This is a genomic window from Demequina sp. NBRC 110053 (assembly GCF_002090095.1).
Classification (GTDB): domain Bacteria; phylum Actinomycetota; class Actinomycetes; order Actinomycetales; family Demequinaceae; genus Demequina.
Map to the genome: position 1 here is coordinate 1,858,328 of NZ_BBRJ01000002.1, position 55,875 is coordinate 1,914,202.

General features: G+C 70.7%; 52 protein-coding genes and 2 tRNA genes (2 of these 54 only partly in view). 30 read left to right on the top strand and 24 right to left on the bottom strand.

Annotated elements, in window-relative coordinates:
• On the bottom strand, positions 1–145 hold the 5' portion of the coding sequence (locus tag B7K22_RS08710; RefSeq protein ID WP_084039518.1) for a tRNA (cytidine(34)-2'-O)-methyltransferase. The gene continues 326 nt to the left of window position 1, outside the view; only the first 145 of its 471 coding nucleotides appear in the window; it begins with the start codon at positions 143–145; the stop codon falls past the left edge of the window.
• Between the two features lie 52 nt (positions 146–197).
• A complete protein-coding gene (locus B7K22_RS08715) occupies positions 198–1,064 on the bottom strand; it encodes a CDP-alcohol phosphatidyltransferase family protein (protein WP_144276317.1) in 867 nt (288 codons plus the stop codon).
• A gap of 91 nt (positions 1,065–1,155) precedes the next feature.
• On the opposite strand from B7K22_RS08715, the gene B7K22_RS08720 reads away from it, so the two are divergent.
• Positions 1,156–3,060, top strand: a complete 1,905-nt coding sequence (locus B7K22_RS08720) for an ABC transporter ATP-binding protein (protein WP_084039520.1) — start codon at positions 1,156–1,158, stop codon at positions 3,058–3,060.
• A gap of 291 nt (positions 3,061–3,351) precedes the next feature.
• Here B7K22_RS08720 and B7K22_RS08725 read toward each other — a convergent pair whose 3' ends face one another.
• On the bottom strand, positions 3,352–5,289 hold the full coding sequence (locus B7K22_RS08725; RefSeq protein WP_084039521.1) for a M13 family metallopeptidase: 1,938 nt from the start codon (positions 5,287–5,289) through the stop codon (positions 3,352–3,354).
• 92 nt (positions 5,290–5,381) lie between these two features.
• Here B7K22_RS08725 and B7K22_RS08730 point away from each other — a divergent pair, with 92 nt between their 5' ends.
• Entirely contained in the window at positions 5,382–5,831 is a 450-nt protein-coding gene (locus B7K22_RS08730; protein WP_084039522.1) for a ribose-5-phosphate isomerase, read from the top strand.
• An 87-nt stretch (positions 5,832–5,918) separates the two neighbouring features.
• On the opposite strand, the gene eis is transcribed toward B7K22_RS08730, so the two are convergent.
• The 3 genes from eis to B7K22_RS08745 form a co-directional block, all read right to left on the bottom strand.
• On the bottom strand, positions 5,919–7,190 hold the full coding sequence (eis, locus tag B7K22_RS08735; protein ID WP_084039523.1) for an enhanced intracellular survival protein Eis: 1,272 nt from the start codon (positions 7,188–7,190) through the stop codon (positions 5,919–5,921).
• 102 nt (positions 7,191–7,292) lie between these two features.
• Entirely contained in the window at positions 7,293–8,552 is a 1,260-nt protein-coding gene (locus tag B7K22_RS08740; RefSeq protein WP_084039524.1) for a GNAT family N-acetyltransferase, read from the bottom strand.
• A gap of 58 nt (positions 8,553–8,610) precedes the next feature.
• Positions 8,611–9,111, bottom strand: a complete 501-nt coding sequence (locus B7K22_RS08745) for a CoA-binding protein (protein ID WP_084039525.1) — start codon at positions 9,109–9,111, stop codon at positions 8,611–8,613.
• Positions 9,112–9,249: 138 nt separating this feature from the next.
• Here B7K22_RS08745 and B7K22_RS08750 point away from each other — a divergent pair, with 138 nt between their 5' ends.
• On the top strand, positions 9,250–9,726 hold the full coding sequence (locus B7K22_RS08750; RefSeq protein ID WP_084039927.1) for a Dps family protein: 477 nt from the start codon (positions 9,250–9,252) through the stop codon (positions 9,724–9,726).
• A 292-nt stretch (positions 9,727–10,018) separates the two neighbouring features.
• On the opposite strand, the gene cysE is transcribed toward B7K22_RS08750, so the two are convergent.
• Positions 10,019–10,672 carry a serine O-acetyltransferase gene (cysE, locus tag B7K22_RS08755; RefSeq protein WP_084039526.1) on the bottom strand — a complete coding sequence of 218 codons (654 nt, stop codon included), beginning with the start codon at positions 10,670–10,672 and terminating at the stop codon, positions 10,019–10,021.
• 39 nt (positions 10,673–10,711) lie between these two features.
• Entirely contained in the window at positions 10,712–11,647 is a 936-nt protein-coding gene (gene cysK, locus B7K22_RS08760; protein WP_084039527.1) for a cysteine synthase A, read from the bottom strand.
• Positions 11,648–12,038: 391 nt separating this feature from the next.
• On the opposite strand from cysK, the gene B7K22_RS08765 reads away from it, so the two are divergent.
• The 5 genes from B7K22_RS08765 (at position 12,039) to B7K22_RS08785 (ending at position 16,855) form a co-directional block, all read left to right on the top strand.
• Positions 12,039–12,509: an SRPBCC family protein gene (locus tag B7K22_RS08765; protein ID WP_084039528.1), complete on the top strand. Its 471-nt coding sequence runs from the start codon at positions 12,039–12,041 to the stop codon at positions 12,507–12,509.
• A gap of 33 nt (positions 12,510–12,542) precedes the next feature.
• Positions 12,543–12,962, top strand: coding sequence for a DUF1761 domain-containing protein (locus tag B7K22_RS08770; RefSeq protein WP_084039529.1), 420 nt, complete (start codon positions 12,543–12,545; stop codon positions 12,960–12,962).
• Between the two features lie 302 nt (positions 12,963–13,264).
• Complete coding sequence (locus B7K22_RS08775) at positions 13,265–15,319, top strand: bifunctional diguanylate cyclase/phosphodiesterase (RefSeq protein ID WP_084039530.1); 2,055 nt, start codon at positions 13,265–13,267, stop codon at positions 15,317–15,319.
• 1 nt (position 15,320) lies between these two features.
• Positions 15,321–15,884 (top strand): DUF5317 domain-containing protein, encoded by a 564-nt coding sequence (locus tag B7K22_RS08780; protein WP_084039531.1) that lies wholly within the window; start codon positions 15,321–15,323, stop codon positions 15,882–15,884.
• On the top strand, positions 15,881–16,855 hold the full coding sequence (locus tag B7K22_RS08785) for a GNAT family N-acetyltransferase (RefSeq protein ID WP_144276318.1): 975 nt from the start codon (positions 15,881–15,883) through the stop codon (positions 16,853–16,855). The genes B7K22_RS08780 and B7K22_RS08785 overlap by 4 nt, the downstream gene beginning before the upstream one ends.
• A gap of 40 nt (positions 16,856–16,895) precedes the next feature.
• Here the strand turns inward: B7K22_RS08785 and B7K22_RS08790 are convergent.
• Positions 16,896–16,969 (bottom strand) — tRNA-Gly (locus tag B7K22_RS08790).
• Positions 16,970–17,047: 78 nt separating this feature from the next.
• On the opposite strand from B7K22_RS08790, the gene B7K22_RS08795 reads away from it, so the two are divergent.
• The 4 genes from B7K22_RS08795 (at position 17,048) to tig (ending at position 20,882) form a co-directional block, all read left to right on the top strand.
• A tRNA-Pro gene (locus B7K22_RS08795) sits at positions 17,048–17,121 on the top strand.
• A gap of 170 nt (positions 17,122–17,291) precedes the next feature.
• Complete coding sequence (locus tag B7K22_RS08800; protein ID WP_234983365.1) at positions 17,292–18,782, top strand: aldehyde dehydrogenase family protein; 1,491 nt, start codon at positions 17,292–17,294, stop codon at positions 18,780–18,782.
• A gap of 64 nt (positions 18,783–18,846) precedes the next feature.
• A complete protein-coding gene (locus B7K22_RS08805; protein ID WP_084039533.1) occupies positions 18,847–19,353 on the top strand; it encodes a GAF domain-containing protein in 507 nt (168 codons plus the stop codon).
• A 182-nt stretch (positions 19,354–19,535) separates the two neighbouring features.
• Positions 19,536–20,882 carry a trigger factor gene (gene tig / locus B7K22_RS08810; RefSeq protein WP_084039534.1) on the top strand — a complete coding sequence of 449 codons (1,347 nt, stop codon included), beginning with the start codon at positions 19,536–19,538 and terminating at the stop codon, positions 20,880–20,882.
• 86 nt (positions 20,883–20,968) lie between these two features.
• Here tig and B7K22_RS08815 read toward each other — a convergent pair whose 3' ends face one another.
• Complete coding sequence (locus tag B7K22_RS08815) at positions 20,969–21,424, bottom strand: DUF4190 domain-containing protein (protein ID WP_084039535.1); 456 nt, start codon at positions 21,422–21,424, stop codon at positions 20,969–20,971.
• Between the two features lie 269 nt (positions 21,425–21,693).
• Between B7K22_RS08815 and B7K22_RS08820 the strand changes: the two genes are divergently transcribed.
• From B7K22_RS08820 to clpX, 3 genes are all read left to right on the top strand, one after another.
• Entirely contained in the window at positions 21,694–22,335 is a 642-nt protein-coding gene (locus B7K22_RS08820) for an ATP-dependent Clp protease proteolytic subunit (protein WP_144276319.1), read from the top strand.
• On the top strand, positions 22,332–23,090 hold the full coding sequence (locus B7K22_RS08825; RefSeq protein WP_084039536.1) for an ATP-dependent Clp protease proteolytic subunit: 759 nt from the start codon (positions 22,332–22,334) through the stop codon (positions 23,088–23,090). Before B7K22_RS08820 ends, B7K22_RS08825 begins: the two co-directional genes overlap by 4 nt.
• 356 nt (positions 23,091–23,446) lie before the next feature.
• Positions 23,447–24,703, top strand: coding sequence for an ATP-dependent Clp protease ATP-binding subunit ClpX (gene clpX / locus B7K22_RS08830; RefSeq protein WP_084039537.1), 1,257 nt, complete (start codon positions 23,447–23,449; stop codon positions 24,701–24,703).
• A gap of 73 nt (positions 24,704–24,776) precedes the next feature.
• Here the strand turns inward: clpX and B7K22_RS11920 are convergent, their stop codons facing one another.
• Positions 24,777–25,331, bottom strand: coding sequence for an endonuclease domain-containing protein (locus tag B7K22_RS11920; protein WP_144276320.1), 555 nt, complete (start codon positions 25,329–25,331; stop codon positions 24,777–24,779).
• A gap of 33 nt (positions 25,332–25,364) precedes the next feature.
• Here B7K22_RS11920 and B7K22_RS11925 point away from each other — a divergent pair, with 33 nt between their 5' ends.
• On the top strand, positions 25,365–25,586 hold the full coding sequence (locus B7K22_RS11925; RefSeq protein WP_144276321.1) for a hypothetical protein: 222 nt from the start codon (positions 25,365–25,367) through the stop codon (positions 25,584–25,586).
• A 343-nt stretch (positions 25,587–25,929) separates the two neighbouring features.
• On the opposite strand, the gene valS is transcribed toward B7K22_RS11925, so the two are convergent.
• Positions 25,930–28,782: a valine--tRNA ligase gene (gene valS / locus B7K22_RS08840; RefSeq protein ID WP_084039539.1), complete on the bottom strand. Its 2,853-nt coding sequence runs from the start codon at positions 28,780–28,782 to the stop codon at positions 25,930–25,932.
• 178 nt (positions 28,783–28,960) lie between these two features.
• Between valS and B7K22_RS08845 the strand changes: the two genes are divergently transcribed.
• A complete protein-coding gene (locus B7K22_RS08845) occupies positions 28,961–29,815 on the top strand; it encodes a CPBP family intramembrane glutamic endopeptidase (RefSeq protein WP_084039540.1) in 855 nt (284 codons plus the stop codon).
• On the opposite strand, the gene B7K22_RS08850 is transcribed toward B7K22_RS08845, so the two are convergent.
• Positions 29,796–30,581, bottom strand: a complete 786-nt coding sequence (locus B7K22_RS08850) for an anti-sigma factor domain-containing protein (protein ID WP_084039541.1) — start codon at positions 30,579–30,581, stop codon at positions 29,796–29,798. The genes B7K22_RS08845 and B7K22_RS08850 overlap by 20 nt on opposite strands.
• Entirely contained in the window at positions 30,578–31,201 is a 624-nt protein-coding gene (locus tag B7K22_RS08855) for a sigma-70 family RNA polymerase sigma factor (protein ID WP_159448820.1), read from the bottom strand. The genes B7K22_RS08850 and B7K22_RS08855 overlap by 4 nt, the downstream gene beginning before the upstream one ends.
• A 176-nt stretch (positions 31,202–31,377) precedes the next feature.
• Between B7K22_RS08855 and B7K22_RS08860 the strand changes: the two genes are divergently transcribed.
• Positions 31,378–31,794 (top strand): carboxymuconolactone decarboxylase family protein, encoded by a 417-nt coding sequence (locus B7K22_RS08860; RefSeq protein ID WP_159448821.1) that lies wholly within the window; start codon positions 31,378–31,380, stop codon positions 31,792–31,794.
• A 35-nt stretch (positions 31,795–31,829) separates the two neighbouring features.
• Here B7K22_RS08860 and B7K22_RS08865 read toward each other — a convergent pair whose 3' ends face one another.
• Positions 31,830–32,807, bottom strand: coding sequence for a hypothetical protein (locus tag B7K22_RS08865; RefSeq protein ID WP_084039544.1), 978 nt, complete (start codon positions 32,805–32,807; stop codon positions 31,830–31,832).
• Positions 32,804–33,142 (bottom strand): PadR family transcriptional regulator, encoded by a 339-nt coding sequence (locus B7K22_RS08870; protein WP_084039545.1) that lies wholly within the window; start codon positions 33,140–33,142, stop codon positions 32,804–32,806. The genes B7K22_RS08865 and B7K22_RS08870 overlap by 4 nt, the downstream gene beginning before the upstream one ends.
• A gap of 145 nt (positions 33,143–33,287) precedes the next feature.
• On the opposite strand from B7K22_RS08870, the gene B7K22_RS08875 reads away from it, so the two are divergent.
• Positions 33,288–33,680, top strand: coding sequence for a phage holin family protein (locus B7K22_RS08875; protein ID WP_159448822.1), 393 nt, complete (start codon positions 33,288–33,290; stop codon positions 33,678–33,680).
• 3 nt (positions 33,681–33,683) lie between these two features.
• Here B7K22_RS08875 and B7K22_RS08880 read toward each other — a convergent pair whose 3' ends face one another.
• The 4 genes from B7K22_RS08880 to B7K22_RS08895 form a co-directional block, all read right to left on the bottom strand.
• Complete coding sequence (locus B7K22_RS08880) at positions 33,684–34,094, bottom strand: MarR family winged helix-turn-helix transcriptional regulator (protein WP_144276324.1); 411 nt, start codon at positions 34,092–34,094, stop codon at positions 33,684–33,686.
• Positions 34,095–34,123: 29 nt separating this feature from the next.
• Positions 34,124–35,752 carry a YbaL family putative K(+) efflux transporter gene (gene ybaL, locus B7K22_RS08885; protein WP_084039548.1) on the bottom strand — a complete coding sequence of 543 codons (1,629 nt, stop codon included), beginning with the start codon at positions 35,750–35,752 and terminating at the stop codon, positions 34,124–34,126.
• Between the two features lie 141 nt (positions 35,753–35,893).
• Positions 35,894–37,627: an alpha/beta-hydrolase family protein gene (locus tag B7K22_RS08890; RefSeq protein ID WP_084039549.1), complete on the bottom strand. Its 1,734-nt coding sequence runs from the start codon at positions 37,625–37,627 to the stop codon at positions 35,894–35,896.
• Positions 37,628–37,708: 81 nt separating this feature from the next.
• A complete protein-coding gene (locus tag B7K22_RS08895; RefSeq protein ID WP_200807382.1) occupies positions 37,709–38,965 on the bottom strand; it encodes an arginine deiminase in 1,257 nt (418 codons plus the stop codon).
• A 101-nt stretch (positions 38,966–39,066) separates the two neighbouring features.
• Here B7K22_RS08895 and B7K22_RS08900 point away from each other — a divergent pair, with 101 nt between their 5' ends.
• The 6 genes from B7K22_RS08900 to B7K22_RS08925 all read left to right on the top strand — a co-directional run bounded on the left by B7K22_RS08900 (position 39,067) and on the right by B7K22_RS08925 (position 44,841).
• On the top strand, positions 39,067–39,468 hold the full coding sequence (locus tag B7K22_RS08900) for a hypothetical protein (RefSeq protein ID WP_084039551.1): 402 nt from the start codon (positions 39,067–39,069) through the stop codon (positions 39,466–39,468).
• Positions 39,469–39,695: 227 nt separating this feature from the next.
• A complete protein-coding gene (locus tag B7K22_RS08905) occupies positions 39,696–40,727 on the top strand; it encodes a cysteine synthase family protein (RefSeq protein ID WP_200807383.1) in 1,032 nt (343 codons plus the stop codon).
• Positions 40,724–42,415 (top strand): FAD/NAD(P)-binding protein, encoded by a 1,692-nt coding sequence (locus tag B7K22_RS08910; protein ID WP_084039552.1) that lies wholly within the window; start codon positions 40,724–40,726, stop codon positions 42,413–42,415. Before B7K22_RS08905 ends, B7K22_RS08910 begins: the two co-directional genes overlap by 4 nt.
• A complete protein-coding gene (locus B7K22_RS08915) occupies positions 42,408–43,826 on the top strand; it encodes an alanine racemase (protein WP_084039553.1) in 1,419 nt (472 codons plus the stop codon). The genes B7K22_RS08910 and B7K22_RS08915 overlap by 8 nt, the downstream gene beginning before the upstream one ends.
• 84 nt (positions 43,827–43,910) lie before the next feature.
• Positions 43,911–44,330, top strand: a complete 420-nt coding sequence (locus B7K22_RS08920) for a ribonuclease E inhibitor RraB (protein ID WP_084039554.1) — start codon at positions 43,911–43,913, stop codon at positions 44,328–44,330.
• Positions 44,323–44,841 (top strand): GNAT family N-acetyltransferase, encoded by a 519-nt coding sequence (locus tag B7K22_RS08925; protein WP_084039555.1) that lies wholly within the window; start codon positions 44,323–44,325, stop codon positions 44,839–44,841. Before B7K22_RS08920 ends, B7K22_RS08925 begins: the two co-directional genes overlap by 8 nt.
• A gap of 191 nt (positions 44,842–45,032) precedes the next feature.
• Here the strand turns inward: B7K22_RS08925 and B7K22_RS08930 are convergent, their stop codons facing one another.
• A complete protein-coding gene (locus B7K22_RS08930) occupies positions 45,033–46,436 on the bottom strand; it encodes an MFS transporter (RefSeq protein WP_084039556.1) in 1,404 nt (467 codons plus the stop codon).
• A 102-nt stretch (positions 46,437–46,538) separates the two neighbouring features.
• Here B7K22_RS08930 and B7K22_RS08935 point away from each other — a divergent pair, with 102 nt between their 5' ends.
• The 3 genes from B7K22_RS08935 (at position 46,539) to B7K22_RS08945 (ending at position 49,642) form a co-directional block, all read left to right on the top strand.
• Positions 46,539–47,579, top strand: coding sequence for a serine hydrolase (locus tag B7K22_RS08935; protein ID WP_084039557.1), 1,041 nt, complete (start codon positions 46,539–46,541; stop codon positions 47,577–47,579).
• A 108-nt stretch (positions 47,580–47,687) separates the two neighbouring features.
• The gene (locus tag B7K22_RS08940) at positions 47,688–48,389 is read left to right on the top strand and encodes a nucleoside/nucleotide kinase family protein (RefSeq protein WP_084039558.1); all 702 of its coding nucleotides are present in this window, start codon (positions 47,688–47,690) and stop codon (positions 48,387–48,389) included.
• Positions 48,386–49,642, top strand: coding sequence for a DUF2254 domain-containing protein (locus B7K22_RS08945; protein ID WP_144276325.1), 1,257 nt, complete (start codon positions 48,386–48,388; stop codon positions 49,640–49,642). Before B7K22_RS08940 ends, B7K22_RS08945 begins: the two co-directional genes overlap by 4 nt.
• Before the next feature lie 72 nt (positions 49,643–49,714).
• Here B7K22_RS08945 and B7K22_RS08950 read toward each other — a convergent pair whose 3' ends face one another.
• The 3 genes from B7K22_RS08950 to B7K22_RS08960 form a co-directional block, all read right to left on the bottom strand.
• On the bottom strand, positions 49,715–50,416 hold the full coding sequence (locus B7K22_RS08950) for a hypothetical protein (protein WP_144276326.1): 702 nt from the start codon (positions 50,414–50,416) through the stop codon (positions 49,715–49,717).
• A gap of 264 nt (positions 50,417–50,680) precedes the next feature.
• A complete protein-coding gene (locus B7K22_RS08955) occupies positions 50,681–50,926 on the bottom strand; it encodes a hypothetical protein (RefSeq protein ID WP_084039561.1) in 246 nt (81 codons plus the stop codon).
• A 75-nt stretch (positions 50,927–51,001) separates the two neighbouring features.
• On the bottom strand, positions 51,002–52,075 hold the full coding sequence (locus B7K22_RS08960) for a class I SAM-dependent methyltransferase (RefSeq protein ID WP_234983366.1): 1,074 nt from the start codon (positions 52,073–52,075) through the stop codon (positions 51,002–51,004).
• 226 nt (positions 52,076–52,301) lie between these two features.
• Here B7K22_RS08960 and B7K22_RS08965 point away from each other — a divergent pair, with 226 nt between their 5' ends.
• On the top strand, positions 52,302–53,258 hold the full coding sequence (locus B7K22_RS08965) for a 5'-nucleotidase (RefSeq protein ID WP_144276327.1): 957 nt from the start codon (positions 52,302–52,304) through the stop codon (positions 53,256–53,258).
• Between the two features lie 291 nt (positions 53,259–53,549).
• Positions 53,550–55,875, top strand: partial view of an S-layer homology domain-containing protein gene (locus B7K22_RS12110; RefSeq protein ID WP_159448823.1) — the 5' portion only. The gene runs 62 nt beyond the window's last position; the window shows 2,326 of its 2,388 coding nt (coding positions 1–2,326); the start codon lies at positions 53,550–53,552; the stop codon falls past the right edge of the window.

Consider the following 55,875-nt stretch of genomic DNA (forward strand, 5'->3'; position numbering starts at 1 on the left):
CGCGTCGCAGCTTGGGCTCCGACAGGTCGAAGCCGAGCGGCTCGATCAGGTGCAGGTGGGAGCCCGTGTTGGCGGACAGGCGGATCGCGGCGCCCGTGTTCTCCGGGATGCGCGGTTCGAAGAAGGCGATGTGAGGTGCGGGCATGGCGACATCCTCTCAGGAGCTGTCGAGCCTCGGCCCGCGAGGCGACGCCTGGCTAAGCCGTGGGACGCAGCTTGGGTGACGCGAGGATCGCGACGAAGTGGCCCGCGAGCACGAGCGGCGTCACCGCGCACATGGCGATCAGCAGCCACCACACCACGGGGGCGCCGATCACGAGCTGCACGAGCGCGGCGAGCAGGATCAGGTGCGTCATCTCCACGGAGTGATAGATGCGGTGCAGCGGCACCACGTTGAACGCGCGCCGGGCGAGTCCCAGCGCCGAGTGGTCGATGCGCCGCGCCTCGGTGGAGTCCTCCATCTTGCCCAGGCCCACGGAGCCCCGTGACACGTGGACCGCGTCGTTGAGCATCTTGTTCATGAGGACCATGCACCCCAGCAGCGCGCCGAGCGCGAGCGGCAGCACGTCACCGGTGGAGATCGCGAGCGCGGCCCCGAGCGTGACCGGGATGCCGCCCTCGGTCGTGTAGTGCGCGATCTTGTCCAGGAAGATCCCGCGGGGACCAGAGGTGCCGCGCACGCGCGCGACCTCGCCGTCCGAGGCATCGATGAGCATCTGGAGCTGGGCGAAGACCGCAGCCAGCAGAGGACCGGCGATGGTGGGGATCAGCAGCGACAGCGCCGCCATCCAGCCGGTCAGGATGACGCCGATCGTCACGGTGTCGGCGGTCAGCCCGCGGGCGAGGAACCGCCGGGTCAGGTACGGCGAGACCTTGCGCCAGTACTTGTCCGCGCTCCAGTGCTCGGCGGTGGCGCGGCCCCGGATCGCGACAGGTTGGCCGATCTCTCGGATCTCCTCCACGGAGACGTCGAGGCGTCCGAGCCGGGGTGCTCCGGCCGACGGCAGGGGGTCGCCGCCGTGCAGCGGGCGCGCGCTGCTGGGGAGGGGACCGGGCTCAGACACGCCCGACAGGATATCAACCGCGTTCACGCGGCGTTCATCTTGCTCGGTGAGCGGGCTCAGGTGGGAGCGGCGCCGGGTCTACCCTGGCGACATGTCCCTCCCCGCACCGCCCGGATCGCGGCGCGCAGCGCTCGGCGGCGGCACCCACGCGCGAGGAGTTGCCGGCAGGGATGAGAGCGCGCAGCGCGCGGCGAACGCGAGCGCACCCGACATCCCCCACCTGTGGTCCCGCGTGACCGAGCTGTTCCGGCCCTACCGCAGGCAGCTGGCCCTCACGGCCGCGCTCGTCATCGTCACGGCGGCCGCGGGCGTCATCCCGCCGCTCGTCATCGAGCGCATCTTCGACGACGCCCTGTTCCCCGAGGACCTGCCCGGGCCCGACCTCACGCTGCTGGTCGAGCTCACGGTGCTGGTCATCGTGATCTTCCTGGTCACGGCGGTGCTCGGCGTGTGGCAGACCTATGTCACGTCCTCGGTCGGCAACAAGGTGACGGGCGACCTGCGCATGCAGCTGTTCGACCGTCTGCAGGCGATGGATCTCGCGTTCTTCACGCGCACGAAGACCGGCGTGATCCAGTCGCGGCTCCAGAACGATGTCGGGGGAGTGTCGGGAGTCCTCACGACCTTCGTCTCCTCCATCGTGGGCAACTCGGTGACGGTGCTCGCATCGCTGATCGCGATGCTGATCCTCGACTGGCGGCTCACGCTGGTCGCCGTCGTCATCACGCCGGCGCTGGTGCTGATCCAGCGTCGCGTGGGCCAGGTGCGAGCGCGGCTCGCGTCACATACCCAGGAGTCGCTGTCGGAGATGACCGCGATCACCCAGGAGACGCTCTCGGTCAGCGGCATCCTGCTGTCGAAGGTTTACAACCGTCAGCGGCTCGAGTCGGAGCGCTACGCCGCCGAGAACGCCAACCAGATCGGCCTGCAGGTGCGGCTGGCGATGTCGGGCCAGTGGTTCTTCGGCCTCGTCACGGTGATCATGAGCTCGGTGCCGGCGCTCATCTACCTGGCGGCCGGACTGCTCATCGCGCACGCCAACGACCAGGGCCTCGAGCCGTCGATCACGGCGGGAACGGTGGTCGCCTTCACGGCGATCCAGGGCCGCCTGCTGTTCCCGCTCATGGCGCTCATGCGTGTCGCCCTCGAGGTGCAGACCTCGCGCGCGCTGTTCGCGCGCATCTTCGAGTACCTCGACCTCGAGCCGGCGATCCGCGACAGCGCCGATGCGCGGGATGCGGGCGACGCGCCCGGTCCGATGGGCAGGGTCGAGTTCCGCGACGTCACCTTCCGCTACCCCGACGCCCCTGCCCAGACGACGGCGACGCTGGGGGGCGTGAGCTTCGTGGCGGAGCCTGGCCAGACCGTCGCGTTCGTCGGTCCGTCCGGGGCCGGGAAGACGACCATCGTGTACCTCGCCGCGCGACTCCACGAGGCCTCGAGCGGCGCCGTGCTGTTCGCGGGCGAGGACGTCCGCGAGCTCACACACGAGTCCGTGGTGGAGAGGGTGGGGGTCGTCAGTCAGGAGACCTATCTCTTCCACGCGAGCATCGCCGAGAACCTGCGCTACGCCAAGCCAGACGCATCCGACGAGGAGCTCGTCGTAGCGTGCCGGGCCGCCAACATCCACGACCAGATCGAGCGCTTCGAGCACGGCTACGACACCGTCGTGGGCGAGCGCGGCTACCGCCTGTCGGGTGGCGAGAAGCAGCGCATCGCCATCGCCAGGGTGCTGCTCAAGGACCCGCCGGTGCTGCTGCTCGACGAGGCCACGAGCGCGCTCGACACCGTGAGCGAGCGCGTGGTCCAGGCGGCGCTCGACCGGGCCGCGGAGGGCCGCACCACCTTGGTTGTCGCCCACCGGCTCTCGACCATCGCCGACGCTGACGTCGTCCACGTGGTCTCCGGCGGGCGCATCGTCGAGTCAGGGACGCCCGCCGAGCTCGCGGCCGCCGGCGGCCTGTATGCCGAGCTCGCGTCGCGCCAGGGCGCCTGACTCCACGGCGTCGGTGCGCAGCAAAGCGAAAGGCGGGACCGGGCCCGAGGGCCCGATCCCGCCTGACGTCTCGAAGGGTGAGGTCGACTAGCTGCCGCAGGCGCAGCCGCCGCCGCAGCACCCGTCGGTGCTCTCGGGTGCGGGGGCCTGCGCGTCCTTGTCGATCAGGTCGATGCTCTGCTTGTCAGCCATATGCTGCTCCTTCCGGCGGGGGACAGCCCCGTCCGCCGCGGGGCCTGCGCCCACGATAACCCGCGCGGGCGGCCTCGCGGAACCCGCGCATCGGCGCCGTCACCAGATGCTGACGCGCTCCTCTGGAGCGAGCCACAGCTCGTCCTGCTCGCTCACGCCGAACGCGTCGTACCAGGCGTCCATGTTGCGCACGATGCCATTGACACGGAACTCGCTGGGGGAGTGCGGGTCGGTGGACAGCCGGGTGATGAGCGCCTCCGACCGGGTCTTCATGCGCTCGGTGAGGGCGTAGCCGATGAAGAAGCGCTGCAGCGCGGTCAGGCCGTCGACCTCCGGGGCGTCGGCGATCGATCCGCCGAGCGCGATCTCGTAGGCCTTGAGGGAGATCTCGACGCCCGCGAGGTCGCCGATGTTCTCGCCCACTGTGAGGGCGCCGTTGACGTGGTGAGAGCCATCCAGCTGCTTCGGGGAGTAGCCGTCATACTGTGCGATCAGGGCGTTCGCGCGCTCCATGAACGCCGCTCGGTCCTCCTCGGTCCACCAGTCCTCGAGGGCGCCGGTGCCGTTGTACTTCGAGCCCTGGTCGTCGAAGCCGTGGCCGATCTCGTGGCCGATCACCGAGCCGATGCCGCCGTAGTTGACCGCAGCGTCCGCCTCGGGGTGGAAGAACGGCGGCTGCAGGATGGCCGCGGGGAACACGATCTCGTTGGCCATGGGAAGGTAGTAGGCGTTGACGGTCTGCGGCGTCATGAGCCATTCGGTGCGGTCGACCGGCTTGCCGATCTTGGACCACTCCCAGTCCTCCTCGAACGCCGAGGCGCTGCGGACGTTGCCGAGCAGATCGTCCGACGTGACCGCGAAGCCCGTGTAGTCGCGCCACTTCTCGGGGTAGCCGATCTTGGGCGTGAACTGTGCGAGCTTGTCGAGAGCGCGCTGCTGCGTGGCGGGCGTCATCCAGTCGAGGGACGTGATGGACACCCGGTACGCCTCGATGAGGTTCGCCACCAGGGCGTCCATCTGCTCCTTGTACTCCGGCGGGAAGTGCTGGTCGACGTAGACCTGGCCCACGAGCTCGCCCGCGACCGACTCGACGAACCCCACGCCGCGCTTCCAGCGCTTGCGCTGCTCGGTCGCCCCTGACAGGACCGTGCCGTAGAACTCGAAGTTCGCCTTCGAGATCTCCTCGGTCAGGTACGCCGCCCGCGAGTTGACGATGCGCCAGCGCAGGTACTCCTGCCATGCGTCGACGGAGGTCTCGCGCCACAGGGAGGCGAAGCCCTCGAAGTAGCTGGGCTCGGAGGCGATGAGGAGCTCGCGGGCTGCCTCGGGCAGACGGATCGCCTCGGCCCACGTCTCCCATGCGAAGCCGGGCGCCTCGTCCATCAGGCGGGAGAGCGTGGTGGGGTTGTGCGTGAGCTCGGCCTCGCGGGTCTTGACCACGTCCCAGTGGTGGGCGGCCAGCGCCTTCTCGAGCGCGAAGACGCGCTGACCGTCGAACGCGATGCCGGTGAGGTCCGCCATGCGGTCGATGTGGGCGACGTACTTGTCACGCGTCTCCGCGTGCGCGTCCTCCCGGTAGTACGCCTCGTCTGGCAGTCCGAGGCCGTGCTGCGAGAGGTACACGACGTTGTCGTCGGGGCGATTCTTGTCAGCGAACACGTAGTAGCCGACGGTGCCGGACACGCCCGAGCGCTCGAGGGTGCCCATGGCCGCCGCGAGCGCGTGGTGGTCGCCGGCGGCCGCGACGATGTCGAGGTCAGGATCGAGCGGCTCGGTGCCGAGCGCGTTGACGCGCTCGACGTCCATGAAGCTCGCGTACAGCGCGCCGATGATCGAGTCCGGCTCGGCCGCCTCGATGATCGCGCGGGTGTGCTTCTCCGCCTTGTCGCGCAACGTGTAGAAGCTGCCGTCCGCGGCACGATCGTCCGGGATGACGTGCTCGTCCTCCCATGGCCCGCTCACGTAGCGGAAGAAGTCGTCGCCCGGGCGGACGGTGGGGGAGAACTCGGACTGGTCGATACCGGAGTGCAGTGCCATGCCCCAACCCTAGGTGGGGCGCGAGTGCGCCTGCGGCCGGTTTCGCTCACGGCGAGGCGGCTCGCGCCGGCCGCGCCTGGCAGGATGGTGCCATGCGCATCCACATCGCCGCCGATCATGCCGGATTCGAGCTCAAGGAGCACCTCAAGGCTCACTTCGCCGAGGGCGGCCACGAGGTGGTCGATCACGGCGCCCACGAGTACGACGCGCAGGACGACTACCCGTCGTTCTGCATCGCCGCGGCCGAGGCCGTGCGTGACGCCGATGGCGACCTGGGGATCGTCATCGGCGGGTCGGGCAACGGTGAGCAGCTCGCCGCCAACCGGGTCACCGGCATCCGCGCCGCGCTCATCTGGTCCGAGGAGATCGCGCGGCTCGCTCGCCAGCATAACGACGCCCAAGTGGGGTCGATCGGCGGGCGCATGCACTCGCTCGAGGAGGCGACCGCGATCGCGGATGCCTTCATCGCCGAGCCCTTCTCGAGGGACGCGCGCCACCAGCGCCGCATCGACGCGATGAGCGCGTACGAGGCCCGGCGGTAGTCGCCTCCCTCGGCCCGCGCATCGGCGCTCAGCGGGCGCAGACGCCCCAGAAGGCACTCTCAGTGCCTTCCAGGGTGCGGGCGGAGCCTAGAAGTCCCAGTTGGCCAGCGGCGCGACGGGCGACAGCATCGACACCGCCAGCTCGCGCGCCTGGCCCACGGTGTGCTCCCGGATCTGACCCGCTGCGGCCAGCGACTCCACCGAGGTGCCGCCCAGGTAGATGGTCGACAGGTGGCGGGCGTCCATGGACAGGTCGGCGGGGTCGTCCGGGTCGTCGCCGATCTTGGTCACGGTCGCGTCCGGCCCCGAGACCACGATGCGCCAGACCCCGGCGTTGTCAGGCACGTGCTTGTCGGTGAGCGAGAACGTCACGTCGCAGTCGTGGAAGTACTCGCGCGACTCGAGCGCGGTCTTCACGTCGAGCAGGCGCACCCACAGGTTGTCGATCACCTTCGACCGGGCCCCGCGAGCGTCCTTGAGCTGATGCAGCAGCGGATCGTCGGTCGCGAGGTTCTCGGTGTGCGTGGTGCCCACGAGGTCGAAGTCGAGCAGCGTCTGCCACAGCCGCTGCGAGGCGGCTGGCGTGAGCGAGCCGTGCTCGCGCACCTGGCACACGCCATCGTGGATGCCCACCTCGGAGTCCGCCTTGCGGCGGAAGAACGCGTAGGCGACCGGCTCGCCCCGGTCCTCGACGATCGCGATGCGCCACTTCTCATAGCCCTTGCGATTGCCCACCGGATCGGTGAAGCGCGCGTTGCGACCGGATCCCACGGGGTTGAGGATGGTCGCCGGGCGCGTGAGCTTGGCCTGCAGGTCGGCGACCAGCTGGTCGTGCTCGTCGAAGTCCGCGCGCTCGAGGCGCACCGTGAGGTCCTCCGCGCCGTCCACCTTCCACATGCGCGAGCCACGGGGGATCGACGCCTTCACGGTCTGCGAGGCCATGCCGTAGCCGAACCGCGAGTAGATCTCGGCCTCCATGGCATACAGCGCGCTGACGGCCTCGCCGCGCTCGATGCAGCGCGCGAAGTGGTCGTGCATCATCGCGGTCATGAGGCCGCGCCTGCGGTGGGAGGGGTGCACGCCCAGCCAGGACAGGCCCGCGGTGGGCACGCGGCGGCCGCCCGGCGTGACCATCTCGGTGCCGAAGCTCGCGTGGACGGCGGCGATCTCCCCCAGGGCGCCGCGCCGCTCATCGGTGACCTCGAGGCCACGGGCACGATCGGTGGGGAGCGCGTCGACGTAGTCCTGGCGGTCCTCGATGAGCCACTCGCCCACGAAGGCCCATTGGACCACCTGGAAGAACTCGTCGAGACGGTCCTCGGGGACCGAGATGGACTGGTAACCCTCTGCCTTCTTCATGCGTCCAGGCTTTCAGGTTTCTTTACGCATGCCAAACCTTGCGGGTTTTCTCACGCCGGGGGTGCGGCCGATGCGAGGGCTGGCCCGGGTGCGTTCGTTCTGTCAGAAGCCGATGTTCGAGACGGGGGCGAGGTCGGACGTCATGGCTCTCGAGAGCGCGGCGACCGCCCCTGCTGTGTGCTCGGTGACCAGGCCGGCGCGGGCCAGCGTGGCGATCGAGGTGCCGCCCAGATAGGCGGCGGCGAGCTCCTGGATGTCCATCGCCAGGTCCGCCGGCTGGTCGGTGCGCGTCACGACGGCGCCGCCGTCGCGCGCCTCGACGCGCCACGTCGCAGCGTTCGCCGGCACCTGAGCGTCGGTGATGCGCACCGATACGTCGCAGTCGGCGGCCCAGCCGCGACCCTCGAGTGCCGCGGGCACGTCGAGGATGCGCACCCACAGGTTGTCGAGCACGGCTTCGCGCGCGGCGCGGGGGTCCTTGAGCAGATGCAGGATCTCGTGGTCGAGCGCGACGTGATCGATGGCGGTCTTGGACATGAGGTCGACGTCCACCAGCACGCGCGCCAGGCGTGCCGTGGCACGCACGTCCGCCGAGGCCCACACCTTCACGGTCACCTTGCCGTCGGGGCCGGACATCTCCCACTTGCCCTTGCGGTTGAGCAGGGCCCATGCGAGCGGCTCGTCGCCGTCGCGGACGATCGCGATGCGCAGCTCGTCCGCGCCCTCGCGCTCGGACTCGAGGTCGAGAAAGACGTCCTCAAGCACCTCGTCGCCGAACTCCACGATCGACCCCGGCCGCGTGAGCCGCGACTGGACGGCGCGCACCGTGTCTCCGTGGCGCTCGATGGAGGCGGAGTCGATCTCGACGATGAGGTCGTCTGCTCCCTCGACGTCGCGCAGCTCGGTGCCTCGCGCGAGCTCCATGACGGCGCCTCGGGCGGCGAGCCCGTACCCGAACCTCTGGTAGATCTGCGTCTCTGAGGCGTACAGCGCGCTGACAGGCTCGCCGCGCTCGAGCGAGCGTGCGAAGTGATCCTCGATCATAGCCCGCAGGATGCCGCGTCGCCGGTGACCGGGATGCACGCTGACCCAGGACAGGCCCGCGCACGGCACGGTGCGGCTCCCGGGGACGGCCAGGCGAAAGCGGAACGAGCTGTGGGAGCCGGCGAGCCTGCCGGGCGCTCCCTTCGAGGGATCGAGGACCTCGACGCCGCGCGCCGCGTCCCACGGGTAGATGCGCTCGACGAAGTCGGCCTCGCGCTGGGGCACGGTGAAGGCGAACGCGAAGGACACGACGTGGAGGATCTCCTGCGCGCGCGTCCGATCGGTCGAGATGAGGCGATAGCCGTCAGGTGTGGTCACCCCTGGATTGTGGCACCACGAGGCCGGACTTGGGGATTGGCCCGATGGGCCGGGCGACTCAGCCCTCGCGCGCGGCCTCGATCTGGCCGCGCAGGCGCTCGTACTCGACCTTGAGGCAGCGGTTCTGGATGGTGGTCAGGCCAGCGTCGCGCGCGCTCGCGGCGGCATCCTCGTTCACCACGCCCAGCTGCAGCCAGAGCGCGCGCGCACCGACCTCGATCGCGTCCTCCGCCACCGGGCCGACGTGCTCGGAGCGACGGAACACATCGACGATGTCGGGCACGACGGGCAGGTCGGCGAGCGAGTCGAAGAAGCCGTGCCCGCGGATCTCCTGGTCCTCCGCGCGAGGGTTGACGAGGTAGATCTCGAAGGGAGTGCGGGCCATGAGCCAGGTCGCGATCGCGTAGGAGGTCCGGTGGTCGCTGGGCGACGCGCCCACAACGGCGACGGAGGTCGCCCCCGCGAGCAGCGACACCAGCTCGTCGTCGGCTGGCGCGTGGCCGGTCGAGGGGGCGGGACAGGCCTCACCGGCGGACTCGAAGGGGATTTCGATGCTCATGACCGGAGCAACGCTACCGGCCCTGGGCTATTCCGGGGCGGACGCGGCCGGCGCGGGAATGGTCGGGCCGATGCGACGGTTTCCCCGGGCGTGCATGGTCACGCGATCGATCGATGCAGGAGAGGAAAGGCAATCATGATGACGGAGCAGAGCCCCGAGATCGGCATCAAGGACTCGGACCTCAAGGAGATCAACTCAGGTCTGGCGCAGGTCCTCGCGGACACCTTCACCCTGTACGCGAAGACCCACGGCTACCACTGGAACGTCACCGGCCCGCACTTCCGCTCGCTGCACCTGATGTTCGAGGAGCAGTACAACGAGCTGTTCCAGGCGGTCGACGTGCTCGCCGAGCGCCTGCGCGCGCTGGGCGACACGGCGCCGGGCTCTCTCGCGGAGTTCGTCGAGCTCGCAACCATCCAGGACCGCGAGCCCACCGAGGACGCGATGGAGATGGTGAACAACCTCCGCCGCGACCACGAGACCGTCGCGCGACTGATCCGGCCGCTTGTGGAGGTCGCCGAGGATGCCGGCGACGGCGCGACGGCAGATCTCTTCAACGCTCGCCTGGACGCCCACGAGCAGGCCGCGTGGATGCTGAGGTCGTTCGCCGCGTGACGGTGGCGCCACCGGCGTGGCGCGACGTGGTCGTGTTCGCATCGGTGGGAATGTAAACTAGACAAACGTGCCTGAAGCGGCGAGCCCGGTGAATCGGGCCACGCAGGCGGGCACCAGAGATGTCCCACCCCCCTGGGACGAGCCCCACCCCCCCTGGGGCGGCGAGCCTCTGTCGGATCCTGTCCGACGGAGGCTCGTTCTCGTTGTGGGACCGTTCTCAGGCCGCCTGGCGCCGGGAGCGAGAAGGCCCCGACTCCTCAGGCAGAGGAGCCGGGGCCTTCTCGCGTGCGCGTCAGATCCAGTACATGGCCGGCTCGCGCGGGCTCAGCTCCTCTGGCACTGCGTCAGGGTCGGGGTGGCGGTGCGAATCGCCCGAGTCGACGGCGGACGCCGCCGTGCCGGCCTCGCGGTCGTTGGGGTGCTCCTTGACCTTGGCGGGGATGCCCACGGCGGTCGCGCCGTCCGGGACATCCTTGACGACCACGGCGTTGGCGCCGATGCGCGCGTCGCAGCCGATGTGGACCGGACCGAGCACCTTCGCCCCCGCGCCGATCACCACTCGGTCGCCCACGGTCGGGTGGCGCTTGCCGGGACTCATGGTGACGCCCCCGAGGTTGATGCCGTTGAACAGCAGCACGTCGTTGCCGACCACGGCCGTCTCGCCGATCACCACGCCCATGCCGTGATCGATGAACACCCGGCGGCCGAGCGTGGCCCCTGGGTGGATCTCGATCCCGGTGCTGCGCCGCGCGTACTGCGACCACAGGCGGCCGTAGGACTTGAGCCCGTGGTTCCACAGCCAGTGCGCCACGCGGTGGTGCCACACCGCGTGGACGCCCTGGTATGACAGGGCTATCACCAGCCTCGAGCGTGCCGCGGGGTCGCGTCGCATCGCGGTGTTGATGTCCTCGATCGCGAGGGCGATCGGGCCTCTGCGGTCAGTCATGCGTGAGGATTCCAGCCTTTCGGTGTGAACGCGCGAGGGTCAGTCCATGAGGTCGGCGTAGAGCACCGAGGACAGGTAGCGCTCGCCGAAGGACGGGATGATGGTGACGATGGTCTTGCCGGCGTTCTCGGGGCGGCGCGCCACCTCGATCGCGGCGTGGATCGCGGCACCGGAGGAGATTCCCACGAGCAGCCCCTCCTTGCGGGCGGCGGCGCGGGCGGTCGCGACGGCGGTCTCGGAGTCCACGTCGATGACCTCGTCGTAGATCTCGGTGTTGAGGACCTCGGGCACGAAGTTCGCTCCGATGCCCTGGATCTTGTGAGGCCCGGGCTCGCCGCCGTTGAGGATGGGCGACTCCTTGGGCTCGACGGCGATGATCTGGATCTCGGGCTTGCGGGACTTGAGGACCTCGCCCACCCCGGTGATGGTGCCACCGGTGCCGATGCCGGCGACCACGATGTCGACCTCGCCGTCGGTGTCGTTCCAGATCTCCTCGGCGGTGGTGCGGCGGTGGATCTCGGGGTTCGCCTCGTTGGCGAACTGGCGCGCGAGGATCGACCCGGGGCGCTCCTCGGCGATCTTGTTCGCGGCCTCGACGGCCCCCTTCATGCCCTCCGGTCCGGGGGTGAGCACCAGCTCGGCTCCGAACGCGCGCAGCAGGGCGCGACGCTCCTTGGACATCGTCTCCGGCATCGCCAGCACCACGTTGTAGCCGCGCGCAGCGCCCACCATGGCGAGCGCGATGCCGGTGTTGCCTGAGGTCGCCTCGACGATCGTGCCGCCCGGCGTGAGCGAGCCGTCCTTCTCCGCGGCATCCACGATCGCGACGCCCAGGCGGTCCTTGACCGAGTTGGCGGGGTTGTAGAACTCGAGCTTGCCGAGCACGGTCGCGTCGACGCCCTCCGCGAGAGCGTTGATCTTGACGAGCGGGGTGTTTCCGATGAGGGCGGTGGCGTCCTCGTAGATCTTTGCCATGGATCCTTTTCCTTCGTTGGGTGGGTGCCCGCGCGGGGCGTGTCCAGGGTGAACAACGGTGGCGCATGCATATTGATGCCGGGGCGAGCGCTGGCGAGCGTGCTGCCCGGCTCAGCGGGCGCGCGTCAGCGCTCTACAGACAGCAGCAGCACATGCACAGGGGGGAGGCGCACATCAGCGGGGCAGGCGCAGCTGACGCGGTGCCGCGACGCTGGGTGCTCATCTCACTGACCTCTCGTGTGCCTACGGCGTCAGGCTAGCGCCGATGCGCCGGAAGGGGCAAGGCCGTGCGCACCTGCGCATCGGCGCCGGCGAGGCTCTCGCGTGCCGTCAGGAGCCCCGCAGCGCTACTGTGTGCGATACAAGCATCGGCGGCGAGGGAGCTGAGCGGATGGCGACGATTGCGGTGCACGTCAAGCGGGAGATCCTTGCCGAGCCTGCGGCCGTGTGGCGGATCATCACGGACCTCGACCGCGCGTCCACGGTCATGACGAACATCGTCAAGGTCGAGCGCCTCGAAGGCTCCGGCTACGAAGTGGGCGTGAGGTGGCGTGAGACGCGCCGGATCTTCGGCAAGGAGGAGACCGAGGAGATGTGGGTGGCGGCCGTCGACGAGCCGCGGACCACGACCGTCGCCGCGCGATCGGGATCCACCTCGTACACGACCGTGTTCCGGTGCGAGCCGAGCTCGCTGGGGACCACGCTCCACGTCGACTTCGCCGCGGCCGACTCCGGTCAGGGCGTGGGCAAGCGGCTCGCGTGGGCCGTGCTCGGACGGGTGGGCATGAAGGCGACGGAGAAGGCCCTCGTGCAGGACCTCGATGACATCGCGAAGGCTGCCGAGGCGCGCCCACGGCGCTGACCGCGGCCAGCAGATCAAGGAGAGGAGCGTTTCATGGAATGGCTGACCTTCGAGGGAGTTCCGTGGCTGGGGGTGGGGCTCGCCTTCGTCGCGACATTCGTGCTCGGCTGGTTCTGGTACTCGCCGCAGGGCTTCTTCAAGCCCTGGCAGCGCGCGGTGGGCTTCACGGACGAGGACATGAAGCAGGCACGTATGGGCCTGGCATTCGGTCAGATGGTCCTGGGCAACGTGCTGGGCCTGCTGCTGCTCGCCGTGCTGATCGTCGCGCTGGGAATCGATGGGTGGGCGGGAGCGGCGACGCTCGGCGCCCTGGTGGGCTTCGCGTTTCGCGGCGGCGCGCATCTCCTGCACGACGGCTTCGCGTTGCGCGGTCCGGTGGCGACGTGGATCGACATCGCGCACGACACGCTCGCGCTCGCGCTGTCTGGGCTGCTGATCGGCCTGTTCCTGTAGCCGGTTCCCTTGTCAACCCTGGTATTTGCTCACGTCCTTCGGCAGGATGAGAGTGGCTGCCGACCGGTGGCCGCAACCGGAGCGGATGGCGCGACGGTAACGGATACGGCCCGAGGCTTCTCTCAGCGTCCTCGGTCGCGGTCCGCCATCGCCCCGCCATCCCCGCCTATCAAGGAGAGCATCATGGGCAAGTGGAACCGTTTCCGTGACAACACCGTCGTGCGCGTGAGCGTGAGCGCCGGCACCCTCATCGCTGTCGCCACCGTCGTCGGCGCCGGGTGGAAGTGGAACTGAGATCCCGCATGAGGGGCGAGGGACACGCGGCGCGACGCGCGCTGACGAGTCCCTCGCCTCTCACCACGTATGCGGCCGCAGTCGGCGTGGTCGGCGCGGCTGTGCTGGCCGCCGTCCTGGTCGCGACGGACTGGTCCGAGACGGCAGGGGCGATCTCCCTCGCGCCCACGCTCGTCCTCGTGGTCGGTGCGTTCGTGGGGGAGCTGCGCCCCATCACCTTCGTGCGCGGCGGCGTCGATTCGCGCACGCTGTCGACCTCGGCGCCGTTCATCCTCGCCCTCATCCCGATCGCCGGTCTCGCGGTCGCCATCGTGGTGCAGCTGCTCGCAAGCCTCATCGACGACGCCCGCCTGCGCCGCGCGCCCCTCAAGGTGGCGTTCAACTCCGGCCAGTACGTCCTCGCTGTGGGCGTCGCCGGGCTAACCTTCGCCGCGCTGGCGGGCGTCCCCGTCGCGGGACCACCGGTGGCGATCGTGCCCAGCGACCTCCCCGCGCTGCTGCTGGGCGGCGTCGCGATGATCGCCGCCAACTGGCTGCTCGTGGTGGTCGTCGCGTCGCTGTCGACCGGCGTGCCGTTCCGAACGCTCGTGAAGGACGACCTGCACGTCTTCGTGGTCACCAACCTGGTGCTGCTGAGCGTGGGAGGGATCGCCGCCGAGGTGGCCTCTGACGGCGCGTGGACCCTGCTGCTGCTCGCGCCGCCCGTCGTCGCCGCGCACATCTTCGCCGCCACGGCCGCGCGCAACGCGTGGGAGGCGACCCACGACGGCCTGACGGGCCTCGCCAACCGCACCCTGCTGCACTTCGAGCTCGAGGCGGCGCTGTCGCCTGGCCGCCAGCGCGACTCGGACGACGTGGGCCTGGTGCTGATCGACCTCGACCATTTCAAGGACTTCAACGACACGCTCGGCCACCCTCTCGGGGACCGGATCCTGTGCCAGGTGGCCGAGAGGCTTGTCGCGGCGTCGCCTCCAGGAGCGACGGTTCATCGCCTGGGGGGCGACGAGTTCGCGGTCGTCATGCACGCCGGAGAGGCTCCGGTGAGGGCCGCGGCCGAGCGACTGATCGGCTCGTTCGAGCAGCCGATGGCCATCGGCAGGCTCGAGCTGGTGGTGCGCGCGAGCGCCGGCATCGCGGTCGCGCCCCAGCACGGTGTCAGCAGCGACGCGCTCATGAAGAACGCCGACATCGCGCTGTACCACGCGAAGGTCGAGCGTGACCGCATCAGCATGTTCGCGCCCGAGTTCGACGTCAACACCCTCGACCGGCTGCAGCTGCTGGCCGATCTGCGCGCGGCCGTCAACGTCGGCGAGCTGTCCGTCGTGTACCAGCCGCAGGTCGACCTGCGCTCCGGACGCGTCGTCGCTCTCGAGGCGCTGGTGCGCTGGAAGCACCACGAGCGGGGACTGGTCGAGCCCGACGAATTCATCCCCCTGGCCGAGAACTCGGGCCTCATCTTCTCGCTGACGGAGTTCGTGCTCGACGCGGCTCTGCGCGATCTGCGCGGATGGCGCGAGGCCGGTCACGACGTGCGCGTGTCCGTGAACCTCTCCGCGCGCCACCTGTCCGACCTCGGGCTGCCGACCTCCGTCGCCCGGTTGATGAGCCGTCACGACATCCCTGCAGGCGCGCTCGTGCTCGAGGTCACCGAGACCGGCATCTTCACGGATCCCGTGCGCGCCGACCTCGTGCTGCGCGCGCTGCGCGCCAACGGCGTGGAGATCGCCATCGACGACTACGGCACCGGCAACGCGTCGCTGAGCTACCTGCGCAGCCTCAAGATCGACGAGCTCAAGGTCGACCGCTCGTTCGTGACGAACATCGGATCCGACGATCATGATCGGATCATCGTGCGGTCGACCATCGAGCTCGCCCTCGCGCTCGACCTGCGGGTCGTGGCCGAGGGAGTGGAGGACGCGCCCACCGCGGAGGCCCTTCAGGCGCTCGGGGGCGTGATCGCCCAGGGCTACCACCTGGGCGCCCCGGTCCCGGCTGGCCAGATCGCCGCTCGCCTGTCCGGGACGGCGCGGCAGCCCTCCGGGTCGCGGCTGGGACGCTCCTGACATGCTGGTGCTCGCCGCCTGCGTGCTCGCCCTGGCGTCGCCGCTCATCGCAGGGCGGTGGCCGGCCGGTGTGGTCTTCGGGCGGTGGCGGTGGCCCGCGCTGATCTGGGCTGCGCTCGCGATCCAGATCATCATCATCGAGTTCGGCGGGCCTCGCGGCGTCGCGGAGACGCTGCACGTCGCGACGTACGTGCTCGCGCTCGCCTTCGTGTGGCTCAACCGGCACTCCCTGGGCCTCGTGGTGGTGGGCGCGGGCGCATTGCTCAACGGCGTCACGATCGCGCTCAACGGAGGCACGCTGCCCGCGAGCCCCGAGGCCGTTGCTGCCGCCGGGATCGACGCGGACCACGCGTTCGTGAACGCAGGCGTGATCGAGGATCCGGTGCTGCCGTGGCTCGGTGACGTGTTCGCGTGGCCCGAGCCGCTGCCGCTCGCCAACACCTTCAGCGCGGGCGACGTGCTGATCGTGGCCGGCGTGGCGATCGCCGCCTGGACCGGATCGCAGCGCATCGGCGCCCGTCGTGCGCGCTCCGCGAACTCGGCCGCGGATACCATCTCCCCGTGACGAGACCCTTGCGCTGGAGCGCGATCTCCCTGGCCGACGTCCACGCGTGGGCCGCGCTCACCGATCACCTCGCCGAGGTGGATCAGACAGACGAGATCTACGCGCCCGAGGACCTGCGAGAGGAGCTCGAGGCCCACGATGTCCAGCCCGAGCGCGACACGCTCGCGGTCTGGGACGGGGACGCGATGATCGCCTTCGGGCAGGTGTTCGTGTCGGAGAGTCTCGACGAGCGCGGCCGATCGCGATGCACGGTGCTGGGCGGCGTGCACGCGGACTGGCGCTCCCAAGGGATCGGCCGTGCGCTCATGGACCGGCTCGAGGCCCGCGCGGTCGAGGCGAGTGCGGAGCGCAACCCGGGCGCGCCCAGCTTCTTCCGCGCGAGCGGAGGGCGGACCGGATCGTCGGCGCAGCGCATGCTCGAGCGCCGCGGCTATGAGATCGTCCGGTACTTCAACGCGCTGGTCCGTCCCATCGAGCCCGGCGAGACGGTCGGTGGCGTGCTGCGCGGCGCGGCCGAGCCCCACGGTGTGGTGCTGCGGGCACCGACAGAGGACGACGAGGCCGCTGTGCGGGCCGCGCACGACCTCGCCTTCGTCGACCACTGGGGCAACATCGCGCCCAGCGCCGAGACCTGGCACGAGAGGTGGACCGCGCGGAGCGCGCGCCCCGTGGTGTCGACCGTCGCCGTCTCGCCAGAGGGCGACGTGCTGGCCTACGCACTGTGCTCCGAGTGGGTGGAGCGCGAGCTCTATGTCGAGCTGGTCGGCACGGTGCCCGCGGCGCGCGGACGAGGCCTGGGCAGTGCGGTGCTGGCGCATTCCATCGCGGCTGCCGCGGCATCGGGCGACTACGACAAGGTCGAGCTCGACGTGGACTCCGAGTCCCTGACCGGCGCCGTGCGGCTGTACGAGCGGCTGAGTTTCGTGCTCAAGCACACGACCTCGACGATGTACCGCACGCCTGGCGCGTAGCGCCATCCTGGTCGCACAGGCGTGGTCGGTCGGGCACCCATGGAGCGGGTGACGGGAATCGAACCCGCGTAATCAGTTTGGAAGACTGAGGCTCTACCATTGAGCTACACCCGCACTGCCGCATGCGCGGCGCGTACTAGAGTAGCCGAGCCCGGCCATGGCGGGGTACAGCGCTCGCCGATGCGGGTGCGACGGGGTGTAGCGCAGCTTGGTAGCGCATCTGCTTTGGGAGCAGAGGGTCGCAGGTTCAAATCCTGTCACCCCGACGTCGACCGGCGACGGCACGCAGCGGGATCGATCGCGCCGCGGCTCCCCGTCGACCTGATGCCGCTCGGAATGCGCACGGTGGCCCCCGCGGTTTCCCGGGGCGAGAGAACTCTTGCGGCGGTGCGGCCCTGACCGTCTCCGCCACCTTCCCACCTCGGAGGCACCTCGGATGACGATCACGTCGATGCAGCCCACCCCGCCGAGCCCCGGCCGCGAGACGGACAGCACGCTCGCCGCCAGCGACGGCGCGCCGGCGACGTTCCGTTCCGCCAAGGAGGCCTTCCTCTCGGGCGCCACCGCTCCGCTCGCCTGGCGCAGGCAGCAGCTGGAGCAGGTGGTCACGATGCTGACCGAGAACGCGGACCTGATCCGCGACGCCGTGGTCGAGGACCTCGGCAAGCACCCCTCCGAGGCGCACCTCACGGAGGTGGCGTCCGTGGTGCGGGAGGCGCAGCACCTGCTCAAGCACCTCAAGCGCTGGACGAGGGATCGCCGCGTGAGGACCCCGCTCACCATCGGCACGGGACGCGGATGGATCCAGCGACAGCCGCTGGGGGCGGTCCTCGTCATCGGCGCGTGGAACTATCCCATCCACCTCAGCCTGATGCCGGTCATCGGCGCCCTCGCCGCCGGCAACGCCGTCGTGCTCAAGCCCAGCGAGGTCGCGCCGGCGAGCTCCCGGATGCTGGCCGAGCTGACGCCGCGCTATCTCGACACCAGCGCCGTGCACGTGGTCGAAGGCGGGGTGGACGAGACGACGGCGCTGCTCGACCAGCCCTGGGACCACGTCTTCTACACGGGCAACGGGAAGGTCGGCTCGATCGTCATGGAGGCCGCGGCCAAGCACCTGACTCCCGTCACCCTCGAGCTGGGCGGCAAGTCGCCTGCGTGGGTCGACGGCACCGCCTCCCTCGAGAAGGCGGCCCGCGCCATCGTGTGGGGCAAGTTCACGAACGCCGGCCAGACCTGCGTCGCACCCGACTACGTGCTCACGACCCGAGACGTGGCGGCCGAGCTCGCACAGAACCTGACAGCGGCCCTGGAGGACTCCTACGGCCCCGATCCGCGGCAGTCTCCCGACTACAGCCGCATCGTGAGCTCTCATCACGCCGAGCGGCTCGCGGGTCTGCTGGACTCCGGCACCGCGGGCCGCACCGTCACGGGCGGTGCTGTCGACGTCGATGCGCGCTACGTGGCGCCCACGATCCTCCTCGACGTCGACCCCGAGGCCGCGGTCATGCAGGAGGAGATCTTCGGGCCCATCCTGCCCATCGTGATCGTGGACGACCTCGATGCTGGACTCGCGTTCATCAACGCGCGGCCCAAGCCCCTGTCGCTGTACGTGTTCACCGGGAGCCGGGTCGTCCGCGACGCCTTCTCGAAGCGCACCAGCTCCGGCAGCATGGTCTTCAACCACGTGGTCGTCCACCTGCTCGCCAGCGAGCTGCCCTTCGGCGGAGTCGGCGGCAGCGGCATGGGGAGCTACCACGGCGAGCACAGCATCCGGACGTTCAGCCACGAGCGCGCGGTGTTCCGCAAGGGACGGGCCTTCGACCCGACCAGACTCGTGCGCCCGCCCTTCAACGCCGCGAAGAGCAGATTTCTTGCGAGCGGCCCCGCGATGAGGCTGCTGGCCGGATCCAAGCCCGCCGCGGACTGACCGCGATGCCGCGACGCCGCCGCGGGCGGGAAGCGAGACGCGAGTCGACTCGTTGTCCCCGGCGATGACGACCCCGGCACAGGCGTTCCGCGCGCCCATGCGCTCCCGCCGCGACGACATCGCCGACGACGGCGCGGCGGTCGAGCGCGCGCTTGCGCAGGATCTGTGCGGCATGGGAGGCGTCCTGACGGACGTGCCGAGGACGCTCGACGACGCGATCGACGCGACGGCTCGCGAGCACGACGACCGGGCGGCGCGCAGGCTGGAGCGGTTCGCGCTCGCGCCGGATGGCGCTCTCGTGTGGACGAGGGACGCGGATGGCGAGCTGTGGCTCGGCGCGCTCGACGGGCCGTGGCGCTACGACAGCGCAGACTCCGCGCTCGCGGTCGACCTCGTGCACGTGCGGCCCTGCCGCTGGCTCGGTGAGCCGGTGCCACCGGCGGCCGTGCCGGCGCCCGTCCACGTCGCCTTCGCGCGCGGCGGACTCAATTGGCAGGGAATCCGCCCCGGCCGCGCCGGCGAGCTGAGCGCTCAGCTGTGGCGCGAACGGACGTCGACGCGCGGCCTCTGACGCGCTCCTCGCGACAACCTGCCCGCGCATCGGCCCTCCGATGAGCGCCCATCGCCGAGAGCGAACCGATTGGGCGTGAGCCGATACCACGACTAGACTTGTGGGGTTGCCCTGCATATCGGCATGCCCGCACAAGGCCTCCCGAACAAGGCCTCCCGCACCCCACTCACAGGAGTTCATCAGTGACCAGCGCCATCGAGAAGATCGACGCCACGACCGTCAAGCTGACGGTCACCCTCACCGAGGAGGACATCAAGCCCTCCATGGATCACGCCTACCAGCACATCGGCGAGCAGGTGCAGATCCCCGGCTTCCGCAAGGGCAAGGTGCCGCCGAAGATCCTCGAGCAGCGCGTGGGCAAGGGCGCCGTCATCGAGCACGCCGTCAACGATGGCCTGCCCGGCTGGTACTCCGCCGCGGTCGAGGAGCAGGAGATCCGTCCCTTCGGCCAGCCCGAGGTCGAGGTCGTGAAGATCCCCGGCTCCGAGGAGGGCTTCGAGGGCGTCGAGTTCACCGCGACGGTCGAGATCCGCCCCGACGTCGAGCTGCCCAAGCCCGAGGACATCACGGTCGAGGTCGAGCCCGTCGAGGTCTCGGACGAGGACGTCGAGGAGCGCCTGAACCAGCTGCGCGAGCGCTTCGGCTCCCTCAAGACCGTCGACCGCCCGGTCGCCGATGGCGACTACACGACCATCGACCTGTCCGCGACGCTCGACGGCGCGGAGATCGACAACGTGCAGGGCACCTCGTACCAGGTGGGCGCCGGCAACATGCTCGAGGGCATGGACGATGCGCTGATCGGGCTGTCGGCGGACGAGGAGACCACGTTCGAGGCGCCGCTGGCTGCCGGCGACCACGCGGGCGAGACCGCTCAGATCACCGTCAAGGTCACCGCCGTCAAGGAGCGCGAGCTGCCCGAGGTGGACGACGACTTCGCCCAGCTCGCCTCCGAGTTCGACACTGTCGAGGAGCTCAAGGCCGACCTGCGCGAGCAGGCCGCCCGCATCAAGGCCAACAACCAGGCCGTCGAGGCCCGCGAGAAGCTCATCGACGCGCTCAAGGACGCAACGGACTTCGAACTTCCCAAGAAGGTCATCGAGAACGAGGTCCACTCGCACCTCGAGAACGAGAACCGCCTCGAGGATGACGAGCACCGCGCCGAGGTGACCGAGGAGGCGCACAACGCGCTGCGCGCCCAGATCCTCCTCGACCAGCTCGCCGACGACCTCGACATCGAGGTCGAGCAGAACGAGCTTCTCGACTACCTGCTGAACGCGTCGCGCCAGTACAACATGGACCCCAACACGTTCATCCAGCAGGTCGAGCAGGGCGGTCAGATCCCCGCGATCGTCGCCGAGGTCGCGCGCTCGAAGGCCACCGCCTTCGCGCTGCGCCGCGTCACCATCAAGGACACCGCCGGCAACGCGGTGGACCTGTCCGCGGTGATCGGCTCGATCGAGGACGAGAAGAAGGACGACGAGATCGACGAGGCGGCCGTCGCCGCCGCCGTCGAGAGCTCGACCAAGTAGGTCCCAGAGGGCCTGAGGCCCCGTCTCCCTTGCGGGAGGGGGGGCCTCACGCCTGTCCGGCGCCGATGCGGTCGCCGGCTGGGGGGTCAGGGGCCGGTGAGGCTGCCGACGGCCTCCCAGGTCACCTCGCCGTCGGCGCACCAGTCGGCCGGGCTGTCGCCGGAGCACTCGGCGGCAAGCCAGCCGAAGAAGAACACCAGCACCAGGACCGCGAGCAGGCCGAGGGCGATGACGACGTAGCCGATGATCGTCCCCGCGAGGCTCACTCCGCGATTGTCGGCCTCGCCACGCCTCACCGCGCCGAGTCCCAGGTGTCCGAGCACGATGCCGCCGAGTGCCGTGACGCCAGCGGTGAGCGGGCCGAGGATCGACAGCACCAGCGCGGTGATGCCCATCCAGTTCTTCTCCGTGCCGGGTCGCGGCCCGGCCGGAGGGACGGCGTACTGGGGTGGCTGCGCGTACTGGGGCGGCTGCGCGTGCTGCGGCGGCTGCGCGTACTGCGGCTGTGGCGCCTCGTCGGCGCCTCCGGTTGGCGTGGTCATGATGTCCTTTGTCGAGTGAGTGCCATCGCTCACCGGCCACGGTACGAACGCGGCCTGGCGATGCGCATCGGCCGGACGCCCGATCCTGTCCCCGAGCCGCGGTCAGGGGTGACCCCGAGTGGCCCCTCGTGCTCGCGCGCGCGCTCGAGCCGCGTCCCGGCCGAGCGTCGAAGGCGTCCCAGCCCGCGCATCGGCGCTGCTGTTCACCCTGTAGCGAAAACGGGACTGAAACGGCATGAAGCGTCAGCGCTCGCCGTTAGGTTTGACGCATGACCACCCACGAGAGGAACGACGTGAGCGACACGATCACCGCCCGCGGCGAGGTCGGAGGGATGGGGCTCAGTGACTCCATCTTCAACCGCCTGCTGCGCGAGCGCATCATCTGGCTCGGCGACGAGGTGCGCGACGACAACGCGAATGCCATCTGCGCGCAGATGATGCTGCTGGCCGCGGAGGACCCTGACAAGGACATCTACCTGTACATCAACAGCCCCGGCGGCTCCATCACCGCGGGCATGGCGATCTACGACACCATGCAGTACATCAAGCCCGACGTGGCGACCGTCGCGATGGGCATGGCTGCGTCGATGGGACAGTTCCTGCTGTCCTCTGGCCAGCAGGGCAAGCGCTTCGCGACGCCCCACGCACGCGTCATGATGCACCAGCCCTCGGGCGGCATCTACGGCACGACCACGGACGTGCGCATCAACGCCGAGCTGATCATGCACATGAAGAAGACGCTCGCGAAGCTGACCGCGGAGCAGACGGGCAAGTCGCTCGAGCAGGTCAACAAGGATGCGGACCGCGACCGCTGGTTCACCGCCGAGGAGGCCCTCGAGTACGGCTTCATCGACAAGGTCATCACCCACGCGGCCGAGGCGGGCGACGAGTCCCAGGGAGGCAAGGCATGAGCGAGATCTACCAGGCCATGCAGGCCGCCGGTCGGACCGCTGGATTCGGGGGAGCAGCCCCCGCCGCCCCGTCGTCGCGCTACATCCTGCCCTCCTTCGAGGAGCGCACCGCCTACGGCTTCAAGCGCCAGGACCCCTACGCGAAGCTCTTCGAGGACCGCATCATCTTCCTGGGCGTGCAGATCGACGACGCCTCGGCGGACGACGTCATGGCGCAGCTGCTCGTGCTCGAGTCCCAGGATCCCGACCGCGACATCACGCTCTACATCAACAGCCCCGGCGGCTCGCAGACCGCGCTCACCGCGATCTACGACACCATGCAGTACATCAAGCCCGAGGTGCAGACCGTGTGCCTGGGTCAGGCGGCCTCGGCTGCCGCGGTGCTGCTCGCGGCCGGCTCGCCCGGCAAGCGCCTGGCGCTCCCGAACGCCCGCGTGATGATCCATCAGCCGCGCATCGAGGGCGGCGCCCGCGCACAGGCCTCGGACATCGAGATCTACGCCGAGGAGATGGTGCGGATGCGCGAGTGGCTCGAGTTCACTCTCGCCAAGCACACCGGCCAGAGCCAGGAGCGCGTACGCGACGACATCGAGCGCGACCGCTTCCTGTCCGCGCAGGAGGCGAAGGACTACGGCCTCGTGGATCAGGTGCTCGAGTCCCGCAAGGGCGTCGACACCGTGGCGCCCGAGGACCGCGCCGCGGCCTCCGCGATCGCGCCGCGCAAGGAGACCAAGAAGAAGGACGACGACAAGTAGCCGACGACCGACGGCCGCTCCCGCTCGCGCGGGGGCGGCCGTCGGCGTGTGCGGGGTGCGTGCGAAGTGCGCGGCGCGTGTCGCGCGCGGACCGTCCTGCTCCGACGCGGTGATCGCGGGAGCCTCCCGTCGCGCGCTGCACCGGCCGTGCCGACGAGACCCAACCGCACGCTCGTCGCGTGCGAACCTCGGGTGAGCGCGCATCGGCGCTCGACGGGCGATCTCGCGGGCGAGTTGTGACCGTGGGGTGTCCAGGACGTCACGGTATGGCCACGGCGGTCGCCGAGGCGGCGCGTCGCCCGGCACGTGTCTGGGGGCGTGGGTAGCCTGGACGGAGATGGCAACGGGAGGCCTTGATGACTCGACCGGCGGACAGCGGCGACCTGCTGAAGTGCTCGTTCTGCGGCAAGACGCAGAAGCAGGTGCGCAAGCTCATCGCGGGCGGTGGCGTGTACATCTGCGACGAGTGCATCGAGCTGTGCAACGAGATCATCGAGGAGGAGTTCGCCGAGGCCGCGCAGACGGAGTTCACCGAGCTGCCCAAGCCCCGCGAGATCTTCGACTTCCTCGAGCAGTACATCGTTGGCCAGGATCAGGCCAAGCGCGCCCTTGCCGTCGCGGTGTACAACCACTACAAGCGCGTGCGGGCGCAGGAGGCCCGTCCCAAGGACGACGACGGCATCGAGATCGCCAAGTCCAACGTGCTCTTCATCGGCCCCACCGGCACCGGCAAGACCTACCTCGCGCAGACGCTCGCGCGCATGCTCAACGTGCCCTTCGCGATCGCTGACGCCACCGCCCTCACCGAGGCCGGCTACGTGGGCGAGGACGTCGAGAACATCCTGCTCAAGCTGCTGCAGGCCGCCGACTACGACGTCGAGAAGGCGCAGCGCGGCATCATCTACATCGACGAGATCGACAAGGTCGCCCGCAAGGCCGAGAACCCCTCCATCACGCGCGACGTGTCGGGCGAGGGCGTGCAGCAGGCGCTGCTGAAGATCCTCGAGGGCGCGCAGGCGTCGGTGCCGCCGCAGGGCGGGCGCAAGCACCCGCACCAGGAGTTCATCCAGATCGACACCACCGACGTGCTGTTCATCCTCGGTGGTGCCTTCGCTGGGCTCGAGGAGATCATCTCGTCCCGCGTGGGACGCAAGGGCATCGGGTTCGGCGCCCAGCTCAAGGAGGCCGACAACTCGGACCTCTTCTCGAAGGTGACACCGGCCGACCTTCACAAGTTCGGCCTGATCCCGGAGTTCATCGGGCGCATGCCCGTCATCGCGACCGTCTCGCCGCTCGACGTCGACGCCATGGTGTCGATCCTCACCGAGCCCAAGAACGCCCTGGTCAAGCAGTACCAGCGCATGTTCGAGCTCGACGGCGTGGAGCTCGAGTTCGACCGGGACGCGATCGAGGCCATCGCGACGCAGGCCTTGGAGCGTGGCACGGGCGCGCGCGGTCTGCGCGCGATCATGGAGGAGGTGCTCCAGGAGACCATGTTCGAGGTCCCTGGACGCGAGGACGTGGGCCGGGTGCGCATCACGCACGAGGTCGTGATGGACCGCGTGACGCCCGCCTACGAGGCACGTGAAGAGCGCCAGGAGGGCGCTGCGTAGGACCCAGCCGCCCGTGCGTCCTGCGAGGACGTGGGTGTCGGTTCCGAGCGTCGCCGGCGTCCTGTGAGGACAATCAGCGCCGCGCGGTGAGCGCCAGTTGAACCATCGCGCGGCACCAGTCCGCGTTCTCGATCAGGTCGCGCGACGAGAGCCGGATCGTCTGGATGCCGATCGTAGCCAAGAGCGCGTCTCGACGGATGTCGCGCAGGCGCTGCTGATCGCCAGCATGCCAGCGGAAGGAGTCGGCCTCGATCGCCGTGCGCGTGAAGGGGTCGTACATGTCGAGCCTGAACGCTTGGCCCTCGACCACGATGCGGTGCTGGCGGATCAAGCTGTCGAAGGGCCGGCCTGTCAGTGCGTCCTTCAACGCACGTTCTTCGAGCCAGCTCTCGGCTCCCGCCTCGACCGCTTCGATTCTCGCCACCAGCTCGCGGCGTGCCTTGACGCGCGGCATCGCTGCGAGGGCATCACGGAGCTCCCGCACGGTGCAGAGCTTCCGCGTGACGGATCCGAAGAGGGCATCCGATCGTTCCGACTCGGTGAGGTCCCCGTAGGCCTGGGCAATGGCGTAGGCGCAGGGCGCGGCAGGCAGTCCCGCCCGCTTCACCGCGGTGATCGGGTACGTCACCTGGCGAACCTTCAGCCATCGTGGTGGACGGACGTGACGGCCCGCGTCCACCGCGAGCTCGATCTCAGCAGGAGCAGGCAGGAGACCGTGGACATGGAGGGCGCTGGGCCCCGCGAGCATCGAGCCTCGTGCCCACGACAGCGCGGCATCCGCTCGGGCGGCGAACGAGGCCTGGTGCTCGCGCGCCACGTAGGCATCGGGCAGCAGCCGCACGATGTCGCCGTTCTCGATGGCCGTTCGCACCTTGCGCTGTGAGGACAGCGCCACGAGCTCGCGCCGCGTGAATGCGCGCGGCTCAGCCCGGGTGGTCGTCGCCATCTCGCCGGAGGGCATCGCGCGGAGGGGCCTCATGCACGACGTTGTACGGGCCGGCGCTGCGAGGCGGCTCGGGTACAGGTCTGCGGTTGTGGACGGTGGCCGGCGGCCGGGGCGTTGGGGATGGCCGCGATCTCCTCACAGGACGAGCCGAGCGCCGCAAACCGTCACCCAGCTCCTCATAGCGCGAGGGGAGAGGCGGGTGAGGTGGGGCGGGTGAGGGCAGAGGCGGGTGAGGGGAGAGGCGGGCGAGGTGGGGAGAGGCGGGTGCGGCGGGCGCCGGTCAGTCCGCGAGGACCGCGTTCTCCGTCCGCATCACCGTGGGATCCGCGATCTCGCCCGAGGAGCCGTCCTCCGGCCCGCCGCCATCAACACCAGGGTCGAGCGCCAGCACCGCGTCGACGATCTGCAGCGAGCGCACCCGCCCGGCCGCCATGAGGTCCTGCTTCGCGGCGCGCACCCCAGCGACCTTGGTCTCAGGCACCAGGAGGTCCACGGACACCAGCTCGGTGCGCTGGGACACCTTGGCCTCAGACTTGATCTTGCGCAGCGCGGCGAGCGCCTCGCCGGCCGCGTCGACGAGGGCCGCGGGCTCGGACGACGCGAGCACCCGCAGCGGCTCGGCCGACGGCCAGGCAGCGCGGTGAACGGTGCCGGGACGGAACCAGGACCACACCTCCTCGGCAGCGAACGGGAGCACCGGCGCGAACAGCCGCAGGAATGTCTCGAGCGCGATGGTGAGGGTTGCGCGAGCGGAGGCCGCGCCGGGGGAGCACGGCGCGAACGGGTCGATGTCCTCGCCGGGGGCGGCGCCATCGTATGCGCGGGTCTTCACGAGCTCGACGTAGTCGTCGCAGAACGTCCAGAAGTAGCTCTCCGCGAGCTCGAGGGCGCGCGTGTGGTCGTAGGCCTCGAACGCGGCCGTCGCTGCGTCCACCACGTCCGCGAGGCCCGCGAGCAGAGCCCGGTCCAGCGGCTCGGACACCAGCGAGTGGGGGATGTCCATGGCGGCGGAGTTGTGCTCGGCGATGTCGTGGCCGGCGGACACGGAGCCGTCGGCGGCGGCGCCGTCGAACACGCCGTCGATCACGCCTCCGGTCACGTGCTTGGTGGCCCGCATGCCCTCGTCGAGGGACACGTTCGCGGCGGTGGCGATGCCCGGCGCCCCCAGCGCGAACTTCGCCGCGTTGAGGACCTTGTTCGCGAGGCGGCGACCGATCTTCATCTGCCCCTCGTCGAACGCCGCGTCCGTGCCCAGCCGAGCGGACGCCGCCCAGTACCGCACCGCATCGGAGCCGTGCTGCTCGAGCAGGCCCATGGGGGTGACGACGTTGCCCTTCGACTTGGACATCTTCTTGCGGTCGGGATCCAGGATCCAGCCGGAGATCGACGCGTGCTTCCACGGGAGCACGTCATGCTCGAGGTGGGAGCGCACCACCGTGGAGAAGAGCCAGGTGCGGATGATGTCCTGGCCCTGGGGGCGCAGGTCCATGGGGAAGGTCTTCTCGAACAGGGCCGGATCGTCGCGCCAGCCGCACACGATCTGCGGCGTGAGCGAGCTGGTCGCCCACGTGTCCATGATGTCCTTCTCGCCGGTGAAGCCGCCGGGCGCGTCGCGCTGGTCGGCGGAGTAGCCGGGGGCGACGTCCACCGAAGGGTCGACGGGCAGGGCGTCCTCGGACGGCACGATGGGGGAGTCCCACACCGGCTCGCCGGCAGAGTCGAGCGGGTACCAGACGGGGATGGGCACGCCGAAGAACCGCTGGCGCGAGATGAGCCAGTCGCCGGTGAGCCCGTTGACCCAGTTCTCGTAGCGCTTGCCCATGTGCGCCGGGAGGAAGTCCAGCGCCTCGCCACGCGCGAGCAGCGCGGACCGCAGCGACTCGTCGCGCCCGCCGTTCGCGATGTACCACTGGCGAGAGGAGACGATCTCGAGAGGCTTGTCGCCCTTCTCGAAGAACTTCACCGGGTGCGAGATCGAGCGAGGCTCGCCCTCGGTCAGGTCGGCCTCGGTCAGCATCTCGACCACGCGCTGCTGCGCCGAGAACACCGTCTTGCCTGCCAGCTCGGCGTACGCGGCCTGCGCGGCCGGCGACTCGAGGCCGGCCGGCGGGTCGGGCAGGATCCGGCCGTCGCGTCCGAGCACGGAGCGCATCGGCAGGCCCAGCTCGCGCCACCAGATCACGTCGGTGACGTCGCCGAAGGTGCAGATCATCGCGATGCCCGAGCCCTTGTCGGGGGAGGCGAGGCGGTGAGGAACCACGGGCACCTCCACGCTGAACAGCGGCGTGCGCACGTGCGTGCCGAACAGCGGCTGGTAGCGCTCGTCGTCCGGATGCGCGACGAGGGCGACGCATGCGGGCAGCAGCTCCGGGCGGGTGGTCTCGATCCACACGGACTCGTACGAGCCGGTCGCCTCCTCCGCATCGGCGCACTTCTCGAACGCGACACGGTGGTAGGCGCCCGGGCGCTCGCGGTCCTCGAGCTCCGCCTGCGCGACGGCGGTGCGGAACGTCACATCCCACAGCGTGGGCGCCTCGGCCTGGTACGCCTCGCCGCGCGAGAGCGAGCGCAGGAACGCCTGCTGGGCCACGGCCTGCGACGACGGCGAGACGGTCTGGTAGGTGCGCGACCAGTCGACGGACAGGCCCAGGTGGCGCCACAGGGCCTCGAACTGCTTCTCGTCTTCCTCGGTGAGGCGCTCGCACAGCTCGATGAAGTTGCGCCGCGAGATCGGCACCTGGTCGGCCGCCTTCACGGACGTCGCGCCGCCCGAGTGCGGGGGCTCGAAGTCCTCGACGTACGGCAGGCTCGGGTCGCACCGGACGCCGAAGTAGTTCTGCACGCGCCGCTCGGTGGGCAGGCCGTTGTCGTCCCAGCCCATGGGGTAGAAGACCTCGCGCCCGCGCATGCGCTGGTAGCGCGCCACCACGTCGGTGTGGGTGTACGAGAACACGTGGCCCACATGCAGCGACCCGGACACGGTGGGCGGCGGGGTGTCGATCGAGTACACCTGCTCACGCGTCGCGGTCGCGTCGAAGCGGTAGGTGCCCTGCTCCTCCCATACGGAGTTCCAGCGGTCCTCGAGTCCGTCGACGGTGGCCTTGTCGGGGATGCGCGCAGTCATGCTCACCATTCTTCCAGAGCGCGGCGCGACTCCTGGCACTCGCTCATGCGCACGGCCGATGCGCCAGTCGGGCCGGCATTCATCCTTCTGGCCGAGCGGCTGACGTCTGACGGCCGATGCGCGGGTCCGGTCGCGTTCCTAGCGTGAGTGGCGTCCGCACCCCGCAGCCCGATGAGGAGACAGAGACATGGACGCGACCACCGAGCCCGTACCGCCCGCCACACGGTCCACGCGCCAGCCGAGGCCGCCCAGCCGAGCGCGCATCGGCGCCTACATCGCCAGCACCCTCGGCCTCGCCTCGCTCGCAGGGATCGGCATCGCCGCGGGAGGGGATCCGGAGACAAATCCCGCGGCGCTGCTGTTCATCCTGAGCCCGGTGCTCATGGCCGCGATCCTGCGCTGGACCGGAGACGGGTGGGCGGACGCGGGACTGCGGCTCCGGCTGCGCGGCAACGGCACGTGGTACGCGCTCGCGCTGCTGCTGTTCCCTCTGCTCACCGCCGTCGTGCTCGGCATCGGGACCCTGACGGGCGCGGTCACGTGGGACACGGGCTCCGCTCGGGATCTCGCCGCCGCCTTCGTCGCCGGCCTCGTCCTGCGCATGGTCTACGCGGCGTGCGAGGAGCTGGGCTGGCGCGGCTACCTCGAGCCGCGGCTGGCCGCGCTGGGGATGCCGGCCGCGCGCCGTCACCTCGCGGTCGCGGTGATCTGGGGAGCGTGGCACGTCCCCTACATCCTCACATTCGACCTCATGACGGACCTGCCCCTCGGCGCATACCTGCCGTTGTTCCTGATCTCGATCGTCCCCATGTCGTTCATCTACGGCGTGATGCGCGAGCGATCGGGAACCGTCTGGACATCGGTGCTGATGCACGGCATGGCCAACGCCATCGCGTTCCCGCTGCTCACGACCGGCGTGGTCGAGGTCGATCACGAGGTGGTGTTCGCGGCGCGCCCCGAGGGTCTCATCATGCTCGCCGGGCTGTGCGTGGTCGCGTGGGCAGTCTGGCGCTCCCGACGCGTCACAGCTCGACGGCCGTGACGACCTCCGTGGGCGTGGTCGAGCCACCCGCGGGCTCGATGCTGACCGCGATGGCGCCCGCACCCTCCAGGTCGGCCTCCCAGACCGCCGTGACGTCTCCTCCCGCCATCGTCGGTCCTGGCAACGGGGCCGAGCCATCCGCGGGCACCACCCACAGCTGGTAGGTCTCGCCGGACTCGAGCGCGGGGGTGTCGCCCACGACGGCGACGCCCTCGGTGACGGACACGAACGCCGTGGCCTCGCCCAGTCCCAGAGGAGACTCGACGACGTCCTCGGCGGACTGGATCCGCTCGACGTCCTGCGCGATCTGGCTGGGCTCGTCGCCCGTGCCGATGATGAACCCCACGCCCACGGCCAGCACGGCCACCACGGCGGCGGCCGCCGCCATGAGCAGGTGACGCGGTCGACCGCCGGGGCGCGCGCCGTGGCGAGCATCCGAGCCACCGCCGGCGCGGTCAGCGCGCATCCGCGCCGCGGCAGGTGACGCCTCCCGCGCGGGCTCCTGAGCCGTGCTCGCGACGGCGCTCGCCACCGCGTCGCCCAGGCGGGCACGGCGGTCGGGGGAGACCGCCTCGTCGACGATCGCCTGGTCGACGGGCCCGGGCTCCGCCACGCCGGGCTCGGCGAGCTCGTCCAGCACCACGTCGAAGCTCGCAAGCTCCTCCTGGCACTCGGTGCATGCGGCGAGGTGCGCCTCGAAGGCCAGCGCCTCGTGCTCGTCGAGAGCGTGGAGCGCATAGGCACCCACCAGCTCGTGCGGGTTCATCGCTGCACCTCCTTCAACGTGTCGCGCAGACTTCTCATCCCGTCCCTGATGCGCGTCTTCGCGGTTCCCAGCGGGACTCCCAGGTGCTCGGAGATCTCCGTGTGGGTGCGGCCTCCGTAGTACGCGAGCTCGATCGCCTCTCGCTGCAGGTCCGTGAGCCCCGCGAGCGCGCCGCGCACGCGTTCTGACTGCCACTCGCGGTAGGCGCTCTCGATCACCGCGTCCTGATCCGCTGGCGACTCCTCGCGATCCGCGACGGACGCCTCGGCCTCGACCTGGTCGCGCTGGCGCTGCTCACGGCGCACGCGATCCACCGCGCGCCGGTGGACGATCGTCAGCACCCAGGTGCGCGCGCCGCCGCGCGAGGGGTCGAAGGTCGGCGCCTTGCGCCATGCCTCCGTCAGCGCCTCCTGAGCCACGTCCTCGGCCATGTCGGGATCGCGCACCACGCGCACCGCGACGCGCAGGACCTGGTCCACCATGTCCTCGTAGAGCGCCCCGAACGCGTCCGCGTCGCCTGCGCCGGCCTCGAGCAGGAGGCGGGTGAGCCGGTCGCCTGCGGAGGCGTCCTGCTCGTGAGCGGCGTCATCGGCGACGGCGCGCAGATGGCGTCGGGCCACCGGCCGGCTCCTCTCGTTGCGGGCTGCTGCGTGCATCAGGTTTCCTCCATCGAAGCACCCTCGCCCGGGAAGCGGGCGGTGGCGCGCCGCGTGCGGTGCTGGCGTCGATGACCGGTTCGCATGGTGCTGCGGCGCGGATGGGTGCCGCGTCAGGCGCCGTTGCTACGCTCGCACTCGTGAGTGCGGCAAGGGTGAGTCCCGAGTTCCTGAAGGCGTTGGAGGACTTCGACGCTGCCGTGGGGGAGGCGCTCAAGCCCAAGCTCCGCGAGATGCTGCGGCTGCGCTGCTCGCACATCAACGGCTGCGCCTACTGCATCCGCCTGCACTCGGAGCAACTCGCGTCGCTCGGCGCGCGTCCCGAGCTCATCGGCGCACTCGCGCGGCCCGTGAAGCTCATGCGCGAGGGGCTGGTCAGCGAAGGCGATGCGGCGGCGCTGCGCTTCGCCGAGGTGCTGACGGACTACCCCCGCGGCCTCGAGGTCGAGGCGCGCGATGTGGCCGGGCAGTTCTTCACCCAGAAGCAGCTGGGCGCGATCGTCGAGACCGTCGCCGTCATCAACGCCTGGAACCGCGTCACACGGGGCATGGAGTAGCGCCAAGCCGCCCGCCGCGTTCCGGCGCGGGCCGTCTAGGTCCGCGACCCGCGCCGTGCCCGCGTCCACGTTCCCCACGCGTCCGCGACGCTCACGACGGCCACGACGATCAGCACCACCCACTCGACCTGCTCGAGCGTGACGGTGGTCGCGGCGTCCGGCCAGCCGATCTCCTCGAACAGCGCGCGGTTGAGCAGGTCGTGCTGGAGCACGGGGACGGCCACGAGAATGAGGGCCGCGACGTCGAGGGCGAGCGTGAGCCACCAGTCGCCCATCGTCCACCGGCCGCGCACCTGTCGCGCGACGACCACGACGGCCTCGACGGCCATCACCGCCAGCAGGGCGGGCAGCACGAAGGTCCACAGGTCGGGGTTCAGGACCGGCAGGACTTCGCCGTCGGCGGTGGTCGCCCACGGCCACAGCTGCTGCCAGACGATGAGCGCTGCGCCGATCGCGAGGGTCGCGAGCGCCACCGCCGTCTCGACTCCGCTCACGCGCACGTCAGGCGACTCCTTGAGACGTTCGACGGTCCACGGCTCGGAGAGCTCGTCCGCTGGGGTCCCGGCGCGCTCGAGGATGGCGAACACGAGCGTCACCCAGAACACCAGGTGCACCCCGACGGTGAGGGTGCCGCCGACGGTCGAGCCGATGATGGCGCCCAGGGACTCGTCCCCGAGCCACATCCCGAAGGGGATGAGCACGGCGATGATGGGCAGCACGATCCACAGCAGCAGGATCGTCAACCGCCTCCACTGCAGGAACAGCCGCGGCCCGATCAGCATCAGCGGCCTGTCCGCGTAGTCGGCGGCGAGACGGTCGGGGTCGCCCATCTCGTTGAGGACGGCCGTCTCGAGGGCCGATGCGCGGTCAGGGGCGTCGGGGAGGGCGCCGGCGTCGAGGCGCGCGTCGATCGCGTCGGCGATCGCCGCGCGCAGATCCGCCTCGACCTCGTCGCGCTGCTTGACGGGGGTGCGCGACAAGGTCGCGGCCACGTAGCGGTCGGTGAGGCTCATGAGTGCTGTCCAATCTGGTGCAGTGCCGTGGTGATGCGGTCCCAGTCCTCGCGGAGTACCGCGACGAGCGCGGTGCCGTCGGCGGAGGTCGTGTAGACCTTGCGCGGCCGCGCCTCCGAGGTGTCCCACTCGAAGGTGAGCAGTCCCTGCTTCTCGAGGCGGCGCAGAAGGGGGTACAGGGAGTTGGCCTCGATCTCGAGGCCCAGGCCGGCCAGGCGGGCCAGCAGGCTGTAGCCGTAGTCGGGGGCGGCGGCGAGCAGCGCGAGGCACGCGAGGGACGTGCTGCCGCGGCGCAGCTCCTGACGCTGCTGGGCGATGATCTCCTGATCGAGCATGAGTCACACGATAATGTGTGACGCACACTATTGCAACCGCGACCGTATTGCCGACGGGAGGGCTCCCGCGATGCACACCGGCTCAGCCCGCGCATCGTCCCTCCTCGCCGCGCGCGAACGCCCAGGCAGGAGTAGCGTCAGCCGCATGGTGAGATTCCTGTGGAGCGTACTGACGACCGTCATCGGGGCGGCGGTGGGCCTCCTGCTGACCGCGCTGATCCTCGGCGATGAGGACTTCGAGATCAACGCGAGCGGCTTCATCTGGGCACTGGTGATCTTCCTGCTCGCGCAGGCGATCCTGTCGCCCTTCATCCTCAAGATGTCCGTGCGCTACGCCAGCGCCCTCACCGGAGGCGTCGCGCTCATCTCGACGTTCGTGGCGCTGCTGCTCGCGGACATCTTCAGCGACGGACTGTCGATCAAGACGCTGCTCGGCTGGGTGCTCGGCACCGTCCTCGTGTGGCTGCTGAGCGCGCTCGCGGGCTGGCTGGTCGGCGCCGTGTTCCTCAAGAACAAGCTGCAGGACCGCAGGGACTGAGGCTCAGTCCTCGACGTTGTCGCGCATCGTGCGCAGCACCCTCACCGCGACCGCATAGTCCTCGTCGGAGATCCCGTCGCGCGCGTGATCATGCAGCCGTTCGATCTCGCCGTGGAGCGCCTCCAGCGCCTCGAGCCCCTCGTCCGTCGCCACGTGGCGGCCGTCGACCTCGGCCGCCCATCCGCCCGCCTCGAGCCCGTTCCAGGCATCGGTGGCGCGCGCCGGCGTGTAGCCCACGGGCAGGCGCGCCTCGACGGCCTCCCACGCGAGCGGCCCGTCGGCGGCTGCGAGCACGCTCAGCATCACGAACTCGGCGCTGGTCGTGGAACGGTCCGCCAGGGCAGACTCGAACGCGCGGGTGAGCGCGCGATCCAGCATGCGGGCGAGAGCATCAAGGCGGTCGACGTCGTCCATGCGGACCACGCTACGCCTTCGTGGCTTCGCTAGGCCTGCTCGCCGTCCGTCAGCACGTCGGTGACCATGAGGTCGGCCACCTCGTAGACCCCCACCAGCACGCGGTCGGCCCCCGCCTCGGTGAGGTACTGGACGTCCACATCCTCGTGGCCGCGCGCGATCACGCGGACGTCGGGAGCGAGGCGCTTGACCTTCGCCACGATCGCACCGGCGTTGAGCGGGTCGGGGATGGCGATCAGCACGGTCGTGGCGTCGTCCAGCCCCGCGGCTCGCAGCACCTTCGAGCGGACGGCGTTGCCGAGGATCGCCTCCCGGCCGTCGTCGCGCAGGGCGGTGACCCGGTTCTCGTCGTCGTCGATCACCACGCACGGCACGTCCTTGGTCCACAGCGAGGCGGCTACGCGCGTCCCCACGCGCCCGAACCCCACCACGATGACGTGCTCGGAGCCGGTGTACTCGACGGGAGCGGACTCGCCGCTGACGCCGTCGGCCTCGCGGTACGAGCGCGCCGCCCACGCGAACAGCAGGGGGTTGAGCATGATCGACAGGATGGCGCCGCCGAGCACGAGGTCCTGCGCGTCCTGCGGCAGGATCTCGAGGTTGCCGCCCAGCGTGATGAGGATGAAGGAGAACTCGCCGATCTGGGCGAGCGCCGCGGCCACCACGAGCGACATCTGGCGCGAGTACTTGAGCATGCGCACGATGCCGAACGCGACCACCGACTTGCCGACCACGATCACGAGGGTGGTGACCAGCAGGGCGAGCGGGGCCTCGATGACGATGCGCCAGTCCACGAGCATGCCGACGGAGACGAAGAACAGCACGGCGAACGCGTCGCGCAGCGGCAGCGTCGAGTCCGCCGCGCGGTGCGAGAGGTCGGACTCGCGCATGATCATGCCGGCGAAGAAGGCGCCCAGCGCGAAGGACACCTCGAACAGCCACGCCGCGCCCACTGCGACGCCCATGCCGACGGCGAGCACGGACAGCGTGAACAGCTCGCGCGAGCCGGTGTCGGCGACGCGCGCCAGGATCCACGGGATCACGCGCTTGCCGACCACGAGCATCAGCGCGACGAACAGCGCGACGCGCACGAGCGTCCAGACGAGCTCTCCTGCGATGGCGCCCGGCCCGTTCGCATCCGCGGCGAGCACGGGGATCACGACGAGCGCGACGACCATCGCGAGGTCCTCGACGATCAGCCAGCCCACGGCGATGTGCCCGGCCCTGGTGTCGAGCAGCTGCTTGTCCTCGAGCGCGCGCAGCATGACGACCGTCGACGCGACCGACAGCGCGAGGCCGAACAGCAGGGATGCCCCGAGCGTCCAGTCGAGCCACAGGCCCACGCCGGTGCCGAGCGCCGTGGCGGCGGTCATCTGCGCGATCGCGCCCGGGAGCGCCACCTTGCGCACGGCCAGCAGGTCCTTGAAGGAGAAGTGCAGGCCCACGCCGAACATCAGCAGGATGACGCCGATCTCCGACAGCTCGAGCGCGATGTCCTGGTCGCCCACGAATCCCGGGGTGTACGGGCCTATCAGCAGACCCGCGGCGAGATAGCCGACGATGGGCGACATCCGCAGCCGCTGGGCGATGAAGCCGAGGATGAACGCGAGCGCGAACCCCACCGCCATCGTGGTCAGGAGCGGCGCATGGTGGAGCATGTCCGAATTCTACGGGGCGGGCGTGTCGGCCCCGTGACGGTCGTCACCATGGCCGGGGCTACCGTGATCCCCGCCGGTGAGCGCCGGGTCCGCCGCCGCGCCGTCCCCATGGCCGCGCGGAACCCGGCCCGCGCATCGGCCCTACGAGCTGCCCGTGAGCGCCAGCTCCCTGGCCTCCTCCCGCGCCACGAGCGTGCTCGCGAGCTCGTCGAGCCGCGCCGCCGGCCAGTCGGTCGCGGATGTGACCCCGGCCCACGCGGCGGCGTTCGCGCGGTACGTGTACAGATGGCCGAACCCGTCGGGGATCGACCCCGCGGCCGGCAGGTCGAGCAGCACCTGCCACATGGTGACGAGCGGATACCAGCCCATCTGGTCGGAGACGTCGGGCGCCCTGTCGCCCTGCAGCCACTCCGGCTCTTCCCACGCGAGCTCCTGGTTGAACCACACCACGGGGTCCGAGCCGTGCTGCAGGTAGGCCACGCGCGTGGGACCCCAGGTGCCGCCCTCCGGCGACACGCCGCGCTCGTCCGCGAAGCGCACCGTCTCGCCGTCGTGGAACACCGGCAGCCAGGCCGGGCTGCCGGCGTCGCGCGCCTCGGTGATCTCCGTGTGCATCTCGTTGAGGAAGGGTGGCCCCGACAGCAGCGCTCCCTCGATGGGCTCGTTGAGGATCTCCGGGCTCGAAAGCACCGCCTCGACGCCCGTCGCGCCCAGCGACAGCCCGTAGAGGTACAGGCGCGGCCGGGACTCCAGAGGCAGGGTCGACCAGTGGTCGTGGACCAGCCGGAACACCTCCCGCGACGTCTCCTGCACGACGTCCTGATCAGCGAGCAGCGAGATCCAGCTGGGCAGGTAGGAGTACTGCACGCCCGCGATGGCGGTGTCGCCGTTCCACAGGTGCTCGAGCGGGTCCACGCCGCGCGGGTCGATGAGGCCGGTGCCCGTCACCGTCGTGATCACCAGCACCTCGCGGTCGAAGGCCCCCATGCGGTCGAGCTCGGCGAGCAGCAGCTCGGCGCGCTCCTCGAGGGTGTCCGCTGAGCGCAGCCCCACGTAGGCGCGGATGGGCTCGAGGGCGCCGCCGCCCGTCACCTCGTCGATGTCGGCCGCCGTCGGGCCCGAGCTCACGAACGACCGTCCCTGGCGGCCGAGGGTGTCGAACGGGACGAGCGAGGCCTCCGACCCTGACCTCAGCTCGGAGGATGGCTGGGTCACCCCGGGCTTGTCCTGCAGGTCGCGGCCCGAGGAAATCCAGTTGGACGTCGTGAAGAAGGCGTTCACGAAGGCGCCCGACGCGACCCACCACAGCGCCGCGATCAGCACCAGCGCCGCGATGGCGACGGCGAGGCGGCGCGGCAGCCACCGATCGAGCAGGTCGTCAGTCCAGCGGAACAGCGTGCGCAGCGACCGCGCGATGATCAGCAGCGCGGCGGCGACGAGCGCGCCCACCGCCACGATCACGGGCCAGACCAAGGGCGACAGCGGCTCCATGCCGAACAGCAGCCGCAGGTCGTTCTGCCACCCCACGTAGGACCAGACGGCGAGGCCGGCCTGCACGCCGATCAGCGCCAGCACGGTGAGGACGAGGACCACTCGCACGCGGCCCTTGGCCGTCGGGCCGCTGAGGAAGCGCCACACGGCGAACACCGCGGCTCCCAGCCCGTAGCCCACCATGAACGCCACGCCCGAGCCGATGCCCTGCGCGTATCCCGCGCGCGGCAGCAGGGACGGCGTGAGCGAGATGGCGAAGAAGTACAGGCCGGTCAGCAGCCCGACGGCGGAGAACGACGGCTCGAGGATGCCGGGGGCGCGCTCGCGCTCCGGCGGCGGCTCGGTGAGGCGGCGTCTGGCGCGCTCCCACGTGGTGACGGCCACCGCTCCTCCCCTCGCCCGCGGTCCTGGTCCCTGGGGCGAGCGTATCGCGGGGGTCGGGCAGGGCCGATGCGGGTCGAGCGTCTACGCGTCGCGCTGGAGGGGCTGCGTCATGCAGTGAGCGCCGCCGCGCCCACGACCCAGCTCCGCACCCACGATCTCCAGCACCTCCATCCCCGCCGCGCGCAGCAGCGCGTTGGTGTGGGTGTTGCGGTCGTAGGCGACGATGACGCCGGGCTCCAGGGCGAGCACGTTGTTGGCGTCGTCCCACTGCTGGCGCTCGGAGGCGTAGCGATCGCCGCCGGTCTCGATGACCCGCAGCCGATCCACCCGCAGCGCGCGTGCGACGACGTCGAGGAAGGGCGCGGACTCGGTGCGCACGTCGAGCAGGACGGGAGGCTCGGCCTCGTAGATCGAGTACGTCTCGATCTGCTCGACGATGCCGGGGAACACCGTCACGAGGTCGCGGTCGCACATCGTGAACACGGTGTCGAGGTGCATCGCGGAGCGCAGCTTGGGCATCTTCGCCACGATGACGTGCGACGCGGCGCCAGCCGCGAAGAGCTCGGTCGCGAGCTGGGTGATGGCCTGGCGGCTCGACCGCTCGGACATGCCGATCACCACCACGCCGCCGCCCAGCGGCATGACGTCGCCGCCCTCCAGCGTCGCGAGGCCCTGATCGAGCTCGGGGTCGCCCCACCATGTGGTCACCGCGTCAGCGAAGGCGGGATGAAAGGCGTAGACGGCCTTCATCAGCAGCGTCTCCGCGTGACGCGCGGGCCAGTATAGCGGGTTGAGCGTCACGCCGCCGTAGATCCAGCTGGTGGTGTCGCGCGTGTAGAGGGTGTTGGGCAGGGGCGGCATGAGGTAGTCGCGCATGCCCGACTCCTCGCGCACGAGCGCGATCGACGGCGGCGAGAAGTCGCGCGGAAGGTCGGAGGTGCTCAGACCTCCCAGGACGTAGCGGGCGAGGGTGTCGCTCGGCAGCTGGTCGAGGAACGCCCTGACATCTGCCACGAGCCCGAGTCCCACCTCGTTGGGGGTGATCTTGCGGTCCAGCAGCCACGCGCGTGCGTGCGGCAGGTCGAGCGTCTGGGCGAGCAGCGCGTGCAGTTCGAGCACCTCGATCCCGCGCGACTCCATGAGCGCCACGAACTCGGCGTGATCGCGACGAGCGTTCTCGACCCACATCACGTCGTCGAACAGCAGTGCCTCCGCGTTCGACGGCGTCAGGCGGTTGTGCGCGAGGCCGGGGGAGCACACCAGCACGCTGCGCAGCTTCCCGACCTCGGAGTGCACGCCCCAGCGGTGCGGCACCGTGTCAAGTGCAGTTCTGTCCACGTCACGCTCCGTTCCTCAGCCGAACGTATCAGCGCGGCGCGCCGTCAGCGCAGCGCGCACCGACCATGGACGGGCGCAGTCCGCGCTTCTACGATGATCCCGTGACCATCGAGGACACGCCGCCGCCTCCCGCGAGCGCCGATCGGGTCCGCGTGCGCCGGCGCACCGCGGCGGCGATCGCGGCAGCGGTCGTCACGCTCGGCCTCCTGGGAGCGGTGCTGGCGGCGTCGCTCCATCCCGCGCATCTCGAGTGGTACCGCGCCGACGGGCAGGCGCTCGAGGTCGAGGTGTGCAGGGGGTCCGGCGAGGCGGTCGCGTGGTCGCGCGTGACGGAGACCGGCGAGCAGATCGTGGTCGACATCGAGCTCTTCACCACGATGCCGCCGGGTCTGCCGCGCAACGCGATGGCCACGTGCGACCTCGTGAGGCTCGAGCTCGACGCTGCAGTGGACGGGCGCACGGTCGTCACGCCAGAGGGCACCGCACTGCGCGCGCTTCCCTGACCGCTCGCGAGCGCTCTCCGCGCGGCTCGGACGCGCAGTGCGGTGCCCGCGCGCCGGTGCTCTGGTGTGCCTCGCAGTCGCCGCGCTCGCACCATCGCGCCCGATCGACGAGGAATGCGGCGCGCTCGGCGGCGGTTGGAGTCGTCGGGACAGGGGGCTGCCGCGGCGTCGAGGCCGCGCTCGACCGCCGACCCCACGCAACCTCGCGAAGAAGGGCGGTACTGGTGGTGACAGGCAAGACCATCGCGGAGCGCGACGCCGCGCCGAGCACCCTGCACGGCGGCTACCTGCCGACTCCGGTGAGCCGGCTCGAGCACCTGTTCCCTGGCAGCTCGACGCCCATTCACGCCAAGCTCGACCAACTCCAGCTGTCGGGCAGCACCAAGGAGCGGACGGCGGGATTCCTGCTCGACCAGCTCGAGCGCACGGGGGCGCTCCAGGCAGGCGGCACCGTCGTCGAGTCCACGTCCGGCAACCTTGGCATGGCGCTTGCGCGCCAGTGCACGCTGCGTGGATACACCTTCGTCGCCGTGGTGGACGAGCGCGCCAACGTCGCCGCATGCCAGACCATCGAGGCCTATGGCGGCCGTCTCGAGCGCGTCGAGACCCCCAGCGACGGCAATCGACTGCGCGCGCGCGTGGATCGTGTGGCGCAGCTGCTGGCCGACGATCCCGGCGCGGTCACCACGCACCAGTACGCCAACCCTGCCAACCCCGCGGCGCACGCGCACAGCACCATGCCCGAGCTGGTGGAGGCCTTGGGCGCACCGCCGGATCACCTCTATGTCGCGATGAGCACCACGGGTACCGTCCTGGGCTGTCAGCAGGCGATCACGGCGGCCGGGTGGCACACCCGACTGGTGGGTGTGGATGCGGAAGGCTCCGCCCTCTTCGGCGGCGAGCCTGGAGAGCGCAAGCTTCCCGGCCTCGGCGCCGGATTCCAGACCGCGCTGTCCGAGCGGGCGCACCCCGACGCGGTGGTCCGAGTCAGCGAGGCCGACATGGTGACGGGATGCCGCCTGCTCGCACGCCGGGAGGGTCTCCTCGCGGGGGCATCGACGGGAGCGATCGTCGCGGCCATCGGACGCGACCTGCCGCGCCTGGGTGCCCACGAGAGCGTCGCCATGCTGATCCATGACGGCGGAGCTGCCTATCTCCCGACGGTCTTCGACGACGGCTGGGTGACCGCGGAGATCGCGGGAGGGGCCGATGCGCTCGCGGCTGTGCATGACGTCAACCCGTTCTCGGGTCGTCCATGACGGGTGCTGGGCTGGTCGCGAACGCGGACCTGGTCGTGGTGGGGGGTGGTCCGCGGGCGCTGTATGCCTTGGCTGACCTCGAGACCGCACTCGCGGAGGCGGGCGGGACGGTCGACGGGGATCGGCCGTTCCGCGTGACGGTGATCGATCCCGGTGACCCGGGCGCGGGTGCGGTGTGGGATCCGAGCCAGCCCGATCACCTCGTCATGAATGTCGACGCGCGCATCGTGGACGCGACCTGCCCGAGCGTGCCGAAGACCTTCGCGCAGTGGCACTCGCAGCGACATGGTGAGGTCGGCACGACGGCGCTGTACCCGCCGCGCGCCGTCGTGGGCGGCTACCTCTCCTGGGCGTTCGACCGGCTGCGCGCGTCGCCCCTGCTGCAGATCCGCACCGTCCGGGCGCTCGTGAAGGACGTCCGCCGCGACGACGCCGGCTGGGTGTGCCTGCACGACAGTGACGCAGCAGCAGATGGCCGCGAGCGAGGGAAGCGGGTGCTGCTCGCGACCGGGCACGCCGGTGGTGCGGGCATCGACCACGCCGCCGTCGCCGACGTCTCGAGCGGGCCCGCTCCGGGCTCGATCGTGGTGATCCGCGGCGCAGCGCTCACGGCGTTCGACGTCGTGCTCGACCTCACCGCCGCGCGCGGCGGGACGTGGCTCCCGGACGCGGCCGCCCTATCGGGGCTCACCTACGTCCCGAGCGGCCAGGAGCCTGAGGGCATCGCGCTCGTGGCCCGCTCCGGCGAGGTCATGCTGCCCAAGCCGGACGCGGCACCCCCGGCCGTGGCGGAGGCGGTGACGACGCAGACGGCCAGGTTGACCGCCTTGTTGACGCCCGACGACGCCTGGTGGGAGATCATGGCCGATGCGGCGGTCGCCGCCGCGCGAGCCTCCGGCGTCGACGTCGCGCGCGAGCGACTGTGGGAGAGGCTGGACGCCGCGCCCGACCTGGCCGACGCAGGGGGCGTCGACGGGCGGTGGGCGCGCGATATCGGGCGCGCCACGGGCGACGTCGACGACGATCCTGCGTGGTGGTGGGGGCGCGCCTGGTCCGCCGGCTATGCCGATGTGGTGCATTCGCTCGAGCGGGGCCCGCGCGACCAGCACACGTGGACGCGGTGGCGCGAGCGCGCGATCCGGCTCGAGCGGTGGGCGTTCGGCCCGCCGCTCGCCACGCATCGCCGCCTGCTCGCGCTGCGCGAGGCGGGCCTGCTCCGCGTCGACCGCAGCGCACCCGACAACGCGGTCGCGCCCGTCGCTCTCGGCACCCACGCGGGGCCGCCGACCGGCACGTCGGAGGGCCGCCGCGAGCAGGTCGTGATCGACGCCTTCACGAGCGGACCCGGCGTGCTCGACTCGCCCAGGGCGTGGGACGCGGATGCCTTCCGGCCGTCGCCGGGGCGTGAGCCCTGGAGCTCCCTGTTTGAGTCGGGGCTCGCCACAGTGCGGCCGGGGGAGCGCGGCGTCCACACGCTTGCCGACGGCGCGTGCGTGGGCGGCGACGGGAGGGCCGTCCCCGGCCTGAGCGCGCTGGGCCGGCCCACCGAGGACGCCGTCATCGGGCACGACTCCCTCAGGCGCCACCTGCATGGCGACTCGCGTCGCTGGGCGCGAGCCGTCGCGGCGCAGTGGCTCATCACCGATCACCCGACTGGCACACGAAGCAAGGAGCACGTCCATGGCTGACAGCACGACCACGGTGAGCGTGACCGGCGTCTCGCCACTCACCGGCCGTACCGAGGAGTGGATGGAGCAGCTGCTCGCCGATCCGGAGCAGGTGGCCGGGCTGGTGAGCGAGCACGGCTCGCCGGTCAACGTGCTCGACTTCGCGCCGCTGGCTCGCAACGCCCGCGAGCTCATCGACGCGGCCGCGGAGGCCGACGTCCGCCTGGGCGTGTACGTGGCGCGCAAGGCGAACAAGGCGCTGGGACTGGTGCGCAGCGCCCGCGACGCCGGGCTCGGTCTCGACGTCGCCTCGCATGCGGAGCTGCGCCAATGCCTCGAGCTCGACGTCCCCGGCAGCGCGATCATCGTCACCGCGGCCGTCAAGTCGCGCCCGCTGCTCGAGGAGGCGATGGGGGCCGGGGCCGTGATCAGTCTCGACAACGGCGACGAGCTCGAGGACGTGCTGGAGCTGGCACGCGAGAGAGACGAGGCCCCCCGCGTCGCCCTGCGGCTCGCGTCCTCCGACCCCGACCTCCGCCCCACGCGGTTCGGCCTCACGGCCGCGGCGTGGGACGCGGCGCTCGCGGACGCGGGCGTGGCCGGCCGCCTGCGCATCGAGGGCGTCCACTTCCACCTCGATGGCTACAGCGCCGCCGACCGCGCGACGGTGCTGCGAGAGGCGCTCGCGTGGGTGGACCGGCTGCGCGAGGGCGGTCACGATATCTCCTTCATCGACATGGGCGGCGGCGTGCCCATGCGCTACCTCGACGACGCCGCTGAGTGGCGAGCCTTCTGGGAGCGGCTCGAGGGCGACGCGGCCGGCAGCCTCACGTGGCGCGGGGACCGGCTGGGCATGGTGGATCCCGGAGCCGATAGGCCGTCGCCGACGGTCTACCCGTACTGGCAGCGGACGGTGCGCGGCGAGTGGCTGCGTGAGGTCCTGCAGGCGCCGGCCGGCGAGCGGTCGACGATCGCGCGCGAGATCTCCGAGCGCGGCCTCGAGCTGCGCTGCGAGCCTGGCCGCTCGGTGCTGGACGGGTGCGGCCTGACCCTCGCGGAGGTCGTGTTCCGCAAGGCCACGAGCGACGGCGTGCCGATCGTGGGTCTGCACATGAACCGCACCCAGGTCAGGTCGACCTCGACGGACTTCATGGTGGACCCGCGATGGGTGCGGCCCGCGTCCGCAGGTGAGCCGAGCCCGGCGTTCGAGGGCTTCCTCGTCGGTGCGTACTGCGTCGAGGACGAGCTGATCCTGCGCAGGAAGCTGCGCTTCGCCGAGGGCGCCGCGCGCGGCGACATCGCGGCGTTCGTCAACACCGGCGGGTACCTCATGCACATCCTCGAGAGCGCCTCGCACCAGATCCCGCTCGCGGCGACCGTGGTGCGGGAGGACGGTGAGTGGGTGCGCGATGGCATCGATGCGCTTGCGTGACAGCTCGCCTGACCCGGCGCTCAGGGAGCGCCGAGCGCTCCCAGCCCGCGCATCGGCGCGCCCGAATGGGGTTAGCGTGAGCCCATGGGACTGTTCTCCAAGCTGACCGCAGGCAAGCGCAAGCGCGTGGACCCCTACGGGCTGTGGTCGGACGATGCGGAGCAGCTCGACCGGTTCCTCGAGCGCGGCGCGAGCGCGGAGGCGCCGCGCGACTCGGAGTTCTCGTTGTCGTTCACCAACGAGGAGGCCGCGCGGGCCGCGGGCAAGGAGCTGGGCGAGGCGCGCGTGCGAGGCGAGCTGGTCGCTCCGAGCCATGGCGTGGACGAGTGGACCGTGATGATCTACGGGCGCGACCAGCCGCTCGTGCCCGACTTCCTGCGCGACACCATCGACCGCGCCGAGGCCATCGCCGCGTCGCACGGCGGCGATTACGAGGGCTGGGTCGCGAAGTACACCGCCGCGGAGAAGGCCGACTGGGGCGTCGAGCTCCTGTTCGATGACTGACCGCGCTGATCCCGTCGACGTCCGGCTGCGCCGCTGGACCGACGCCGACCTGGCGATCCTCGAGGCGGGCAACTCGCCGGAGATGACGCGTCACCTGGGCGGTCCCGAGTCGACGGCCGAGGTGCGGCGCCGGCACGAGCGCTATCTGCGCGGCTGGGACCTCGGGATGCCGCGCATGTTCGCCGCGGTGTCGACGGCGGGCAGGCCCCTCGGCTCCGTGGGCTGGTGGGAGTCGACGTTCCAGGAGCGCGACGTCTACGAACTGGGCTGGCTCGTGCTGCCTGCCGCACAGGGGAGGGGCGCGGCGACGGCGATGACCCGGCTCGCGGTCGCTGACGCGATCGCGCAGGGCGACGGCCGCGACCTCATGGCGTGCCCTTCCGTCGACAACGCCGCCTCGAACGGCGTGTGCCGGGCGGCCGGGTTCACGCTGGTCGAGACGTCGACCGAGACGTTCCGAGGGGTCGAGATGACGCTCAACTTCTGGGTGCGCCCTGGCGTCTCGCGGTAGCGCCGATGCGCGGGCTGGGTTCCGGCTCGCCGTCGGCTTTCGCGGTGGCTACGCCGCGCAGGTGCAGCGGTCGGACTCGGCGACGCCGGCGAGCGCCTCCTCGACGTGCAGGCCGCAGCCGGTCCAGGTGGTCTTCTCGCAGGTGGCGCAGCGGATGGGGGAGCACATGGACTCCATTGTCGCAGACGTCGCTATGCGGCCTCGGCGGGCGGGGCGGGGTTGCGGATCCCGAGCCACGACACGAGCCCGCCGAGCGCCATCGCAACGGCGGTCGCGATCATCGCGCGGTGGAAGCCGTCCAGGTCCAGCTCTCCGCCCACGATCGCCGCGACGCCCGCGATCGCGATGAGACCCGCGATGCGCGAGACGGCGTTGTTGGTCGCCGAGGCGATGCCCGAGCGCTCGGGCTCGATCGCGCCGAGGATCGCTGCCGTGAGCGGCGACACCGTGACGGTGAGGCCGAACCCGAAGACGACGACGCCCGGCATCAGCTGCCGCCACACGTTGAGGTCCTCGCGCACGAGCAGCATCATCAGCGCGCCGACCGCCATGATGGCGGGCCCCGCGGTCATGAACAGCCGCGGCCCCCACTGGCCGGCGAGCGCTCCCATGCGCGAGGACAGCAGGATCATGAGGATCGTGATGGGCAGGGTGGTGAGGCCGGCGACCGTGGCCGACAGTCCGCCCTCCTCCTGCAGGTAGACCACGATCACGAAGCCGTTGAGCGACAGTGCACCGTAGACCAGCCAGGTCGCGAGGTTGCCCCACGCGAAGTTGCGCACCGTGAACAGGCTGAGCGGCAACATCGGCGCGCGGGCGCGGGCCTGCCACCACAGGAAGCCGGCGAGCGACAGCGCCCCCACCACCCCGGGGAGCCAGACCAACGGCGATCCCCATCCCAGGTTCGGCTCCTCGATGAGGGCGAACACGACCCCGCCCAGCCCCACGACGCACAGGAATGCGCCCAGGTAGTCGACCCGCGCATCGTCCCTGCGGACGTCCCGCTGCTCGAGGCGCGCGAGCATCCACAGCGTCACGCCGATGGGCACCACGTTGATGAGGAACGCGAGCCGCCACGAGGCGAGGTCGACGAACAGCCCGCCGATGATCGGGCCGGCGACCATCGCCGCGCTGGTCAAACCGGTCCACGTGCCGATCGCCTTCGCCTGCGCTGCGCCGCGGAAGTTCGACGTGATGAGCGCGAGCGAGCTTGGAACCAGCATCGCGCCCGCAACGCCCTGAAGCAGGCGCGCCGCGATCAGCACCGGCGCGGACGGTGCGAGGGCGATCAGGATGCTCGTCACGGCGAACCCGACCAGGCCCCAGCGGATCACCCGGATGCGCCCGTAGGTGTCCGAGACCGAGCCCGCGACCAGGATGAACGCGCCGAGCGTGAGCAGGTAGGCGTCCACCGTCCACTGCTGGGTGGTGATCCCGCCGCCCAGCTCGTCGACGATCGCCGGCAGCGCGACGTTGACGATGGTGCCGTCCAGGAAGGACACGAAGCTGGCGAGGATCGCGATCCACAGGATGAGGCGCTGCTCGCGGGGGACGTCGGTGACGCCGGGTGGTCCGGAGGGTGCAGGTGCGCTCACAGGCTCAGGCTACGTCGCGCAGCCACCCCTCCTCACGTTCGCGTCCAGATGGTGGCTGAGCGACGTGCGTCGAGGAACGCGGCAGCGGGGTAGCGTCGCACCATGCACCGTGACCTGCTTGAGACCGACTCGTGGCGCGCCGACCTCGACCGCGCCATCGCCGAGGCGCACTTCAGCGGCGTGGTCGCCGTGCACAGTGGTGATCCGCACAGTGGCGGCGAGCGCGTCCTCACACGCACGGTGGGCTGGGCGCACCGCGCGCACCAGGTTCCCGTCACGCCTGACACCCGGTTCGGCATGGCGAGCGGGTCGAAGGCGTTCACGGCGCTCGCGGCGATGAGGCTTGTCGCCGGCGGCGATCTCGCTCTCGACGCACCCGTGCGCACGTGGCTGGGCGGCGACCTGCCGCTGATCGACGACCGCGTCACGCTCAGGCACCTGCTGACGCACACGTCGGGCATCGGCGACTACCTCGACGAGGAGGCCGGCGGAGAGGTGACCGACTACGTGCTCACGCTGCCCGTGCACCGGCTCGTCACGGCCGAGGACTTCCTGCCCGAGCTTGACGGTCATCCGCAGCGCGAGGCGCCGGGCGAGACCTTCCGGTACAACAACGGCGGCTTCATGGTCGCCGCGCTCGTCATCGAGCGGGCGGCCGGGCGACCCTTCCAGGACGTGGTCGCGGACGAGGTGTTCGCGCGCGCAGGGCTGACGGCGACGGCGTTCGAGCGATCGGATCGGCTGCCGGGCGACGTGGCGCTCGGCTACCTCGAGGACGAGGGCGACTGGACCAATGTGCTGCACCTGCCTGTGCGCGGCGGCGGCGACGGCGGCGCGGTGACGAGCATCGACGACCTGGACGCGTTCTGGCGGGCGCTCGCGGGCGGTCGCATCGTCGAGCCGGCCGTGGTCGCTGACATGACGCGGGCGCGTCACGACGTGCCGAGCGAAGGCCTGCGGTACGGGATGGGGTTCTGGCGGCACGCGACCGGCGACCCGTGGCTGATCGAGGGATACGACGCGGGCGTGTCGATGCGTTCGACGTTCGATCCCGCGACCGGGGTCACCGCCAGCGTGCTGGCCAACACCGCGGAGGGCGCATGGCCGGTGATCGAGGTGGTCGCGCGGCTGTTCGACGCGTGACCCCGTCGTCGGCGTGCCTTGGCGTCCAGACGGTTGCTGACGGGCAGTTCTCGCGCTGGCGCGTCACCTGATGGTGGCTGACCGTCGCGCGGCACACTGGGACTCGTGATGGACGTCGAGGAGTGCGTGGCGGTCGCCGTGCGCATGGCCGATGCGCCTGGCCGGACCATCCTCGGCGTCACCGGTGCGCCGGGGGCGGGCAAGTCGACGCTCGCCGCCCGGGTGGCGGCGGCCGTCAACGCAGGTCAGCGGCGCGGAGCGGTCGTGGTCCCGATGGACGGCTTCCACCTCGCCCAGGCCGAGCTCGACCGCCTGGGCCGCGCGCAGCGCAAGGGCGCGATCGACACGTTCGATGGGTTCGGCTTCGTGGCGCTGCTCCGACGGCTGCGCGCCGCCGAGGAGCCGGTCACCTACGCGCCTAAGTTCGATCGGACGCTCGAGGAGCCCGTCGCCGGCGCCATCGCCGTTCCGCGGGACGCCCCGCTCGTGATCGTCGAGGGCAATTACCTGCTGATGGACGCGCGGCCGTGGGACCAGGTCGGTGCGCTGCTCGATGCGGCCTGGTACGTCGACCTGCCCGATTCTGTGCGGCGTGACCGGCTTATCGCGCGGCATGTCGCGCACGGCCGCTCGCCCGAGTCGGCGCGGGCGTTCGCGCTCGGGTCGGACCAGGCCAACGCGGACCTCATCGCTGCCACGCGCGAGCGGGCCGAGGCCGTCGTGGCGCTCGCGGACACGGCACGCGAGGCGGCAGGATCGTGGGAGACGGAGGGTCGCGCAGCGGCGCGCGGGCCGGAGGGAGCACGATGAACGGCGAACGCTGGCGCATGCTGGGCGCGCGGCTGGGTGAGCAGATCTGGTGGCGCCTGGTGCTGTTCACCATCGGCGCCCTGCTGCTCGTGGTGGCCGCCTGGCTCCTCGGGCCCTACCTCCCGACGTCGCTGACCCTCGAGTTCGGGCAGGACTCGGTCGCGAACATCCTGCAGATCCTCGCGACGTCGATGCTCGCGGTGACGACCTTCTCCCTGACCGCCATGATCTCCGCGTATGCGGCAGCGGCGCGCGGGACCACGCCCCGCGCCACGCAGCTGCTCATCAGCGACCCCACGTCGCAGAACGCCCTGTCGACGTTCCTGGGCACCTTCGTGTTCGCGATCGTCGGGATCGTGGCGCTGTCGACGCAGGCCTTCACCGAGCAGGGCAAGTCCGTGCTGTTCCTGGGCACGCTCGTGGTCATCGCGATCGTGGTCGGCACCCTGCTGCGGTGGATCCACCACCTCACCGGGTTCGGTCGCGTGCCCGACGTGCTCGATCGTGTGGAGGCCGCCGCGACGGACGCCGCGCGCGCGGCGGCGCGCCGGCCGCATCTGGGCGGCCAGCCGGCCGTCGCGGTGCCCCGCGGTGCTCGGGCGGTGCGGTCCGGCGCCGCCGGCATCGTGACCGGGATCCTGATGGAGCAGCTGCATGGCGTCGCCGAGGACGCCGAGGCCACTGTCCACGTCGTCGCGCTGCCGGGCGTGACCGTGGGCCATGGAGAGCCGCTCGCCTGGGTGCTCGGCGGCGAGGAGCGAGAGGACTGCCTGGCGGCGGCGGCCGAGTGCTTCCGAGTCGAGAAGCACCGCTCCTACGAGCAGGACCCGCGGCTGGGGTTCGTCGCCCTCGCGGAGATCGGCAGCCGCGCCCTGTCGCCGTCCACCAACGACCCCGGCACCGCGATCGAGGCGCTCAACGCGGTCGAGCGGGTGATGACCCGCATGATGCTCACCGAGCAAGAGGACGGCGTCGACCACCCGCGCGTGCACGTGCCCGCGCCTGACTACGGAGACGTGATCGAGGACGCGCTGCGGCCCATCGCCCGCGATGGTGCGACGCTCGTGGAGATCGGTCTGCGCGTTCAGCGCGTGGTGCGGCACCTGCTCGCGCTCGCGGATGAGGAGGAGGCCGATGCGCTGCGGGCGGCCTCCGAACGTGCCGAGCGGCGCGCCCTCGCCGGGCTGACCGACGAGGGCGACCGGGCGCTGGTCCGCGACGCCGCGCGCGAGGCGCGCGATCGATCCACCTGAGCGCGGTGATGGTGCCTGACCGTCGCGTCGGGCGTCGATGTGTCAGCTGATGGTGGCCGATCGATCGCGGCGCTACTCGTCGACGAGCGACGCGGCGAGCGTCGCGAGCCAGTCCGACCAGAACTCCTTCCACGGTCCAGTCGCGGCGTATGTCTCGAGCTTCTCGTGCGTCACCGTGAGCTTCGTGCCCTTGGCGGCCGCGCCGAACGCGAACTGGACCCGGCCGAGGCCCTCTCCGGAGCCATCGCCGCCATCCGCATCGGCGCTGTCGACGAGGGCGAACCGCGGCGACTTGACTCCCGTCTTCGATGCTCGCGTGGCGGTCAGGCCGGGGAGGAGCGCGGCTCGCGACTCGTCATCCTCGAGGAGCTCGCGCAGCTGCCCCGGCGGCACCGCGACGGTGCGCGAGCGCGAGACCGTGAAGGTGCCGTCGGGCATCTGTCCCGGCAGGCGCATGCCCGTGATGCGCTCATAGCCGACGGTGACGCCCTGCGCCCACCACCCGCCGATGTCCGAGTGCTCGTTGACCCAGGCCGCGATCTCGGTGTGGCTCGCCGTACGGCCCGGGCCGGCATCGATGCGTGCGACCCACTCGTCCCAGCTGGAGCCGGTGGCCATCTTGATGGCGGCATCGGTGTGCTCGGGCTGCGCGGCCCAGCCGTCGCCGGTCGGTGCTTTCTGCGCGACGAGCGCGCGGCGCGCGGCGGCGTATCTCTCGCCCGTCGCGGACATGCGAGCGCGAACCCGCTTCTTGAATGATTCCTGCGTTGTCATGAGAACTCCCGTCATGCGCGACGCCGACCGCCCGCGCCGGCCGAGCCGCGCCACACGGCAGCTCGCCCTCGCCGAGCACGTGGGGGTCCCCTTTGCCTCCACCGGTCGCCCGGCCAGCGGCAGCGCGAGTGCCGCGAAGGAGGTGAGGCGAGACGGGTCGCCTCAGGTCAGGATACGGCGATTCTCCTCACAGGGCGCGGGCGACGGCGCGAAACGTCACTGCACTCCTCACAGGGCACGCGGGGCCGGGAGAAGGGCGTCGTGCTACGCGGCGGGCTCGTCGACCGGGCCGGTCGGCGTCGCGCGCACGCGCTGACGCTCGACGTTGTCGAGCAGACGGCGCAACCGCACTCGAGCGTTGCGGCGCTCGGCGTAGGAGTCGGCCTTCTCGAGAGCCTCGTACGCGTCGAGCACGAGGGCGTGGACCACGGAGGCGTCGTCCGTGCCCAGGCGCAGCGCGAGCTCGTGCACGGCGGCCTCGGTCGCGGCGTTCTCGATGTGCAGAGTCATGGCCCCATTCTACGACCGATCGCTGCCAGCATCACGGGCGGACGCACGCGCTCGGCGGCGTCGACACGCGCCTCGCTACACGTGCAGCTGATAGAAGCGGAAGAAGCCGAAGTCCTCGATCGGCAGCGTCGTGACGTCTGCGAATCCTGCCTCGAGCGCGTAGCCCTTCAGCGTGGAAGGACGCATCACGGTGCCGGTGCCGACGGACGGCTGGGAGGACATGCCGTCGGGAAGGCACACGAACAGGCTGAACCCGTACATGAGCCTCTCGACGTCGTCGCCTGGCGTCGGTCCGCCGTCGCCGACGGCCTCGTCCATCACCACCACCACGCCATCCGGCTTCACCGCGCGGCGCATGGCCTCGAGCACCTCGACGGGCCGGGGCATGTCGTGCAGAGCCTCGAAGATGAAGATCGCGTCGTAGGTGCCGTCCACGGCGAGCGCGTCCCCCGGGCGGAACGTCACGCGATCCGCGAGGCCCGCGGCAGCCGCGTTCTCCCGGGCTCGCTCGATCGACGGCTCGTCGATGTCGATGCCCACGATGCGCGCGGCGGGGTAGGCGTCCGCCAGGGCGATCGAGGACCACCCGGCGCCGCACGCGACATCGGCGATCACCGCATCGGCGCGGCCCAGGACGCCGTGCACGTCGGGCACGCCCTCGAGCGCCCCAGCGAGCATCTGCTCGAACCATGGCCGATTCATGGCCGCCTGGGACCAGCGCGCGTCGTCTCCCATCTGGTCCCAGCTGACCCCGTGTCCGGTCCGGTAGGCGTCGAGCAGCGCGGGCATGTGCGTCGCGGCACCCACGAGCATGCGGGCGAGCGGCGAGATGTAGGCGAGCGAGCGCTCGTCCGTGAGCGCCTCGGCTGCTCCTGGCGGGAGCGAGAAGCGCGTGGGCAGGCCACCGTCAGCCTCGAGGTACCCCGACGTAGACTGCTGCTCGAGCCATTCGCGGGCGTACCGGGGATGGGTCCCGGTGCGATCCGCGAGCTCGTCCGCGGTGAGCGGTCCCGCGGAGGCCAGCGCGCGGTACCAGCCCAGGCGGTCGCCCAGATGGATGGCGAGGATGTCGATCGCGCCGAGTGCTGCGCCGAACACGTGCTCGGTCCAGTCGTCAGCGTTGGCGTGCACGGGTGGTGAGATGGTCACGGTTGGCCCCCCTGGCTCTGCGTGCCCGTCATCGGGCGTCCTCCAGTGTGCCCGGATTGTCCGGATTCGCCAATGGTGGTGAACGGAATCGGCGTGAATGCAAGGGGTACGTCCGTCGAGGCTGTGGGGAGCGGCCGTGCGCCGCCCCGGTGCGGCCAGATATCGTGGAGCGTTGTCGCGGGCCCAGCCCGCGCATCGTCCGTCCCCACTCGCCAGGAGGCCCCGCTTGCCCGCCTACGACCTCTCCGGCCGGCTCGTGGTGGGCGTCGCGTCGAGCGCGCTGTTCGACCTGACGGAGTCGGACGCGTATTTCCGCGAGCACGGGGTGGCGGCGTACTCGGAGTACCAGGATCGCAACGTCGACGTCACGCTCGAGCCGGGCCCGGCCTTCCCGTTCATCCAGCGGCTGCTGCAGCTCAACGACCTGCGGCCGGGCGATCCGCTGGTCGAGGTGATCGTGCTGTCGCGCAACGCCGCGACCACCGGCCTGCGCGTCATGCGGTCCATCGAGCGCCACCAGCTGCCGGTGACGCGCGCGTTCTTCACGCAGGGCCGGTCGCCGCTGAGCTACATCGGCGCGCTGGGCATGAGCCTGTTCCTCACGCAGAACCAGGACGACGTCCTGACCGCGGTGCGGGCCGGCCATCCCGCCGGCCACGTGCTGCCCTCGGCGGCCACCTACGACATGACGGACCGGTCGCTGCGCATCGCGTTCGACTTCGACGCTGTGCTCGCGACCGACGAGTCGGAGCGCATCTTCCAGACCGAGGGCATCGACGGGTTCGTCGCCAACGAGGTCGCCAAGCGCGACGTCGCCCACGTGCCCGGGCTGCTCAAGCCGCTGCTCGCCGACCTCAACCGCATCCAGCGCATCGAGGCCGATCTGCAGGAGCAGGACGCCGACTACGAGCCGCGCGTCCGCATCGCGCTCGTCACCGCCCGCGCGGCGCCCGCGCACGAGCGCGCCGTGCAGTCGCTGCGCTCGTGGGGCGTGACCATCAACGACGCGTTCTTCCTGGGCGGCATCGAGAAGGCCACCGTGCTCGAGGTGCTGCGGCCGCACCTGTTCTTCGACGACCAGCACGGCCACCTGTCCGGCGCGCTCGAGCACGTCGCCGGCGTGCACGTGCCCTATGGGGTGGCGAACGAGACTCTCGCGGAGGCCGCGGGCGTCGAGATCTGAGCCGCTCGCACGCAGATGCGGGTTGGGCGGCGTACGGTCGGTGACATGACCGATGCGCCCACCCCGTTCGAGGCCTAGCGAGGTTGACTCCACCGCCACCGGCGAGCGCTTCCCCGGCACCCCCACCCGCTCGTGCCGCACGCGAGAGTCCGTGCGCATGGCGCGGGACCTGGCCAGGCGCGGCGCTGGCGGTCACGCATGGCTAGTGCTTCCGCCGACGAATCGTTACGATCAAGCGCGAACGGTCTGCACTGGGGCACCGAACTGGGGCACTGATCAGGGAGAACAGCATTGAGCCTGCACCGCACCATCTCGGCCATCGCAGCCTCCGTCGCGGCGCTGATGGTGGCCATCATCGCCGTACCTGGCGCGTCGGCTGCCTCGACCTTCCCGGACGTGCCGACCGGCACCCCCTTCGAGGCCGAGATCACGTGGCTCGCGGACCAGGGCATCTCCACCGGCTACGCGGACGGGACCTTCCGTCCTGATGCGGCGATCACTCGCGACGCTATGGCGGCTTTCATGTATCGCCTCGCGGGCAAGCCAGTGTTCACCGCGCCCGCGCGCTCTCCGTTCGAGGACGTGACGCCGCAGTCGGCGTTCTACAAGGAGATCGCCTGGCTCGCATCGACGGGCGTGACCACGGGCTACGCCGACGGCACCTTCCGTCCGTTCGAGTCGGTGACGCGCGATGCGATGGCGGCGTTCATGTATCGCCTCGCGGGCAAGCCCGCCTACACCGCGCCCGCGCGCTCTCCGTTCGAGGACGTGACGCCGCGGTCGGCGTTCTTCACGGAGATCTCGTGGCTTGCGGCGGCGGGAGTGACGACGGGCTGGAGTGACGGGACCTACCGCCCCTTCCGCACGATCGCGCGGGACGCGATGGCGGCGTTCATGTTCCGCTTCGACCGACGCGTGGGCGTGGGCATCGGCGGCCCCACCGACCCGGGCTCCGTGACCGCCTGCAACGACGGCAAGGACAACGACGGCGACGGCTGGACCGACTGGCAGAACGATCTGGGCTGCTACGGGCCCGGTGACGGCGCAGAGACGGCCGGCACGCGCGCGCAGGAGGCCGGCTGGACCACCTACGACAAGCCGTCGGCGGGCACCGTCTACTACGTGAGCTCCTCGACAGGCTCGGACGCGAACGACGGCCTCAGCCCGGCGACGGCGTTCGCGACCATCGAGAAGGGCTTCGAGCGATACCGACGCGACGGCCAGTACAACGACTACGTGCTGCTCAAGCGCGGTGATGCCTTCACGGTCGGCGCCCTGCCATGGCATCGATACGCGGGGCTGAGCGAGGACCAGCCCTTCGTCGTCGCGACCTACGGCGAGTCCACCGCGCGCCCGGTGCTCACGGCCACCGGCGGCCTCACCGTGCTGGGCGACCTCGACCACCGAGCGTTCCACGGCCTGGACTTCTACTTCAGGGACGCGGACCCCTCGTCGCCCACGTTCGACACAGAGGCGACGGGCACCGGCCTGAGCTTCTACGGCAACACCGAGGACATGCTCATCGAGGACGTCAGGGTGCGCTACGGTCACCTCAACATCCAGAGCGCCGGCGGCGACGATGACGAGCACATGGACGGCATCGCGGTGCGCCGCAGCGCCGTCGCGTACTCGTGGAACGCGAAGTCGTGGACCGACGATCCATGCATTTCCGGCAAGACGCAGGGCATGTACATCGCGCGGGTGCGCCGCCTGACCATTGAGGACTCGTACTTCCTGCACAACGGCTGGGGAGAGGAGGTGCCGGGCCGCGGGTGCGCGAACATGTTCAACCACAACATCTACGCGATGGGCATCTGGGACTCCACCATCCGGGGCAACACCTTCTTGCACGGCTCCTCGATGGGCCTCAAGCTCTCGGCCTTCGGCGAGGCCGAGTCCGCAGCCGAGGGAACGGCGCCGCGCGTCATCTCCAACGTCGTCATCGAGGACAACTTCTTCTCCGACTCCGAGCTGGGGATCTCGATGGGCGGCAACGGCTCGGATCCGTACCGGTTCCGCGACAACGTGGTGCGCGGCAACGTGTTCTCGGAGATGGGGTCGGACAACGCGACCGGCCGCAGCTTCCAGTGGGGCGTCGAGCTCAGGGACAACGACGGTGCGCTCGTCGAGGACAACCTGTTCGTGAGCTCGCCCTGGTACACCAACGCCTTCGCGGTCAAGGTCGCCGCCTCGACCAACCGCGACATCGTCATCGACGGCAACCTTTTCTACGACTGGCCCACCAACGACGTGGTCATCTCCGGCGAAGGCGACTACCAGGACGTGTCGGTCACGGACAACACGGTGGTGAAGACGGACGCCGTCTCCGCGATCGGCAACTCTCGCACGTGCCTGGTGAGCACCGAGTCGCGCAACGTGGCGGAGACGACGTTCTCCGGCAACCAGTACAGCGCACCCGGCACGGACTGGTTCTGCGCGGGTGGTGCGCGCGAGGACCTGGGCTGGTGGACGGCCAACCGGGAGCCCGACGCACGCCTCTTCACGGGCGACTTCGTCGACCCGACCCGCACCCTCACGACGTACGGTGCGCGCCTGGGCCACGCCAGCGAGAGCGCCACCGAGGCGGCGATTCTCGGCGCCTCGCGGCTCGAGTGGC

Coding starts and splice junctions, on each gene's coding strand:
- B7K22_RS08870 (WP_084039545.1), bottom strand. CDS start 33,142: ATGCTCGATCAGGAGATCATCGCCCAGCAGCGTCAGGAGCTGCGCCGC.
- B7K22_RS08865 (WP_084039544.1), bottom strand. CDS start 32,807: ATGAGCCTCACCGACCGCTACGTGGCCGCGACCTTGTCGCGCACCCCC.
- ybaL (WP_084039548.1), bottom strand. CDS start 35,752: ATGCTCCACCATGCGCCGCTCCTGACCACGATGGCGGTGGGGTTCGCG.
- B7K22_RS08950 (WP_144276326.1), bottom strand. CDS start 50,416: ATGACAACGCAGGAATCATTCAAGAAGCGGGTTCGCGCTCGCATGTCC.
- B7K22_RS08920 (WP_084039554.1), top strand. CDS start 43,911: ATGGGACTGTTCTCCAAGCTGACCGCAGGCAAGCGCAAGCGCGTGGAC.
- B7K22_RS08770 (WP_084039529.1), top strand. CDS start 12,543: ATGGAATGGCTGACCTTCGAGGGAGTTCCGTGGCTGGGGGTGGGGCTC.
- clpX (WP_084039537.1), top strand. CDS start 23,447: ATGACTCGACCGGCGGACAGCGGCGACCTGCTGAAGTGCTCGTTCTGC.
- B7K22_RS08765 (WP_084039528.1), top strand. CDS start 12,039: ATGGCGACGATTGCGGTGCACGTCAAGCGGGAGATCCTTGCCGAGCCT.
- B7K22_RS08820 (WP_144276319.1), top strand. CDS start 21,694: ATGACCACCCACGAGAGGAACGACGTGAGCGACACGATCACCGCCCGC.
- B7K22_RS08845 (WP_084039540.1), top strand. CDS start 28,961: ATGGACGCGACCACCGAGCCCGTACCGCCCGCCACACGGTCCACGCGC.
- B7K22_RS08815 (WP_084039535.1), bottom strand. CDS start 21,424: ATGACCACGCCAACCGGAGGCGCCGACGAGGCGCCACAGCCGCAGTAC.
- cysE (WP_084039526.1), bottom strand. CDS start 10,672: ATGACTGACCGCAGAGGCCCGATCGCCCTCGCGATCGAGGACATCAAC.
- B7K22_RS08880 (WP_144276324.1), bottom strand. CDS start 34,094: ATGGACGACGTCGACCGCCTTGATGCTCTCGCCCGCATGCTGGATCGC.
- B7K22_RS08725 (WP_084039521.1), bottom strand. CDS start 5,289: ATGGCACTGCACTCCGGTATCGACCAGTCCGAGTTCTCCCCCACCGTC.
- B7K22_RS08750 (WP_084039927.1), top strand. CDS start 9,250: ATGACGGAGCAGAGCCCCGAGATCGGCATCAAGGACTCGGACCTCAAG.
- B7K22_RS08935 (WP_084039557.1), top strand. CDS start 46,539: ATGCACCGTGACCTGCTTGAGACCGACTCGTGGCGCGCCGACCTCGAC.
- B7K22_RS08945 (WP_144276325.1), top strand. CDS start 48,386: ATGAACGGCGAACGCTGGCGCATGCTGGGCGCGCGGCTGGGTGAGCAG.
- B7K22_RS08780 (WP_084039531.1), top strand. CDS start 15,321: ATGCTGGTGCTCGCCGCCTGCGTGCTCGCCCTGGCGTCGCCGCTCATC.
- B7K22_RS08805 (WP_084039533.1), top strand. CDS start 18,847: ATGACGACCCCGGCACAGGCGTTCCGCGCGCCCATGCGCTCCCGCCGC.
- B7K22_RS08730 (WP_084039522.1), top strand. CDS start 5,382: ATGCGCATCCACATCGCCGCCGATCATGCCGGATTCGAGCTCAAGGAG.
- B7K22_RS08910 (WP_084039552.1), top strand. CDS start 40,724: ATGACGGGTGCTGGGCTGGTCGCGAACGCGGACCTGGTCGTGGTGGGG.
- B7K22_RS08925 (WP_084039555.1), top strand. CDS start 44,323: ATGACTGACCGCGCTGATCCCGTCGACGTCCGGCTGCGCCGCTGGACC.
- cysK (WP_084039527.1), bottom strand. CDS start 11,647: ATGGCAAAGATCTACGAGGACGCCACCGCCCTCATCGGAAACACCCCG.
- eis (WP_084039523.1), bottom strand. CDS start 7,190: ATGAAGAAGGCAGAGGGTTACCAGTCCATCTCGGTCCCCGAGGACCGT.
- B7K22_RS08825 (WP_084039536.1), top strand. CDS start 22,332: ATGAGCGAGATCTACCAGGCCATGCAGGCCGCCGGTCGGACCGCTGGA.
- B7K22_RS08850 (WP_084039541.1), bottom strand. CDS start 30,581: ATGAACCCGCACGAGCTGGTGGGTGCCTATGCGCTCCACGCTCTCGAC.
- B7K22_RS08775 (WP_084039530.1), top strand. CDS start 13,265: ATGAGGGGCGAGGGACACGCGGCGCGACGCGCGCTGACGAGTCCCTCG.
- B7K22_RS08875 (WP_159448822.1), top strand. CDS start 33,288: ATGGTGAGATTCCTGTGGAGCGTACTGACGACCGTCATCGGGGCGGCG.
- B7K22_RS08940 (WP_084039558.1), top strand. CDS start 47,688: ATGGACGTCGAGGAGTGCGTGGCGGTCGCCGTGCGCATGGCCGATGCG.
- B7K22_RS08745 (WP_084039525.1), bottom strand. CDS start 9,111: ATGAGCATCGAAATCCCCTTCGAGTCCGCCGGTGAGGCCTGTCCCGCC.
- valS (WP_084039539.1), bottom strand. CDS start 28,782: ATGGTGAGCATGACTGCGCGCATCCCCGACAAGGCCACCGTCGACGGA.
- B7K22_RS08955 (WP_084039561.1), bottom strand. CDS start 50,926: ATGACTCTGCACATCGAGAACGCCGCGACCGAGGCCGCCGTGCACGAG.
- B7K22_RS08915 (WP_084039553.1), top strand. CDS start 42,408: ATGGCTGACAGCACGACCACGGTGAGCGTGACCGGCGTCTCGCCACTC.
- B7K22_RS08800 (WP_234983365.1), top strand. CDS start 17,292: ATGACGATCACGTCGATGCAGCCCACCCCGCCGAGCCCCGGCCGCGAG.
- B7K22_RS08720 (WP_084039520.1), top strand. CDS start 1,156: ATGTCCCTCCCCGCACCGCCCGGATCGCGGCGCGCAGCGCTCGGCGGC.